Source organism: Mucilaginibacter calamicampi, assembly GCF_042676765.1.
In the GTDB taxonomy this organism is placed as follows: Bacteria; Bacteroidota; Bacteroidia; order Sphingobacteriales; family Sphingobacteriaceae; genus Mucilaginibacter; species Mucilaginibacter calamicampi.
On sequence record NZ_JBHTHU010000021.1, the window covers coordinates 346,029 to 398,985 of the forward strand.

Here is a 52,957-nt window from a genome sequence, read left to right on the forward strand (position 1 = left end):
CCTGGTTCAGACTAATTAAGACTCTCCACCGCCTTCTTCAGCGCCACATCAGTAGCGTTTAGGGCTTTATAATACCCTTCATCGCCCCATTTAAAATGCGCGGCATTGGCTTTCAGCAGGGTTTTTAGGTGTGCTTTACTGGCAGCTATTTCTTCTTTAGTAATATCCTTAACAGTTAGCGATGCATATTTAATAAAGTGGGTCATTGCAGCATCATTCACGCTGTATCCGTTTATAAAATCATCGTCTGTATTATAAGCTTTCAGAACCGGTTGCAGGTAGTCTATTACATAAGCCGTAAAAAGATCGTTTTTGTTGAGCTGACTGATTAACCAGGTGTTTCGTGTAGTGTCCTCGGGTACAAAAATATCCGGCATAATACCGCCGCCGCTAAATACTCTACGGCCTGCAGATGTACGGTACTTGCTGTTGGTATGCAGTAAACTGTCGTTAAGATTACTCTCTGCCGAAAATAGCTCACCCTTGCGCATACGCTCAGCCAACTCATTGCGATAACTGGCAACGCCGTTTTTGTAGGTTTTTTGTATAGAGCGGCCTGATGCTGTGTAATACCTGGCAACCGTTAAATTAACTGCCGAATGGTCATCAAACTGAAACTGCTCCTGCACCAATCCTTTACCAAAACTTCTACGACCCACAATAACCGCACGGTCCAGATCCTGCAATGCGCCCGCCAATATCTCGCTTGCCGATGCAGAGTATTCATCTATCAGCACGGCTAACTTACCATCCTGAAACGCGCCCGAATCTGTCGCAAAGTAATCGGTACGTGGCTCATGCATTCCTTTGGTATATACTATTAACTGCTTACTTTTTAGAAATTCATCGGCCAGGCTGGTGGCGCTGTTCAAATAGCCGCCGCCATTGCCGCGCAGGTCAAGCACCAATCGTGTAAGGCCTTCTTCTTTTAATTTTAATAAGGCTGCTTTAAAATCGGCATCTGTAGTGGTGGCAAACTTGCTTATTTTAACATATCCGGTTTGCGGATTAAACTTGTACGCCGCATCAATGCTACTCAGTGTTACCCGGTCGCGCTTAAGGTTTACCAGCTTTATATCTTTTGAATCATCTGATAATACAGAAAGCAGCAGGCCTGATCCTTTTACGCCTCTCAGTTTTTTATTAATACGCGCGTTGCTAAGCCCGGTACCCGAAAATTTTTCATGATCAGCCTCCAGTACTTTATCGCCTGCTTTAAGGCCGCGCATGGCTGCCGGCCCGTCTGGATAAACGTAGGAGATAACCAATGTATCGCGCAGCAAATTATATTCAATGCCGATACCGTTAAAGCCGCCTTCCAGCTTTTCGTTTACGCTAAGCGCCTGTTGGGCCGGCAGGTATAACGAGTGCGGATCAAGGCGTTGTAAAAGCTCGTTAACCGTTTCGCCCTCAACGCTGTCTACATTTACAGAGTCTACATATTTATTGCGCACAAGGTCTAAAACTTTTGATAATTTGCCCGGGCCCGATGATGAATAATCAGCATCGCGCCCTATAAAACTATCGCCGTTTAAGTACAGGCCAATAGTTACCCCCAGCAGGATAAGAATTGCAGAGCGAAAAATAATGGCGGCGTTTTTCTTCATACCAGTCACAAAGCTAATCATTTAGGCTGATAGCTGATATTTTGTTAAGGCAATTATCAAACCATTATCAGGAATTTTACTCAATTTTGCCAAATAAAGCAGAGCAGATGCAAAGAACAACCGAAAAGGATTCTCATTACAACGATCTGGAGAAAATGAGCGTGGCCGAAATACTGCGCCACATTAATTACGAAGATCAAACCGTAGCTATCTCGGTAAGCGAGGCATTGCCACAAATTGAGGCGCTTGCAACAGCTGTTGCTGAAAGAATGAGCAAAGGCGGCCGCTTATTTTATATAGGCGCTGGCACCAGCGGCAGACTGGGTGTTGTTGACGCGTCAGAATGTCCGCCTACATTTGGTGTGCCGTTTGATTGGGTGGTGGGTATTATTGCCGGCGGCGATGGTGCCATACGCAAAGCCGTTGAGTTTGCCGAAGACAATACCGAACAAGCCTGGCGAGATTTACAGGCTTTTGATATAACTGATAAAGACGTGGTGGTGGGCATAGCAGCATCAGGCACTACGCCCTATGTAATTGGCGGACTAACTACTGCTAATCAAAATAATGTACTTACCGGCTGCGTTGTGTGTAACAGCGGTAGCCCGGTAGCCGCGGCGGCCAAGCTACCTGTTGAGGTAGTTACAGGGCCTGAGTTTGTAACCGGCTCAACCCGCATGAAAGCCGGCACTGCGCAAAAACTGGTACTGAATATGCTGAGCACCTCGGTAATGATACAACTGGGCCGCGTTAAAGGCAATAAGATGGTGGATATGCAGCTGAGTAATAACAAACTGATAGATAGAGGAACCCGGATGATAATGGCCGAGACGGGGCTGGATGAAGCAACAGCGGCAAGACTTTTGGAGGAATATGGTAGTGTTAGAAAAGCGGTTGAATCTACTAAATAGATTAATATACGCAAATGCACAGTAGATTATTTGTAATAGCGTTATTAACTGTACTATGTATAGGTTGCAGCGCAAAAGAAGATAAGCGTAGCTTTAAACCGGTCAGCGAATTTACGAAAGCTGAGAAAATGGATGAAAAAGAATTTTGGAAGATAATAGACTATTCTTACAACGCCGCCAAAGGTAATTTGGATTTGCAGAATGAGATCATCGTAAAAAAGCTATCAGCTTATGCCCCTGAGGAAATAATAAACTTTGAAATTATTTTATGTAAAAAGCTTATTGAGGCTAACAACTATAAGATTTTAGCGGCAAATAAAATTATTGACGCTTATGTTTCAGATGATGGTTTCCTATATTTCAGACTTTGGTTAATTAGCCTCGGTAGAGAGACGTTTGAACAGACGATAAAAAATCCTGATTACTTAGCTGGAGTGGTAGACAACGGAGTTGTTCCTGATTTTGAACATTTACTATATGTATCTACGCAAGCTTACAAAAACAAGACAGGCAAACAACAGGAGGACGACAGCTTCCCAAGGGACGTGGCTTTTAATAAAGGATTGAACTATGATCTTGGTGGTCCGGCAATTACAGGCAATGATTGGAAAGAAGATGAGCTTCCAAAGCTTTACCCAAAACTTTGGGAAAAATTTAATTGAAAAGGCTAAATGCACGAAATAGAACCATATTATAAATGGCGCGATGATTACGTGGCAGCGGAGGACGACCGGTCGCCGTTTTATGCTACGCAATACAGCGAGTTTGAGTTTGATAAGCAGATCTACAACTATCTGCTGCATCCGCAGTGGGATTCATTTGGCTCAAATACGCTTTACCTTAAAGTACTTTTTGTAGACTATGAACGTTCTTATGCCATAATAGAGTTCATTGGCGAATGGAACGATGCCATTAACAATGATATAATGCTGCTTAAGCGCGAGATATTGGAGCTGATGGGCGATTATGGCATTAACAAATTTATTCTGATAGGAGAGAATGTGTTAAACTACCATTCGTCAGACGATTGTTATTATGAAGAATGGTTTCAGGATGTTGAGGATGGCTGGATAGCAGGTATCAACTTCAGAGAACATGTAATTGAAGAGTTTAAGCGTAACAACATCGACTACTACATCAATTTTGGCGGCGAACTGGACGACATGACCTGGCGCAACCTAAAACCGGTACAGTTCTTTAAAAAGGTAGAAGAGCAGTTGACGAAGCGATTGAATTAGAGTCAAGATGTAAGAAACAGGATGGACGACTTGCTTGAAGATTACAAGCTCTTGACTCTTGCATCTTGTCTCTTGCATCTAAAAAACCTATATTCGAAACAATAATTAAAAACATAAAATGGAATTTAAAGAAAAATACGTTTACGATAACGTAATACAAATTGACGAGACAGACGCGTCGCGCAAATACTTAGCTAAAGTTTTTACATGGATGTTTGTAGCATTAGGCATATCAGCTTTTGTAGCTTACTCCTTTGCAACCAACATTAATTTATTAACGCTTATAATTAATCCTGTTGAAGGGGGCTTTACCGGCTTAGGCTATGTGGCCATATTTTCTCCACTGGCGTTTTCGTTAGTTATGAATTTTGGCTTTAATAAGCTTTCTTACCCTGCGGTGTTGGGTCTGTTTATTGCTTATGCTGTTGCCATTGGTGTTAGTTTAAGCATAATAGGCCTTATTTATACCGCCAGCTCTATTTTTACAATTTTTTTAAGCGCGGCAGGTGTATTTGGTATAATGGCTGTAGCAGGTTATACCACACAAACAGACTTAACAAAATTCGGCTCTATATTGATGGTGATTTTCCTGGGCGCATTTGTGGTTAGCCTGGTTAACTTCTTTTTAGGCAGTTCGCAGTTGCAATACCTGCTAAGCTTTGTATTTATGGCTATAATGGTAGGTTTAACAGCTTACTATATCCAAATGTTAAAACGGATTGGTGCAGGCTTGGAGTACGGCAGTGCTGAGTCTAAAAAACTGGTAATTATTGGCGCTTTTGTGCTGTATACCACTTTTATTAACCTGTTTATGTCTATGTTACGCATATTTGGCGGCAGGCGATAATTTTGAATAATGAATTTGAAAGCCGCTTTAACACAGCGGCTTTTTTTGTTTACAAAAAGTAAAAGTGTGTATGCGTGTTAACAGAACTTAAGGCAAGGTTGCACTTTACAAACTTATTGCGCACCTTTGCGCTGCTTATAGAGAAAGACGGAGGGATTAGACCCTGCGATGTCTTGGCAACCTGTTACTTAACAAGGTGCTACATTCTACTTCAGCCCGGCGACTTATGGACTGAGACAGATAAGCGAAAGTCAACAGATACCCGACTTTTCGAAATAAGCTTTTTAATGTTGTAAGTTACATGTTGTAAGTTGTATGTCTTCGCATAGCTCTTACAGCTTAAGACTTTCAGCTTAGTGTTGTAAGTTATAGAATGTAAGTTGTATGTTTCAGATATCACTTACAACTCGCAACTCACAACTCACAACAGATACGCACAAATGAACATTAAAGAAGAACTAAAAAAACGCATTCTGGTAATTGACGGGGCAATGGGTACCATGATACAACGGTACCAGTTGACTGAAGAGGATTTTCGTGGGGAAAGGTTTAAGGATCATCCTTGCGATTTGCAGGGTAATAATGACCTGCTTAACCTTACGCGACCGGATGTAATAAAAGCTATACATGCCGAATATTTAGATGCGGGTGCGGATATTATTGAGACCAACACTTTCAGCACACAAATAATTTCGCTGGCTGATTATAAGATGGAAGAACTGGCTTACGAGTTAAGCTACGAAGGTGCCCGCTTGGCGCGTGAAGTTGTTGATGAATATAATCAAAAAGATCCCTCAAAACCACGCTTTGTGGCCGGTGCTGTTGGTCCAACCAATAGAACGGCTTCGCTTTCGCCGGATGTGAATGATCCCGGCTACCGTGCTGTTACTTTCGATAATCTGGCTGATGCTTATTACGACCAGATCCGCGGGTTGGTTGATGGTGGCTCAGATGTGCTATTGATAGAAACCATATTTGATACCCTTAACGCCAAAGCAGCCTTATTTGCTGCGGATAAATACGCGCAGGAAAGGGGTAAGCATTTGCCTATCATGATATCAGGTACCATAACGGATGCATCCGGCCGCACCCTTTCGGGGCAAACGGTTGAAGCTTTCTGGAACTCGGTGCGCCATGCCAATCTGTTATCTGTTGGTTTAAACTGCGCCTTGGGTGCCCGCGAAATGCGCCCGCATCTGCAAGAGCTTTCAGACAAAGCGGATGTGTTTATATCAGCTTACCCTAATGCTGGTTTACCTAATGAGTTTGGTCAGTACGATGAAACCCCGCACGAAACGGCCCACCAGGTTGATGATTTCATCAAATCAGGCATGGTAAATATAGTAGGCGGCTGCTGCGGTACCACACCAGATCATATTAAATGTATTGCTGACAAAGCCGCGCAGTATTCGCCGCGTTTAATACCTACGCTTGCGCCCAATATGCGCTTAAGCGGATTGGAAGCGGTTACCATAACCCCCGAAAGTATTTTTGTAAACGTTGGCGAGCGTACCAACATTACAGGTTCGCCTAAATTCAGTAAGCTGATACTGGCTGAAAATTATGAGGAAGCCCTATCCGTTGCCGCGCAACAGGTAGAAGGCGGTGCCCAGGTGATAGACATCAACATGGACGAGGGCATGATAGATTCGGAAGCGGTGATGGTTAAGTTTTTGAACCTGGTAGCATCTGAACCTGATATTGCCAAGCTGCCCATCATGATCGACTCATCAAAATGGACGGTGATAGAGGCTGGGTTGAAATGTATCCAGGGAAAAGGGATAGTAAACTCAATTTCGCTTAAAGAAGGCGAGGATAAGTTTAAGGAATACGCCCGCAAAATAATGAGCTACGGTGCCGCTACAGTAGTAATGGCTTTTGACGAAACCGGGCAGGCGGATTCATTGCAGCGCCGTATTGAGATCTGTAAACGGTCTTATGACATATTGGTGAACGAGGTGGGCTTCCCACCCCAGGATATCATTTTTGACCCCAACATATTAACCGTTGCAACCGGCTTAGAAGAACACAACAACTACGCGGTCGACTTTATTGAAGCCACCCGCTGGATAAAACAAAACCTGCCGTATGCTAAAGTAAGCGGCGGGGTGAGTAATATCTCATTTTCTTTTAGAGGAAACAACGTTGTGCGCGAGGCTATGCACTCAGCGTTCCTTTACCACGCTATCAGGGCCGGGATGGATATGGGTATTGTAAACGCCGGGATGCTGGAGGTTTACGAGCAAATTGATAAGCAACTGCTGGAGCTGGTGGAAGACGTACTACTTAACCGCCGCGACGATGCAACTGAGCGTTTGGTAGAGTATGCCGATACCATAAAAAGTAAGGGCAAAGAAATAGTGCGCGATGAACAGTGGCGTAACGAGCCTGTAGAGAGCCGCCTGTCGCATGCACTGGTAAAAGGTATTATTGAATACCTGGATGCCGACGTAGAAGAGGCCCGCCAAAAATACGCCAAGCCGTTAGAAGTTATTGAAGGCCCGCTGATGGATGGTATGAACATAGTAGGCGACCTGTTTGGTGCCGGTAAGATGTTCCTGCCGCAGGTAGTAAAATCTGCCCGCGTAATGAAAAAGGCGGTGGCTTATTTGCTGCCATTTATTGAACTGGAGAAACAGCGCGTTATTGATGCGGGTGAAGATGCAAGCGGAAGCCGTGCCAATGCCGGTAAAGTTTTGATGGCCACCGTAAAAGGCGATGTGCACGATATTGGTAAAAACATTGTTGGTGTAGTATTGGCCTGCAACAACTTCGAGATAATTGATCTTGGCGTAATGGTGCCCGCGCAACGCATTATTGAAGAAGCTATAAAACAAGATGTTGATATAATTGGCTTAAGCGGATTGATCACCCCATCATTAGATGAGATGGTGCATTTTGCCAAAGAGATGGAACGCCAGGGCTTTACCATCCCGCTGATTATTGGTGGTGCCACAACGTCGCGTATTCATGCGGCGGTTAAGGTAGCGCCAAATTATTCGGGTGCGGCCATACACGTTTTGGATGCTTCGCGCAGTGTTACCGTTTGCAGTAACCTGATGAATAAGGAAACCCGCGACGACTACATCCAGGGCATAAAAGACGAGTACGAGAAAGCCCGTGAGGCACATGCCAACAAAAAATCAGATAAACGATTTGTAACGCTGGAGCAGGCCCGTGCCGACAAGTTCCAGATAGATTTAAAGAAGGTTGCACCGGCACCATCATTTACCGGAACCAAGGTTTTCGAGGCTTATCCATTGACGGAACTGGTGCCTTACATAGATTGGACCCCTTTCTTCCATACCTGGGAACTGCGCGGCAGCTATCCAAAGATATTTGAAGACAAGTTTGTAGGCGATGAAGCCAAAAAACTGTTTGATGATGCACAGGTATTATTGAAAGAGATAGTTGACAACAAGCTACTCCGGGCTAATGGCGTAATAGGTTTTTGGCCTGCCAATGCAGTGGGCGATGATATTGAATTGTATACCGACGTAAGCCGGACGCAATTGCTATCGCGCATACACACCCTGCGCCAGCAATCAGAGAAAGTAAAAGGCGAACCTTATTACGCGCTGTCAGACTTTGTAGCGCCAAAAGAAAGCGGCGTTGCAGACTACTTTGGTGGCTTTGCCGTAACAACCGGTATTGGCTGCGATGAATTGGTGGCTAAATACGATGCCGACCATGATGATTACAACAGCATTATGGCGAAAGCCCTTGCTGACAGATTAGCCGAAGCCTTTGCCGAAAAAATGCATGAGTTGGTGCGTAAAGAATACTGGGGTTACGCGCAAAACGAAGAACTAAGCAAAGAAGAACTGATAAAAGAGGAGTACGCGGGAATTCGTCCGGCGCCGGGTTATCCCGCTTGTCCGGAACATACGGAGAAGATCACGCTGTTTGAATTGCTTAAAGCCGAAGACAATGCACACATGCATTTAACAGAAAGCCTGGCCATGATGCCCGCCGCATCTGTAAGCGGTTTTTATTTCGCGCACCCGCAATCGCGTTATTTTGGACTGAATAAAATAAGTAAAGATCAGATTGAAGATTACGCGCAACGTAAAACGATGAGTGTAGAAACAGTGGAGAGGTGGTTGGGTCCGAATTTGAATTATTGATTTTAGTTGCAAGTTGTAGGTTGTAAGTTGTATGCAAACGGAGTACAAGAAATATACGGAACTCAATGTATGGATTGAAGCCAGAAAACTTACTAATAGTATTTACATCATAACAAAGTCCTATCCAAAAGAAGAGCAGTTCGGATTGACTAACCAAATGCGACGCTGCTCTGTTTCAATACCTTCAAATATTGCTGAAGGATGTGGCCGAAATCACAAGAAAGATAGTTTGCAATTCTTTTACGTATCAAGAGGTTCATTATATGAGTTAGAAACTCAACTTTATTTAAGCCACGACTTAGGCTTTTTGAACATTTCACAATTAAACGATATTTTAGAGCAGTTAGAAACTGTGAGGAAATTACTTAATGGTTTTATCCGTTATTACACTGAATAACCTAAAGGCACTTAAAACTCACAACCTTCAACTTACAACTAACAAATGAAAATAACAGACCACATAGCAAACGCCAAAGGCAAAACCCTTTTCTCCTTCGAACTCCTTCCGCCTATGAAAGGTAAGGGTATTCAGGGCATATTTGATGCCATAGACCCGCTGATGGAGTTTAAACCTCCGTTTATTGATGTTACCTCATCGCGCGAGGAAAGTGTGTATAAGGAGCATGCTAATGGCTTGCTGGAGAAGGTGAGCTATCGTAAGCGCCCCGGCACCGTGGCTGTTTGCGCGGCTATTATGAATAAGTACGGCGTTGACGCCGTGCCTCACCTAATATGTGGCGGATTTACAAAAGAAGAAACCGAATACGCGCTGATAGATCTGCAGTTTTTAGGCATACAAAATGTTTTGGTGCTGCGTGGTGATGCCCGTAAGGCCGAACCATCGTTTGTGCCTACACCCGGCGGGCACTGCTATGCCAACGAGTTGCTGCAACAGGTAACGGATATGAACAATGGCAAGTACCTGCACGAGGATCATGTATCAGTTAAGTCTGATTTTTGCATTGGTGTGGCCGGTTATCCCGAAAAACATTTTGAAGCGCCTAACTTAAAAACCGATTTTAAATACCTGAAGCAAAAAATCGCGGGCGGTGCCGACTTTATAGTCACCCAAATGTTTTACGATAACAGCAAGTACATAGAATTTGTAAAACAATGCCGCGAGAATGGTATCAACGTGCCAATTATCCCCGGATTGAAGCCAATAACATCATCCAAACAGCTGATTAATCTACCCAAGATCTTCCACATAGATATGCCTGAAGATTTGAGCGATGCCGTACACGCCTGCAAAACAGAAGCGGATGTTAAGGAAGTGGGTATTGAGTGGATGATAAACCAGTGTAAAGAACTGATTGCCTTTGGTGCGCCGGTAATGCACTTTTATACCATGGGTAATCCAGGGCCTACAAAGCGTATTGCGGAGGCGATATTTTAGGGGATTGGTTGATTAGAGATTAGTTGACTAGCAGTTACCTATATTCTGTCATTCTGAGCAATAGCGAAGAATCCTGTAAAAGCGATGAGCCTGGCGCTCGGTTAGCCAAGCGTATAAGATTCTTCGCTATTGCTCAGAATGACAGTCTTTTTGAGTGCTAACCTCGTCTATCTAAATCCGATATCCGAAATCTCACACATTCTTCCCGTCAATAATCTTAAAGAAATCATCGCGGTAGGTATCGCCAACGGGGATTATCTTCTCACCTATGCGGATGCGGCTGCGTTCAATGCTGTCAATTTTGTTAAGGGCAACTATGTATGATTTATGCACCCGCACAAAATGCTTTTCGGGAAGGGTGTCTTCCATCTTCTTCATGTTTTGCAGGGTAATAATACGCTCGTTGGTGGTAAAAATAGAGATGTAATCTTTTAAGCCCTCAATAAACAATATATCGTGCAGGTATACCTTCTGTATTTTATGCTCGCTTTTAACAAAAATAAAATCGCTCATAAAATCCTGCTGTTGCTGCTGTACCTGCTGCGCCGGTTCAGCTGGTTGACCCGCCACCGGTTTTATAATGCTTTGCGCTTTTTGGGCCGCTTTGTAAAAACGATCAAATGCTATGGGCTTCAATAAATAGTCAACCACATCCAACTCATAACCCTCCAAGGCATATTGCGGATAGGCTGTGGTTAGTATAACCTTTGTTTTTCCGTTAGCTATTTTCAGAAACTGAATGCCGGTAAGCTCCGGCATCTGCACATCCAGAAAAACAAGGTCTATGCCGCCATCCTGCACCCGGGTTAGCGCTTCAATAGGGTTGGTGGTAGCCTTAACCAGTTCTAAGAAAGGGATTTTGGAAATATAATCTTCCAAAATGTTTAGCGCCAAAGGCTCGTCATCAACTACCAAACATTTTATCATGCTATAAAACTAAGGATAATTCGCAAGTGTACGTATCAATTTCGTCGCGTATTTCTAAACTATATTTCCGCGGATAAAGCAAGTCGAGCCTGCGTTTAACGTTGCTCAGCCCAATTCCGCCGGATGCATCACGGTTATCAGTATGTTTTTTATTCTGAATAAAGAAGTATAAGCTGGTAGCATCAATTTTGATGAGCAGCTTAATGGCGGTTGCGGCATCGCTGGCCACGCCGTGTTTAAAGGCGTTCTCAATAAACGCGATCAGCAACAGGGGCACAATACGCTGGTCGCCCACTTCGCCTTCAATCTTAAAATCAATAAAAGCTTTTTTGCCAAACCTTATTTTTTGCAGGTCTATGTAGTTTTGCAGGTAAAGCAGTTCTTTTTCTAAAGCCACTTTATTGTCGTTGCTTTCATAGAGCATATACCGCATTATTTCTGATAGCTTAAGTATAGCCCCAGGCGTATTTTCTGATTTTTGATAAGCCAGCGAGTAGATGCTGTTTAAGGAGTTAAACAGAAAATGAGGATTGATCTGCGATTTTAAAAAGGCGAGCTCTGCAGTAAGGCGCTGATTTTCCAGATCGCGTTGTATGCGCTCATTCAAAAACCAGTCAATACTAAACTTTAATACAATGCTTAAAAATATAAACATCAGCCCGGTAACGGTGGTGCTTACAAAGTACTGCCAAAAGCTCATAACGGCGGATATACCATTACTGCTTCGCACCAGCACATCATTAGGAAAAATAAGCGCTATGCCATACTTGGCCTGGCCGTAGGCAATTACAATTATTAATACCGTAGCGGCATAAAGTGCGTAGTTTTTACTGTTTAAAAAACGCGGTATCAATACCAGGTAATTAAGGTAAAACAGGCTGATGTTGATGGCCCCGTAAAGCGCGAATAATACCAGCACGGTGTGCACGCTCATGCCGGAGTTGCGTATGGCAAACAAAATAAACGAGATGAGGCTGAGCCAAATAAATATGTGCCAGAAGATCTGGAAGCCTTTTTTCATTATCCCAAATTATATATTTTGTGCTTTAAGGCTACATTATTTATATACAGCCTACATTTATATCGATAAACCGCCTATTATTATCGACGAACGCCTTATTAACATGCCGCAACCGTTCATCTATAAATAAAAACAGTTGGTCTAAATGATTTTAGCAGGTTGATATTTTGATATTTCTTTGTATCATAAAATCAATCGCAATGAAAAAATTAGTTAACAACACCAATCCTTTTGTAATGTTACTTGCACCGCTAGTGTTTGCCCTGGTAATGGGTATAAGCTATCAGTTTGAACAAAAAAAGCACGAGGCAGAAGTGGCAGCATCGTCTACGGTAAAAGCTACATCGCTATTTGTTAAAGGTGTTGCTTTTTTAAAAACTGTAGCTTCAGTTAAAAAAGACAACGTATGGTAATTGAAACTAAAGACCTAACCTTTAAATTCGGCAGTCAAACTGTCGTTAACTCCCTATCTCTTCAAGTTCCGCAAGGAAGTATATATGGTTTTCTTGGCCCTAATGGTGCCGGGAAAACCACTACCATTAAACTACTGCTTAACCTGTTAAAAAATGAACAGGGTGATATAAAAATATTCGGTTTGGATTTTGCTGCCAACCGCACTAAAATACTCGCACAAATAGGCTCTTTAATTGAGCAGCCAGCTATATACAGCCACCTTTCAGGCAGAGAAAACCTTAAAAACCGGGCTATACTTTTACAGGTTGATGAAAGCCGGGTTGACGAGATGCTTCAGCTGGTGCAGTTAACAGAGGCGGCCCATAAAAAGGCCGGCAAGTATTCATTGGGAATGAAGCAGCGCCTGGGCATAGCTTTGGCCCTGCTGCCTGATCCAAAATTACTGATGCTTGACGAGCCAACAAACGGCCTTGACCCCAACGGGATTATAGAGATACGCGAGTTATTAAAACGCCTCACCAAAGAACATGGCAAAACGGTTTTTATATCCAGCCATTTACTGGCCGAGATTGAGCGAATGGCTACCCATGTAGCTATTATTAATAAAGGCGAACTGCTGTTTCAGGGCGAGATAAAAGAGCTGGAAGGCCTGAGTAAACCCCAGGTACGTATAGAGACCGCTAACACAGTTGATGCCGCCAACTTGCTTACTAAAAATGGATATGTGGTGGGCGAAGTTAATGATGACCACCTTACCGTGGCTTTTAAATCAAAAGAAGATACCGGCGCCATTAACGCTATGCTTAACCAGGCGGGCATATCGGTATATAGCATACACAAAGTGCAAAAAGATCTTGAAAACCTATTCTTAAACATCACTCAAAACCAGGCTATATGAAAGGCTTTATATTATCATTACAGTCTGAGTTTTACAAAAGCCGTAAAACATTGGGCTTTTGGGCGGCCATATTATTGCCCTTATTGCTGGTGCTTTTAACCACAATAGGCTATTTTATTAAAAGCAATGAGTTAAAAGGCGTGCCCGGGATGGTATCGTGGTTGCGTTTTGTAGGCGTACCCCTTAATGTTATGGGTACACTCTTGTTACCTATGTATGTTATTTTTATTACGTATTCCGTTAATAATATTGAGCATAAAGCAGATACCTGGAAAACCTTGTTTAGTTTGCCAATACCTAAGTGGTCGGTTTACTCGGCCAAGTTTGTATACGCCTTATTCCTGGTTTTTATAACGTTGATGTTGTTCGCGCTTTTTACTATTGGTTTTGGTAATTTATTGGGTGTGCTTAAGCCCGAATTAAAATTTGCCGATTTCCATATGGAAACCATATTGCTTAACATTTATTTAAAATTGTTCCTGTCATCATTAGGTATCCTTTCGCTGCAGTTTTTATTTAGCCTGATGTGGAGCGATTTTTTGAAGCCGATGGGAATTGGCTTTATACTTTTTATTGCAGGTGTTGTTTGCGCTGGAGGCAGTTGGAAATATAGCTATACTATCCCTTACGCTCATCCATTGCTGGCTATGAAAAGTTTACCTCGCAAACCCATGAGTTCAGCCGATTTTAAAATAGAATTGTTTACACAGGAAGTTTTAATAGCTCTTGCTGTATCTGCGGTAGTGTTTGTGGCAGGCTTTTATATTGTACAAAAACGAAGCGTGAAGTAAGGATCTTTATACACATAACAAAAATAGCGATGGGTTTTAAACCCATCGCTATTTTTGTTAAAGGGAAAGTCATGCTGAACTCGTTTCAGCACCCCACATGCTAAGCAAGTGTTTGTGTTCTGTGAGTTGCCGAAATAAATTCGGAATGACTTGGCGGTGAAGTAAAACGGTCATGCTGAACTTGTTTCAGCACCCCATATGCTAAGCAAGTGTTTGTGTCCTGTGGGATGCGGGGACACCCTTGGATATATGTCTTATTCAAATTACCTTGCAACTAAGAAATAAGTTATACGTGCAAGTTAATCTAACAACTATGAAAAACATCCTCATCCTTATCATAGTACTCTCTTTTACTAGTGTATATGCCCAAAAGTTGCCTAATGTGCAGCAAATAAGCCTGCGCTCGCCCGCTAACGTAAAAATAGATGGAAAAGCAACAGAATGGGGAAATAAGTGGCAGGCTTACAATAAAGGCACGGGCTTTTTTTATAACGTGGCTAACAACGCAGGCTATTTATATATAATTATACATGCAACTGATGCACCCGTTACCCGTAAAATTATAGGCGGAGGTATTTCGCTTACCATAAGCACCGACCGTAAGACAGACAACGCAGTGCGCCTTACGTATCCCGTTTTAGCATATGAAAACAAAAAGTATATCAATTACAATAATGCAAAGGTTATTGACGGTGAGCCTTCCGGGATTTATCCCGATTCAACCATAACCGCAAACAACAAAAAACTGTTAACTATGGCAAAAATACTGTCTTTTGGTAAAGTTAATGGTAGCGATACGGTGTTGTCTGTTTATAACAACTATGGGATACAGGCAGCGATGCTTTTTAACAATAAAATGGAACTTACTGTAGAGTTAGCGCTTGATCTAAAGCTGTTAAAACCCATTATTAACGGCTTAAGTAAATTTACATATCACATTGAGTGCAACGGTATGGAAATTATGAATTTAAATGGGTTTGATATTGTGTACAATCCGGATGGAACCAGTAAAATGAAACCCAGACCAGGTGCACTGGCACCGCTAGAAATAGAACAAGCCTCCTATACCACCGATTTTTTTGGGGAATACACCTTGGCAAAATCAGATAGAGAATAGCAATTGTTCGCCGTCCTCCGCGAGAGACCCTGCGGGGACAAAAAAACTGTCATGCTGAACTTGTTTCAGCACCCCATATGCTAAGCAGGCGTTTATGTACTGTGGGATGTCGAAATAAATTCGGCATGACTTGGCGGGGGTAAAAAACTGTCATGCTGAACTTGTTTCAGCACCCCACAGCTAAGCAGGCGTTTATGTCCTGTGAGTCGCCGAAATAAATTCGGCATGACTTTAAAAATCTTGTCTCTTGATTCTTCTAAAAAAGTCATATTTTATTTATTAGCAACTTGTGTTAATGCCAATGCTGTAAATTTGGGTCGAAAGCCATGTCAGACACAGAATCCACCCCGCCGGTAAAAAAAGACACATTTGCAGCACTGCGTTATAAAGATTTCCGCTCGTACCTGGGTATGCGTTTCTTTTTTACGTTTGCTTACCAGATGCAGGCGGTTATACTGGGCTTTTACATTTATCACCTTACTAAAAGTGCCTTTGCTTTGGGCTTGATTGGCTTAAGCGAGGCTATCCCCGCCCTAGGCTTTGGTTTATTTGGTGGATACATTGCCGATAAAAGTGAGAAAAGAAAGATGCTTTTATTGGTTTTTACGTTAGTGTTCCTTTCATCAGCAGTAATATTTACCGTCACGCTTAAAAATGTAAGCGCCGCAATTCATCAGGATTGGGTGGAGCATATTATTTATGTTATGGTCTTTTGTAACGGCATTGCCAGGGCTTTTTATGGGCCGGCCGCATTTACAGTGCTGGCGCATAGCGTGCCTAAAGAGCTTTACCCTAACTCAAGCACCTGGAGCAGTTCGGGCTTTCAAATCGCGTCGATACTCGGCCCGGCCGCCGGCGGACTCATCTATGGCTTTTACGGCATAACCGCGGCGTTTACAGTTATCCTTTTGTTTTTGCTAACCGCGTTAATATGCGTTTTCTTTTTGCGGAAATATCCGCCCGTTTTTGTTCCTAAAGAGAGTATCTGGAAAAGCCTGTCGGAAGGATTGCACTTTGTTTTTCATAACAAAATGATGATCAGCGCCATGAGCCTTGATCTTTTCTCCGTGTTTTTTGGCGGGGCTGTTGCCTTGCTACCGGTTTTTGCTAACGAGATACTGAAAGTAGGAGCGGAGGGGTTGGGCATTATGCGCGCCACCTCTTCAACCGGGGCCGTTGTAGTAATGTTGGCTATGGCCCGCATCTCGCCCATGGGCAAGCCCTGGCGCAATCTGCTGATAGCGGTAGCCGGGTTTGGGCTATCTATTATAGGCTTTGCGCTCTCGCGCAATTTTTACTTATCATTATTGTTTCTTTTTGCCGAAGGCGGATTTGACAGCGTAAGTGTATTAATACGCGGCACCATTATGCAACTGCTCACGCCAGATCATATGCGCGGCAGGGTATCGTCCGTAAATCAAATGTTTATTGGCTCATCTAATGAGATAGGGGCGTTTGAATCGGGAACAGCAGCAAAACTACTGGGTACGGTACCTTCGGTAATTTTTGGTGGCAGCATGACGTTGCTTATAGTAATAGTAACGTTCTTTAAAACTAAAAAGCTGGTGCCTTTATCGCTTAACCAGATCCATACACCGAATCATACCGATCCTCCAAGGGAATAATATTTGTCCCAAAGCGAGACATTAAGACAATGAGAAAGGACATAATATAAATTTCTTATTATCAGCAACTTGTATCTTAAATGTGAAAATAGTACTATAAAAATGCGAATTTAGTATTGTCCCACTTTGTCCCACGGGAAAACATCAAACAGTTAATTGTCAATTGCTTACAAAAAAAATTGTCCCAAAGTGTCTCACTTTGTCTCACATATGCGTGGGACAAGTATGTTAACTTATTCTTCCTCTAACGACACTTTCTCTCCAATCTGCTGGCGCCACATGGCGTAATACAATCCTTTTTGCAGCAGTAACTCGGTATGCCCGCCCCATTCTATAATACGGCCTTTCTCCAGCACGTAGATCCTGTCGGCATGCATAATGGTAGATAAACGGTGAGCGATAAGGATGGTTATATGATCGTTCAATACCGATACATCTTTTATGGTTTCGGTTATCTCCTCCTCCGTAAGCGAATCGAGTGACGAGGTGGCCTCATCAAACACCAGCAGATCCGGCCTGCGCAGCAGGGCACGGGCTATAGAAAGCCGCTGTTTCTCCCCTCCGGATACTTTCACACCACCCTCGCCAATAACCGTATCCAGGCCGTTGTTTGCACGCGCAAGCAAGGTTTGGCAGGCAGCTCGTTGCAACACGGTCATACATTCCTCGTCGGTAGCATTGGGGCGCACGAATAATAAATTTTCGCGTATGGTGCCAGAGAAGAGCTGGGTATCCTGTGTTACAAAACCAACACGCTCGCGCAGCTGATCAAGGTCAATTTCTTTACTTACTATTCCGTTATATAAAATATCGCCCTCCAACGGCTGGTACAAACCCACCAGCAGCTTTACCAAAGTAGTTTTGCCGGAGCCTGATGGGCCAACAAATGCAATTGTCTCGCGGGTGTTGGTTTCAAAGTTAATGTGGTTAAGCGCGTTGCGGTTGGCGGTTAGGTGCTTAAAGCTTACGTTATCAAAAGTAAGTTTGGTTACTTTATCTAACAGAACCGGCTTCTCGGGCTTTTTGTCAATAGGGGTGGTTATTATCCGTTCAAAGTTAGCCAAAGACACCTGCGCCTCGCGCCATGATTGTATCACGTTGCCCAGCTCCTGTAGTGGATTAAACAGGAAGAACGAATAGAACAAAAACTGAAAGTAATTACCGGGCGTTAACGTGTGCTTAAATATCAGCATCAATAACACAACTATCATTACACTGCGCACCAGGTTAACCGTGGTACCTTGTATAAAGCTCATGCTACGCACAAACTTCACTTTCTTGAGTTCAAGGTCGAGTATTTTGTAGGTAGTTTTATTTAGCCGGTCTATTTCTTGTTTAGCCAGGCCAAGACTTTTAACCAGCTCAATGTTTCTTAATGATTCGGTTGTGGATCCCGCCAGCGCTGTAGTTTCAGAAACAATGCTTTTCTGGATCTTTTTTATTCGCTTACTTAATAAAGTACTTACAATCGCTATAACAGGTATGGCAGTAAAATATACCAACGTAACCTGGTAGTTTACTTTTAGCGAATAAACAATAACAAAAACCATCCCTACCAGGCTTACAAATAGTACGCTTATAAAAGAGGTGATAAACTTTTCACAATCCTGCCTTACCTTTTGTAAAATGCCCAGGGTTTCGCCGCTGCGCTGGTCCTCAAAAACCTGGTAAGGTAGTTCTAAAGAGTGTTTTAGACCATCGCTATACATTTGCGCGCCTGTTTTAAGCACCACTATATTGGTAAAATAATCCTGAAAGTTTTTTGCTATACGCGATACCATGGCAGCGCCAACCGCTAAACCAACCATCAGCAGGGCACCGTGTAAACGGTATTCGTATGTTACTGTTGCGCTATCAGCGGGCAGTATGTAATTGTCCAGTATTTTCCCGGTTATTAGGGGATCAACAAGCGAAAATCCGATGTTAATACCGGCAAGGGCAAGTGCCAGCGCAACCGTCCATTTATGTTCTTTAAGATAGGATAAGAGTATATTCATAAATTATATGTGCAAACATAAAAAAAGGGAATGGCTAAGTAGCTCATTCCCTTTTAATTTGACAATGCAGTTAAACTACACGGTCATGATATCTTTTTCTTTAGCATCAGATAGCTGATCTACTTTTATAATGAAAGCATCGGTCAGTTTTTGAATCTCGCCCTCGCCGGTTTTCATCTCATCTTCTGATACGCCTTCTGATTTTAGCTTACGTATTTTCTCGTTGGCATCTTTACGGATGTTGCGGATACCAATTTTGCCACTTTCAGCTTCGGCTTTTGCTTTTTTAACCAAATCGCGACGGCGCTCTTCAGTAAGCGGTGGTACATTAATGCGGATAATGATGCCGTCATTCTGAGGATTTACGCCCAAATTGGCTTCCATAATTGCTTTTTCAATAAGCCCCAATAATGATTTTTCCCAAGGCTGTACCACAATAGTGCGGGCATCGGGTGTGTTAACGCTACCTACCTGACTAAGAGGGGTAGGGCTACCGTAGTAATCTACCACAATATCATCAAGCATAGATGGGCTAGCCTTGCCTGCACGTATTTTATTTAGTTCATTATCAGTATGCGCTATTGCCTTATCCATAGCGGCCTTAGCGTCGTTTACCTGTTTTTTAATGAGTTCGCTCATTGCTGTATTTATTTTTTTTCAAAAATATGAATTTCTGTGAGAGTCAGGAAGCAAGAGTCAACAATCAAGGCAATTTAGTCCGGATATTCATCTTGTTTCTTGAATCTTGGCTCTTGAATCTATAGCTTACTTTACCAAAGTACCAATCTGTTCGCCGCTGGCTATCTTCATAAAGTTGCCTTCTTTGTTCATGTCAAAAACAATAATGGGTAAATTGTTTTCCTGGCAAAGCGTAATAGCCGTCATATCCATTACATTAAGGCCTTTATCATACACTTCCTGAAAAGATATTTCGTCAAAGCGGGTTGCGGTTGGGTCTTTCTCCGGATCAGCAGTATAAATACCATCAACACGGGTTCCCTTTAAAACAACGTCGGCCTTTATCTCAATAGCACGTAAAGATGCAGCTGTATCGGTAGTAAAATAAGGATTGCCGGTACCTGCGCCAAATATTACAATTTTTCCCTCCTCTAAATGGTGCATAGCTCTGCGACGAATATAGGGTTCGCATACCTGCTCCATTTTAATGGCCGATTGCAAACGAGTTTCCACACCAACGGTTTCTAAAGCATTTTGCAGCGCCATGCAATTTATTACGGTTGCCAGCATGCCCATATAATCGGCCTGAGCCCGGTCCATGCCTGATTTTTCTGCACTTAATCCCCTGAAAATATTACCTCCTCCAACAACTATTGCTATCTCTATCCCTTTTTCACGTACACTTTTAATATCCTGGGCATATTGTAAAACCTGCTTGTTATCAATGCCATATTGCTGGTCGCCCATTAACGACTCTCCACTAAGTTTTAGAAGGATTCTTTTGTATTTCATATAGATGTTGGGTTTACCAAAAATATAGAATTAATGTTACTGTTAAAATTTTATGTCGTATTTGTTAAGCAGCCCCCTCTGGATCTCCGCCTGAAAGGGGAGACTTCAAACCGCTCATTAAAAAGCCCTCCCTACCGGCAAGGGTTGGGTGGGGCTATGGCAAAAAAAAACCCCCTCGTGTAAACGAGGGGGATAAAATAATTAAGCTCCTAAAGCTACCCGCTTAAAGGCGGTTACCGTAAGGCCCTTATCAATGCTGCTTAAAAACTGTGCAACACTTTTTGATGAATCTTTAACAAACTCCTGGTTTAACAGGGTTGAGTCTTTGTAAAACTTATTCAGTTTGCCGGCAGCAATTTTTTCAACCATTTCTTCTGGTTTGCCTTCAGCACGAATTTGTTCTTTAGCTATCTCTAACTCACGCTCAATAACCGTAGCATCAACGCCGTCTTTATCAACAGCAACAGGGTTCATTGCAGCAATTTGCATAGCAACGTCTTTACCTGCTTCGTCAGCACCGGCAACATCAGTACTTAAGCCAACCAATACACCTAAACGGAAGTTACCGTGTATGTAAGCTACAACTTTTTCGCCTTCAATTACTTCAAACTTAGATACGCCTATTTTCTCGCCAATTTTACCTGTTTTTTCAATGCAGGCTTCAGCTATAGTAGGGCGTGAGTTTTCAATGTCAATAGACAATTGGTTTAACTCCTCTAATGATTTTGGATTTTGCTCCACCGCTTCGTTAGCAATGCCGTTAGCAAAAGCAACAAATTCAGCATTTTTAGCAACAAAGTCTGTTTCGCAGTTCAGCTCAATAATAACACCGCGTTTTCCATCAGCAGATGTGCGCGCAATTACCACGCCTTCGTTTGATTCGCGATCCTGACGGCTGGCAGCTACTTTAGCGCCTTTTTTTCTTAAAAAGTCAATGGCTGCTTCAAAGTCGCCGTTAGTTTCGGTCAAGGCTTTTTTGCAATCCATCATACCGGCACCGGTTTGCTGGCGTAATTTGTTTACATCAGCGGCAGATATTTGTACTGTAGACATTTTGTATTTATGTTTTAAAAGTTGAAAGTTGCAAGTTGAAAGTTATAGGTGTAAAAACTTACAACCCATAACTCACAACTTACAACTCTTTAATAATTATTCTTCAGAGCCTTCAGCAGCAGGTGCATCGTCTTCTACAGCGGCAGTAGCTTCAACAGCACCTTTACGTGCTCTTTTGCCTTCGCCTGCAGCAGCAGATCTGTCTGCAACTTCAGGAGCATCAGCTTTCGCTTTAGCCTGTGCAGCTTCTTTTTCAGCTTCGTCGTCTTTCTCGCGTTTGCGCTCGTCTAAACCTTCTTCAATAGCTTTTATTATGATACCGGTGATCAATGAAATTGATTTGGTAGCGTCATCATTCGCAGGGATAGGGAAGTCAATGTTTGAAGGATCAGAGTTAGTATCAACCATTGCAAAGGTTGGGATATTTAACTTTAATGCTTCAGAAACAGCGATGTGCTCTTTTTTAACGTCGATAAGGAAAAGCGCAGCAGGTAAGCGGTTCAGATCGGCAATACCGCCTAATAAGCTTTCCAATTTAATACGCTCACGCTGTATCATCAGTCTTTCTTTTTTAGAAAGGTTGCTGTAAGTACCGTCTTTAGTCAATTTATCGATGTTTGACATCTTTTTGATTGACTTGCGTACAGTAGCAAAGTTGGTTAACATACCACCTAACCAACGCTCGGTGATGAAAGGCATGTTTACACCTTTTGCATACTCAGCTACAATATCCTTAGCTTGTTTCTTAGTAGCTACGAATAATACTTTGCGGCCTGATTTTACAATTTGTTTTATAGCTGCAGCAGCTTCTTCAACCTTTGATAAGGTTTTATTTAAATCGATAATGTGTATACCGTTGCGCTCCATGAAAATGTATTGAGACATTTTCGGATCCCATTTGCGGGTAAGGTGCCCAAAGTGTACACCAGCATCCAGTAACTCGTCATATGTTGTTCTTGCCATTGTGTTGTTCTCCTTAAAATTTTAACGTTTACTGAATTGGAATCTCTTACGTGCTTTCTTGCGTCCTGGTTTTTTACGCTCAACCATACGCATGTCGCGTGTCATTAAGCCCTTGGCGCGTAGCGCAGGTTTCTTATCAGCATCAAGTTCAACAATAGCTTTAGCAATAGCTAAACGAACGGCTTCTGCCTGTCCTTTAACACCACCACCTGCAACGTTTACTTTAACATCATATAATCCGGCTGAGCCAGATACTTCTGTTGATTGAGTAACAATGTATTGCAATGGCAATGTTGGGAAATATTCTTTGTAATCTTTACCGTTAACGGTAATAGCACCGCTACCATCAGTAAGGTAGATACGTGCAACGGCGGTTTTTCTTCTGCCTGAAGTGTTAGTTGTTGGCATTTTTCTTTTTCCTTAGTTAATGATTAAATAGCTTTTGGGTTTTGTGCTGCATGAGGATGCTCGGCACCGGCATATACATGCAAATTGCCAAACAATGCTTTGCCCAAACGATTTTTAGGTAACATACCACGCACTGCTTTTTCAATTACGCGCGTTGGATGTTTTGCCATTAACTCCTTAGGAGAAATGAAACGCTGACCGCCCGGATAACCGGTGTAAGAAACATATTGCTTGTCGCTAAATTTGTTTCCGGTAAGCTTTACCTTGTCTGCGTTGATAACTATTACATTATCACCACAGTCTACGTTTGGGGTAAATTCAGGCTTGTTTTTTCCACGAATGATCATTGCGATCTTTGTAGACAAGCGCCCCAGGATCTCGCCTTCAGCGTCAACAACAACCCACTGTTTGTTAACGGTTTTTTTGTTGGCAGAGACAGTTTTGTAACTTAACGTATTCACTTGCTTTAAATTAATTTAATAAAATGTTTATTTAACCCCACTTTTTAGGGACTGCAAAGATACGGTTTAAACTTTTATTTGCAAGGGGGATGGAAGGATATTTTGCAGGAAAGATTTAGCTGTCCTCAACAGAAAAATTATTAAAACAAAAAAACCAATCAACTTAACCAGAATGTACCCGGTGAGGTTGATTGGCGGAATAGATTTATCAGTACTTATTAAAACAACTGTGCTACAATATCATCAGTAGAAAGGCCTTCTGCCTCGGCGTGGTAGCTACGTACTATACGATGACCTAAAATAGGTTTTGCTACGGCTTGTACATCCTCAATATCCGGCGAATACTTTCCGCTTAGCACGGCATGGCATTTTGCGCCTAATATTAAATACTGTGATGCACGCGGACCTGCACCCCAGTTAAGCAGGCGTTGAACCTGCGGAGCAGCGAACTCGCCACCGGGACGGGTTTTAGCTACCAGTTTAACGGCATACTCCAGCACGTTATCAGCAACAGGGATATTACGTACCAACTGCTGAAAATATATTATTTGTTCAGCATTAAGCTGCTTGGTAACTTCCTGCTTTAAGGTGCTGGTGGTATTGCGTACCACCTGAACTTCTTCTGCAAATGATGGATAATCAAGCGATACTTTGAACATAAACCTATCCAGTTGCGCCTCTGGTAGTGGATATGTACCTTCTTGTTCAATAGGGTTTTGCGTAGCTAACACAAAAAATGGTTGCGCCAGCTTATGGGTAACACCCGCTGCTGTAACAGATTTTTCTTGCATGGCCTCTAACAAAGCTGCCTGTGTTTTTGGCGGGGTGCGGTTTATCTCGTCGGCCAGGATGATGTTGGAAAACACCGGGCCCGGGATAAATTTAAAATTTCTGTCTTCACCCAGTATCTCGGCGCCAATAATGTCAGATGGCATTAAATCTGGAGTAAACTGAATACGGTTAAAATCAAGGTCAAGCACCTGCGATACAGTTTGCACCAGTAAGGTTTTTGCCAAACCGGGTACACCCACTAATAAGCAGTGCCCGTTACTGAAAATGGAAATGAGTATAAACTTAACAACTTCGTCCTGTCCCACTATAACTTTACCTATTTCTGTTCGTATTTGCTGGTACGCTTGTTTTAAGGCATCGGCGGCCTCTACGTCAGATCGGTGTTGCATAATGTTAAGGGTTTTTGGGTTTATTTGATTGAAGCTGTTACAGTTGACCAGCCTTGCAATTGCGGACATTGCTGGTATTGCTTATCTATTTTTATATAGTTTTCTTTTCTTTTTTTCTCAAACCACTCGCTCATCACCCGGTTCATTTTGTTAGAGTTAGCCATGGCCTTTATTTTAGGGTAGTCTTGTTCCAGGTTAGCCTTATGGGCATCAGTTACCGATTTAAGGTAATAAACACGATAACTGGCTTTACCCGTATTTGGGTCAGTATATAATTGGGCTTTTGAAATTGCCCCTACTTTCATAGTGTCAATTACCAAAGCAACCTGCGGATCAAGGCGGTTAGTAGGAATAAAAGTGGTACGCACCTCAACGTTATCCGGATTTAACAGCATACCACCACTATACTTGGTTTCCTTATCGTCAGAAAAAACATTTGCCGCACTTGCAAAGTATTCTCCCTTTCCTTTGCTATCCATTATTACTTTGTAAATAGAGTCGGCTTTGGTCTGCGCACGTTTAACGCTTGCCTCGGTTATTTTGGGCATAATCAATATATGGCGTGCATGTACGTTCTCGCCCCTGCGTTCAATAACCTGTAAAAAGTGAAATCCAAAATCGCTTTCAAACACCGGCGATGTCTCGCCTGCTTTAAGTTTAAAGGCCCAGGCTGAAAACTCTTTTACGTAACCCGTCCGGTCGCCAAAGCCCAGGTCGCCACCTTCTCTGGCAGAAGCAAGATCATGCGAGTAAAGTTTGGCAAGGGTGGCAAAATCTTCGCCGTTTTTAAATCTCTCTAACAAATCCTGTGCTTTTTTTCGCGAATCTTCTTTTTCTTCCTTTGATAGTTTCGGATCAATAACAATTTGGCCTACCTCTACTTCTTTGTTAAAAGTTGGCAAACTATCTTTTGGTATAGCATCAAAAAACTTCTTTATCTCCTGCGGAGTGATATTGATCTTTTCAGTTATTTTAGCACGCATCCTCTCGGCCAGCATACCCTCCTTAATTTCACCACGAATCTCGTCCTTATATTGTACTAATGATTTGTTAAGAAACTTTTCTAAGTTGGCTTCGCCACCGGCTTGTTGAATACTGCGGCGCATGCGGCGGTCTATCTCGTTATCAACATCATCATTTTTTACCTCAATACTATCTATTTGCGCCTGGTGGTTAAGCAGCTTTTGCGAAAGGATAGATTGCAACAGCGTGCACTTAATATCCTCATTAGGCGGGTTGCCGTTAGACAAGTAAAGCGAGTATTGAAGATCTAGATCTGATTTTAAAATAATATTGCCCCCCACGGTTGCCACAATCTTATCCAGCACTTGTTTTTGAGCGCTGGCGGCTGTGGTAAACAAAACAAAACCTATAATTACTAATGTTATCTTTCTCATGTAAAAATTAATATGTACCTACTGCAACAAATCCGTATAACAAACGCCATTTTTTGGCAAATCTTATTCCCTACAACAACGCGCAAACGGAGCGCAAAGATAGTGCAGATTTATAATTGTGCGAATATGCCGATAAAGCTTCAAACACTTTAACTATTTTTGGTTAAAATTTGTTAAAAGTGAAAGTAGAAGACCCTGCCGCGTTTCGGTTCATAATAAACGAAGATATCTATTTGCTACCCCACGATAAAGAGGTTGAAAGTAAAAAAGTTGTTAAGGAAGCTGAAAGCGTGCCTTTTAGCTTCAACTACGAGGGAAAAAACAGGAAGAAATTTTTGATTTTGACGCACTATCCCGATCACGAGGCTATATATGCTGTACATTTTACTGCTCTGGAAGCAATTCTTTCCCGAAAGGGCTATCAAACAGATGATGTGGCGATTTTGAATATGGCCAGAAACGATGCCGATATAAACACGCTAACTAACCATTTCAGTCCAGAAAAACTGCTTATCCTGGGCCATAAGGCGATCCCTGTTGGCATGGAAGAGCCACAGTTTAATCATTCGCAGGCTATAGGCGGACGCAATACCTTATTGAGCTTTTGCTTTGACGACATGATGGAGAATACTGATAACAAGCGCGCCTTTTGGGAGCAAATGAAAAATCTTTAACCCATGCAGCAATTAGTATTTGCCACCAATAATGCCCATAAACTTGCCGAGGTGCAGGCTGCTGTGGCTGGAAAGATAAAACTTTTAAGCTTAAACGACATTGGCTGCCACGGTGATATTGACGAAACAGGCTCAACATTTAAAGATAACGCATCTATTAAAAGCCATTTTATAAATAGTAAGTACCATATAAATTGTTTTGCTGATGATAGTGGCCTTGAAATTGACGCCCTGAATGGAGAGCCGGGTGTTTACTCGGCGAGGTACGCGGGGCAGCATGGAAATCACGCTGCTAACAATGGCAAAGTGCTTACGCAACTGGCAGACAATCCTAACAGGAACGCGAGGTTTATAACCGTTATTTCGCTGATATGGAATGGGGAGGAGCACTTTTTTGAGGGGACCGTTAATGGTAGCATACGCACCGAATTATCAGGTAAGGATGGTTTTGGATACGATCCTGTTTTCCAACCAGATGGATATAATATTACTTTTGCCGAAATGAGCCTCGCGCAAAAAAATGCGATAAGTCATAGAGGAAGGGCGGTTGAAAAGCTGGTGGAGTTTTTGAAGAAAAATACGTAAAATGGTGCACTTTTATTGATAAAAGGTGTAGCCGTATACAGCCACTTAACCCTTTGTAGTTTGTATACACTTTTTCGCAATATTCTGATAAATAACAGGTTAATTATTTAGTTTATTGCAAAATTGTATTGAAAAAGCCCAATACAACCAATAGTTGTATACACTTTTGCCAGCTGCCTCAATTACTTATTATCACATCATAAACTACCTGCTTAGGTGGCGCGGCGTCTTTAACCGGCGTAGTTGCCGGCTTATCCGTGCCTGGTTTTACCGGCGTTTCTTTGCCTGTGCCCTTAGTTGCCGCGGGTGGCGCGGTTGCTTTTTTGCCGCCGGATGGTTTAACTGCTACCACAGGCGCATTGGGCTTGCCGGCTATGCCTGTAATATCCTCTTTAGTTTTTGGGCGCTCCTGGGGTTTCCAGATAAATCCTTTTAAAATTTTGTCGTCATCCTTAACCTTGTTTATGGCGTTCGCCTTCATTTCGGTATTTCCGTAGGTATTTGCGCGGCCAAGTTTGCCATTTTTAAAACGGGCTTTTATAATATTGGCTATTTCATGCGCCATTTCTGTAACTACATTTTTAACAGAATCGCGGTTAAAATAAATGGTCTCCGCATTGCCGTTCACCTCCATGGTATTAAGGCGGCTGTCTTTAAAAGTGCCATGTATCTTTTTCCCGCTCACCTGGTTAAAATGCAGCGAGTCGTTTTTTTCAATATTTACAATAAAGCCGTTCGGAAACAGATCAATGTTGTCAATTTTTCTGTTCTTCATTTGCAAGGCAATGGTATCGCCCGTTAATTGCGATCCCTGCGTCCATATTATAGGGTTAACAAAAAGCCGTATGGTAGAGTCGCTGCTGCTGTAATATATTGAGTCGGCTTTAGCCTGCAGGTCAGACTTGAATATTTTGGCGGCATGGTATCCTATAATAATACGCACCTTTGCAGTATCACTTAGCATCTTAGCCTTTAACGCTACCGAATCAATTTTAACTGCCTTTGTTGCGGCAGGCTTTGTGTTAACGGGGCTTTTTGGCGCCGGGGCCTTTACTACAGGCTTAGCTGCAGGTTTAACTGGTGCCCCAAAAAAATCGGGGTGTATAAAGCTGGTGTCTGTTGGAAAAGACGGAGGCGTAATTTTTAAAACCTTTGGTAAAGTGGCTTTGGTTAACATTACGCTTTTTGGCCTTCTTGCAGCGGCTGTGTCAGGGTTGTCTAAAAGATAGCGCGCCAGTTTCATCTCCCGTTCCTGTTTTACAGTAATAACACGCGTAATAATGGTATCGGCACCCATATACATAGAGTCTACTTTGGCCGTTGGCTGTAGTGCAGCGGAGTCTTTTAAGGCAATTGCATTAGGATTTGCCTTTTGGTTAGATACAGCTTTATTTGGTGGTGCGTTGCCTTTTTGCTGCGCCGCCTTCATAACCGTATCGGTAACGGCTTTTAAGGTTAAATTGGCTGCAGCAGGTATTTTTGCTGCGCTCGCGCTTTTTATAACAGAATCGGTTACCGCTTTTAAAGTAGGCTTAGCGGCGGTAATTTGATTAGGTACCGATTTTGAATTTGCTGATGTAACAGCAAGTGCGGTTTTTTTTATAGCGACACCTTTTTTTGCCGCAGATAATGAATCTTTAGCTATGGTTTTGATTACAGAATCGGCGGGGACCTTACTTTTAGAACTATCCTGCGTTACAAAAACAACATAAGGGTTTTGCGTAATTTTAGCAGTTTCGGCGTCCTTATAATACTCGCCCAAATGGCCCTTTACAGTGGCATGCTGCTCTTTATCATCAAATACCACATTTTTAACCGCGCGGCCATAGCCTTTCAACCTATCATAAAAAAGACTGTCGCCTTTTAGTGTTTTGCTGCCTTGGGTGTACAGATTTTTTTTGCCGAAAAAAGCCTGCTCGGTTTGGGTTTCATAGCGCCCGTTTTCGGTATACAGCACATCCTTGTCTTTGGTGCCGGTAATAGTTGTGGGCCCGTAAAACCAGGAGATGCGACTGCCGGAGTTATATCGCAAGGTATCCGTCCGGATAATAGCATCGGGGGTAGTGCAAATTACGTTATACCTAAAATACGCGTCGCGGCTGCCCGCTAAATAATAGCCGTTTTTGCTGGTTAATGTATTGTCTTTATTAAAAAGCTTGCCCCCGCCGGTATAAGTGCCAAACTTGGTAGCCGTATTGTAGGTGAAAAAGTCGGTTGTTAAAGTGGCGTCTTTATCCACCATTTTAACATTACCGGTTAACGTGGCTAATTTTGTATTGCCATCATAATGCAGTTTATCCGCAAAAATGTGCAGCGTATCGCCCTGGTTTATGATAACATGGCCATAAGAGTCTACCATGTTATCATCATAATAAAACAACGAACTATCTGCTGTAAGCGTAGAATAATCCTGCCTGAAAGATCCTCTGTAGAATTTCATTGCAGGTTTGCCATTCCTTTTGGTGGCAACACTGGCAGAATCTGACCCCAAAAGCGTAACCCTTGACGTGCCCGGCCTTTGCGCCATAGCGGTGCAGGTAATAAACAATAACAGGAGACTTAAAACGTATTTACTCACTTGGCAAAATTAGTTTTTTGCGGGGGGTTATTAAATTAATAATTTTGATGAATGCTGCCACTTAAACGCTTTACAGATTTTATTAAAAAAAACCACCTCTTTACCCGCGACAGCAATTTGCTGGTAGCCGTTAGCGGTGGTATTGATTCTGTAGCCATGGTGCATCTGCTTAACGCTGCAGGATATAAATTTACTATAGCGCATTGCAATTTTCAACTCCGGCCCGAGGCTGATGCCGACCAGGAGTTTTGCCATAAATTAGCTCTCCATTATCAGACTCCCTTTTGCCCGGCATGGTTTAATACGCAACATTATGCCGCCGAGCGTAAGATCTCTATTCAAATGGCTGCCCGCGAGCTGCGTTATGAATTTTTTGAACAAGTGGCCCTTCGGGATAACTACACCTGCATTGCGCTGGCGCACCATCAGAACGATACAGTTGAAACAATATTGTTAAACCTGGTTCGCGGTACAGGCATTGCGGGCATGCATGGTATTTTACCTAAAAACGGAAACCTGGTTAGGCCCATGCTTTGTTTTACACGAAGTGAAATAGAGCAGATAGTTACCGAAAATAACCTGGACTACGTTGAAGATAGCTCCAACGCGTCAGTAAAATACGCGCGTAATAAAATACGCCACGTGGTTATAGCTCCTTTAAAAGAACTCAACCCATCGCTTGAGCAAACGTTTGAGAATAATATAAGGCATTTTAAAGAGCTTGAACAATTGCTTGAACTAAAAGTAGAAGAGGTAAGGCAAAAGCTGTTTTCTCATCGCGGTACAGAGATACATATAGCTGTTGATGAGGTAAAGCAACTGGTGCCGCAGCGGCTATTGCTTTTTAAATTACTACAGGCGTACGGTTTTAGCGAACATCAGGTTGATGATGTAATTGCCAGCCTTAACAAACATGCAGGCAGAAAATTTGAAACGCCCTTTGGTTACCTGCTGGTGCTTGATAGAGGAGTTTTGGTGCTCACCCGGAAAATTCAGGAAGTTCCTTCGGTTTTTATAGCGGATACCGATAGCGGTTTGATACATGGCACATTTAAACTGACTATTAGTAAGGCTGATGAGGCGGTTATAATAAAAAACAACCCTTTGGCCGTATCTGTTGATACCGAAAAATTGGAGTTTCCGTTATTATTGCGGTATTGGCGCCAGAGCGATCATTTTTACCCGTTGGGAATGAAGGGGAAGAAAAAGGTAAGCGATTTTTTTGTAGACCAGAAAATACCGCTGCATCTAAAAAAAACTATCCCGCTGCTAATAAATGCGAATGGCGATATTATATGGATTGCCGGCTACCGGCCCGATGAGCGCTATAAAGTAACAGATAACACCAAAAAAGTAACTATATTCGAACTGTTGCCGATTGACCCGCTGGCGAAACTATGAGCGGGTAAGACACACTAAAAAATATGAGCGAGAAAACAGTATTTACAGAAAAGCAATATTTGGGACGCGAATTTATCCCGATAACCATACGTTTGGTGCTGGCCATGTTTTGCTTTGCCGCCTATGTTTTTACGGATGAGCGCGAGGATACAGGGAATTTACTTGCGGTAGTGGGTTTCGCTATTATAATAATATCCATCATTATGGGCTTCCTGCTTCATTTCAGAACAAGGGTTCAGAATAAAAGTGTGCTGCTTAACGGCTTATGGACAACACGCCTTGTTAAGGTAGATCTTAATGGTATTATAAAAGTTGAAAAGGCCCCTTACAGCAGATACCTTTTTAACAATCCGGTTTATAACCTTCACTCTAAAGGTTTTATCAGATTTTACGCTGCCGGCAGGGATGCTATTTATTTGACAGACAGAGACGGCCTTGTTTATATCATCGGCTCGCAACACCCCAATGAGCTTTTAAGAGCCATTCAAGAGGAGATGAAGTAAAAACCTGCTTTCATCATGCTGCATAAAACCAGGGGCATTGTTTTAAAAACTACTGACTACGGCGAGAGCAGCGTTATTGTGCAGGTGTTTACCGAAAAATTCGGATTGCAATCCTATATTATCAACGGTGTAAAAAAAGCGAAGGCCAAAATAAGCCGTAATATGCTGCAGCCATTGCACTTGCTGGATATGGTGGTATATCATAAAAATGCCGGGGGCATACAGCGCGTGGCAGAACTAAAAAGCTCGCCCCTGTTGCAAACCATACCTTATGATATTGTTAAAAGCAGCATTGCCATGTTTTTAAACGAGGTGCTATATAAAACCGTAAAACAGCAAACTGCCGACGAAAACCTGTTTGATTTTTTATTTAGCGCGGTTGAGTGGCTGGATAATCAAACCGATGGGCTGGCGAATTTTCACCTGGTATTTTTGGTGAATTTAACCCGCTACCTTGGTTTTTATCCTGACAGATACATGGCCGGTGAAGCTGATTATTTTGATCTGAAGAACGGAACATTTAACAAATACAAACCGGATGGATTACAGTTCATTTCGCAGCCGTATACGCAAATATTCAGCAGTTTACTAAATGTGGGGTTTAGCAGCGCGGCGGGCCTTAAAATTAATAATGAAGACCGCCGCCACCTGATTACAAAACTACTTGATTATTACGCCTTGCATACCGAAAATTTCGGTAGCATCCGTTCGCACGAAGTATTGGAAGAGGTATTATCCTGATTAATTATGGCCTAAAACCTGCTTCTTGATATAGTCAATGCTTGAGTCTGGTATTGATGAGCCTTCAACTTGGGTAACTGTGCCGTCACTATTTATCCTCAGTTCGGCGCTTAGGTTATCGTCAATAATAACGTGCAGCATTTGTTGTTCTTTTTCTACCTGGCAGGAAACTTCGCGTCCTGAATAATTGAGTGTAAACTTGTATTTACCATCTTTTTCGGCAGGTGTGGTATCTTGAGCTATTGTCATAACGTGTTTGTTGTTTTCTAATAGATAAACACCGCAACGGCAAGTATGTTTAGTATTCAGCACTTTTTTAAAAGCAAAAGAGAAAGCGTGGGGCTTTCTCTTTTGTATTAACTAACTCATTAACTTATCATAAAGAACAATTGGTTTAGTTCGATAACTATATAAATATAAGCATAAGATTAAACAGGGTGTTTTTTTTAACGTATTTTAACAAATACCTATCCGCTTAGATTTACAGGGCCTTAAGCGTAGTTTTTTTTCGCGCGGCAGCTTCTACGGCTTCAGAGTAACGCAGTTCAGGCTTCACTATCAGGGGCTTGCTGTTGTTAAGCGCAAGCAGGCGTCTGTCAATTTCAATAACATCGGCTTTTAAACCATTGGCACTGGCCAGCATACGCGCTTCCTGAAGATCGGTTTTTGCAAGTGCAGCCTCGCCCAGATCGGTTTTTATGCCTGCAAGCGTTAACAGGTTGGCTATTTTAAGATTAGCGTTGTTAGAAAGCGAGATGCTTTGCAGCAGGTACCATTTAGCCTCAGAAAACCTGTTGTGGAGTAAATATAAACCTGCCAGATCTGTAAAACTATGGCTGGCCTGTTGATACTCGCGGTAGCGCATATTGTGTTTTGCTTCCTTAAGCACGGCCTGTTCCATCAGGTCAAAATCAAACACAGGTTGTATATAATAATTAATATAGACAACGTTACTTTTAAGATTTAAAGCGGGGGTAGCAAATTGAGGGGCAGGCGCAGATTTGGCAGACTCAATTGCAGCATATCTTACCTTTTTTTTCCAAAACTGAGCTGATGTGTTAAGGCTTATCGCGCAGCACGCAAGTAGTAAAAAAAATCTCATTTAAATATACTGCCGTTTAAATTAAAATTGGTTTTAACGCAAATATACTACATAATAGTATACAAACGCTATTGTACCACAAGGGCTTATATTTATAACGCAGGTTATATATTACGTCGCTATAGGGAAATTAAGGTAAAATGTGGTTCCCTGGCCGGTTTTTGTCTCAAACCACACCTTTCCGCCGGCGTTTTCAATCGAATTTTTTACAAAGGCCAGACCCAAGCCGGTACCGGAACTTTTTGTAGTAAAGTTGGGCTCGAATATTTTTTCGCGCATATTCTCCGGTATACCGTTACCATTATCCTTTATCATAAAAAGGATGTTTTTATCGCTGGTTTCGTAATTTATCTCAACAAAGCCGGGTCTGTCTGGCGGGGTGGCTTCAATTGAGTTTTTTAGCAGGTTATTAAAGCAACGTAATAACTGGTCGCGATCTGCAAAAACAATAAATGGCTCTTCGGGCACGCTATATCCTATGGTAAAATTATCCATCTGTTTAAAGATGACGACTGCCTGGCTCAAAACATCAAAAATATTGAACTTTGACATGCGCGTATCCGGCATTTTGGCAAATGCCGAAAACTCTGATGCTATGGATGCTAAACTTTCTATCTGCTCTACAAAAGATTTACTAAAGCGTTCAAACTTTTGATCAAACCGCGCGTCTTTTTCCCGCCATGATTTCTCCAGAAGCTGAAGCCCGAGTTTAAGCGGTGTTAATGGATTTTTAATTTCGTGGGCAACCTGTTTAGCCATTTCGCGCCAGGCGCTTTCTCTTTCAGACTGCGCCAGTTTTTGCGCGCTTTGCTCAAGCGCCGCTATCATTTTGTTGTATTCGCTTATCAGCGTTCCTATTTCGTCATCGCGTTTCCATATAATGGGTTCAGTTTTCTGGCCATAAATGGTTTTACTTAAACTTTGCTGTATAAAGTTTAGCGGATACGTTATCTGCCTGGCAATAATTACCGCGAAGAAACCAATGGCTATAAAAATGAACGCGTAAATATTGATCATTACATTGAGCAAAGCGCCAATACGTTCCCTATAATCCAGTTCGTTGGCAAAGTAGGGCAGTTGCAGGTAAGCTGCTGTTTCGTTTTTTACATTATCCCTTATTGGCGCGTATACGGCCTTATATTTAAGCTGGCCAATAGTTTCTTCGTTAATATATTCAGAGCGCTGTAATTTATTTAGGTGTATAAAAGCACGTGGGTCCATTCTGTCGGCTACCAGGCCGGCCTCGTAAATGCGTGGGCGTGTAGTTACCTCAACATGGCCATTTTGCTTAAATATGGTCAGGTCGGTAGCGTATGATTCTGCAAGGCCATCTAAGGCTATTTGTTTTTCTTCGTTGGTGTTGTATACAAAATCATTAAGCGCATTCTCAATAGTACTTGTTATTCGCACTATTTTATCCCGTATCATTTTGTCTTGCTGACTTTGATATTGTGTGCTTATTGACGCGTAAGTTACCGCGCCCACCAGTAGAAGCGTTATTACAACAGCTGACACCATAGAAAGCTGAATGCGTGTTTTATAAAGCACCTTATCAAAATTGAGCCGTAGGCCCCATTTTATTTTATCATTGGTTATAGTTAAAAATTTAACACGTGTCCACGCCCATACTGATAACATCACTACCAGGCTAAATACCAGCAGTATTATAAAGAAGAAGGTTAGCGATGTAATAATGTTAAATAGCGGCCGCTCTTCTTTACTTACAACTATCAGATCCCGTGCTTTAGGTTTGTAAACAAAATGACTGTAACTATCAATTGGGTTATACCAGGTGTTGTTTATGCTGGTAGTAGTTTGTTCGTTCTCGTTTGAAGACCCGGTGTTAAAACCAGATAGGGTGTCATTTTTAAGGTTATAAACGTAAGGCCCGCTTTGCGATGACAGTTTGTTGTCTGAATACAGGGCGTATGAGTAATTTTTAAAATCATTGTCGCCCGTAAACGTACCGGCGGCCAATAAAGCAGGAAAATAATCGCCGCTGTAAAATGTGTTTGCTCCCAGCCTTGCAACTATTACCCCAATAGACTCGCCATTTTTAGCTATCGGAAGAATAGCGAAATAGTCTAAAACACCGATACCTTGTTGCCGGTAAAAAAAGTTGGATACCTTAAATGAACTGTACTGTACCAGGTCGGTAAAGGTTTCAAACGGATAGCTCTTATCACCATCTATAGGCTGCCCGGCGGTATCATACGCGTGTATGGTGAGGTCGTATTTTGAAAGGTAATCATCAAAGTAACGCTTTTGAAAATAGTTTTTTATATGATCATTATCCGGGTGGCTGGCAGAGAAAAAATCTATTACAATCGGGTCTGCAACTATTTTATTTTCAATTTTTCTAAATAGCGTATCAGCTGTAGCGTCGTCGGGCGTTTCCAGTTTTTTTATCAGCATGCGCCGGGTAATGCCCTCTTTTTCTTTTTCAAATTTGGTAAGAGAGAGCGCTGATATGAACGAACATATAAATATGATAACCGCTAACGATCTATAATTCAGCTTACCCTGATGATAGAAATGGGCATATCCCCTTGCTATGGCAATGCCGGCCCACAAAAAGTAAAATAGGGTAAATTGATGATATTGCAGTGCCCATGCTATAGTACAAACACACGCGCCACTAATTAAAAATATCAATTGATGCTTACGCGGTATGGGCAATTGCACACATATACTTATAGCAATCTCTATTAATAATGAAAATATTAAGAAGCTGAAACAAAGCATAAGCAGCCCATAAACGCTGAATATGGAAAGATTAAGTACGTTGCTAACATCAAAGCTTATGGCAGACCTGATAACCAGATCATAAAACAGATGATAAAGCGCCGTTGATGTAATTATTAGCAGGGTAAAACAACCTGTTAACAGAGCATAGCTTGAAAAATTATCGGGAATAAATTTGAGTAATTTATGACGCAGCTGATATAGGAATACAACATACCAGTTAAGGCAAAGTATGTTGATGCAAAGGTCGCCGATGGATGGAAAGACCGGCCCCGCCGAAAAAAGTTTAGGATTAAAAAGGCCTATATTAAAAGTGCAATTGGGCCAGTTATAGTAAAGATTTACGCCACGTATACCAATAATAAATACGGCAAGAAGTATTAAAGCTATAACCGGAAAGCCTGTTCGGGCCAAATAATTACAGGTGTTTTGCATAAATATGCTCATCACGATAAATGTTAACAGCCAAAGCACAACCTCTCCGTAATATAACCTGGAGTTTACCTCGCCGGGCTTTGCTTTAACAGAAAACAGGTAGACCTTATTGACATTCCTAACGGGATAAACATTTTTATCGGTAAAGTCGGCTATCTCTATATTTTTCTCATCAACAAGGCCAGGCGCGAAAGTATTTTGCAGGTACCGGTTCTGAAACTCGTAAGTTGTTTTTATAGGGATAAAAAACAGGACAGAAAAATTGCCCTCGGTTTTTTTTATGGCTTCGTAATAACCGTTTGATTCCTTAATAAACGATACACCTTCTTTAATACGCGAAGGTTTTTGCGGAATAACCTCAACTCCGCTCCAAAACTCCACGGTGCCATTCTTAACGGTTACAAACCTTATATCTTTTTCGGTGGTGAATTGATTGATCAACTTTAGGCCGCCTTTCTCGTTTTGACCAAGGTTTTTCAGGCTATTAAAATCGGGCTTATTACCAATAAAAGCGTAAATGTATGCTTCCTTTTTATGCAGATTACTCTCTAGCTCTTTTGCGCTTTCGCGCATGCTTGCATCCGGCGTATAAGTGCGGTGTACAATTAGTGCCGTAAGCAGCAAGCTGCCCGCCAGCAATAATAGCATTAACCGTATTTTTGCCGAATAGCTCAAAACGTAGAAATTGATTGATGTAAACTTACACACTTAAATAAAAAAAAGCCGCTTTAGTTTGCGGCTTCTTTATTTATTGTGCTATTTCTGCGCTTTCCGTTGGTATCTGCCGGTTAACTTTTTTAACCAGTCCCTGCAAAACAGTACCCGGTCCAACTTCTGTAAATGATGTAGCGCCATCTTCCAGCATATGCATTACCGTTTGCGTCCAGCGCACCGCGCCGGTAAGTTGCGCGTTCAGGTTATGTTTAATTTGCTCCGGGTCTGTATAGGGTTTGGCATCTATATTTTGATACACAGGGCAAATTGGCTTATTGATGGTAGTATGTACAATGGCATGTTCTAACTCAACACGCGCGGCTTCCATTAGCGGCGAATGGAAAGCGCCACCTACATTTAATTTAATAGCCCTTTTTGCTCCTGCTTCGGTCATTAGTTCGCAAGCTTTGTCAACACCGGCAATTGAGCCAGATATTACCAGCTGGCCCGGGCAGTTATAGTTGGCGGGTACTACTACATCGCTTATGCGCTGGCAAATATCTTCAACCGTAAAATCATCCAACCCCAAAATAGCCGCCATGGTTGATGGTTGTATCTCGCAGGCTTTTTGCATGGCGTTGGCGCGGGCCGCAACAAGGCGTAAGCCGTCTTCAAATGATAAAGCGTTTGCCGAAACCAGGGCCGAAAATTCGCCAAGTGAGTGACCGGCTACCATATCCGGTTTAAAATCATCACCCAATACTTTAGCCAGGATAACAGAGTGCAGAAATATAGCAGGTTGTGTTACCTTGGTTTGTTTCAGGTCCTCATCAGTACCGTTAAACATTACATCGGTAATGCGGAAGCCCAATATGGTATTAGCCTGCTCAAATAATTCACGTGCTTTTTCTGATCGTTCGTACAGGTCCTTGCCCATACCTACAAACTGGGCGCCCTGCCCCGGGAAGATGTATGCTTTCATTTGCCCTCTAACCCCCTAAAGGGGGAATTAATTTAAAGGTTATTAGTTTAGTTAATTATATATCAGCCATTCCACCCCCTTTAGGGGGCCGGGGGGCTCAACTTAGTTTAGACGATATCAAATGCAAAAACTCTGCCCTTGTTTTTTCCTGCAAAAAGCCGCCGGTAAAGGCAGACGTTGTTGTTACAGAGTTTTGCTTTTGCACGCCGCGCATGCACATGCACAGGTGGCGACACTCAATAACTACGCCTACGCCAATGGGTTGCAGTGTTTCCTGTATACAATCGCGAATTTCGTTAGTTAAACGTTCTTGTACTTGTAAGCGGCGGGCATAGGCATCAACCACGCGGGGTATTTTGCTTAAGCCAACAACATAGCCATTAGGGATATAAGCAATATGCGCTTTGCCGAAAAACGGCAGCATATGGTGCTCGCACATGGAGTAAACTTCAATGTCCTTTACCACCACCATCTGGCTGTATTCTTCCTTAAATAAGGCTGAGCTTAAAATTTCTTTCGCATCCAGATCATACCCATGGGTAAGGTAAAGCATTGCTTTGGCAACACGCTCAGGGGTTTTTAATAAGCCTTCGCGTTCGGGGTTTTCGCCTATTTGTTTTAAAACCTCTTTGTAATGGGCAGACAAGCTGGTTATTAACTCGGGGTTATAGCGGTCAATCTTTTCGTAACCGTTTATATCATCACCCCTGTCGGGGATATCGTTTTTGTCGATCATTTTTCAGAATTAATCACCAAAATATTCAGCCGAGTTATTCTCGGTTTCAAACAGCCTTACCGAATGTAAAAATACACCTTCATGGGCTTCAATAGGTGCTTTTAATTGATTAAAGATCTCTATACAAACCAACTCTGTTGATGCCATTTTGCCCTTCATAAAATCAACATCTAAATTAAGATTCTTATGGTCAAGCTTATCAATAACGTACTCGTGTATTATTTCTTTCAGTTCTTTAAGGTCAATTAAATAACCCGTAGCGTGGGTTATCTGGCCTTTAACGGTTACAAAAAGATTATAGTTATGCCCGTGCCAGTTAGGGTTAGCGCACTTGCCAAAAACCTCGGCATTTTTCTCGGCGCTCCATTCCTCACGGTACATTCTGTGTGCGGCATTAAAATGTTCCTTGCGCGTTATGTGTATCATCATAATTTTAATGGGTGCAAATATAAGCATTGAGTTTACAGTTTGCAGTGTGCAGTTTGCAGATATTAATTTGCTGTGGCAGTTTGTAGTAAGCAGAGAGCAGTTCATAGTTAGTACTTCATAACTTTTGAAAAAAAGAAAACAACTTTTGTTAAAGCGTATTTGCCCACTGCCCACTGCCCACTGCAACTTACTACTGCCGCTAAATATGTATCTTAGCATAAAAACAAGCCTATGCGCATACTAATAGTAGCTGCAACTCAACCCGAAGTTGACCCATTGATACAAGCCCTGGGTTTGCAGATAAAGGACGAACCCGATCTGTTTTTGCCGCGGCACGCGTCGGTAGCTAATTGTTCTGTGCTGATAACCGGCGCGGGTATGGTGGCCACGGCTTTTGCTTTAGGCAAACACCTGCCGCATAACGTGTATAACCTGGTAATTAACCTGGGCATTGCGGGCAGTTTTGATCGTAATATCCCTTTAGGCAGTGTAGCAGAGATAACTAAAGACACCTTTGCCGAGTTAGGCGCGGAGGATGATACCCGGTTCATCAGCATTGAGCAGCTGGGTTTAGGCGCTGGCATTTTTAACCCTACAAGCTCCATTAATTATTTTACCAACAAAATAAGCATCATTAAAGCAACGGCTATAACCGTAAATAAGGTGCATGGCAACGAGGCATCTATAGCGGCCATTACAGATAGACTGAGGCCCCAATTGGAAAGCATGGAAGGCGCGGCTTTTTTTTATGTATGCCATCAGCTAAAGGTGCCATGTGTGCAGATCAGGGCAGTGTCAAATTATGTTGAAAAACGCAACCGCGATAATTGGGAGATAGGCCTTGCTGTTAAAAATCTGAATACATTTGCGCTGGAATTGATAAGAGAGTTGTAAGTTGTGTGTTGTAAGTTGTATGACATATTTCGCCTTACAACTTAAAACTTTCAACATACAACTACAATGAAACTAACTCTCGGCTTTTCGCCTTGCCCTAATGATACTTTTATATTCGACGCGCTGATCCATCATAAAATAGATACCGAAGGCCTGGAGTTTGAGGTTTTTTATGATGATGTGGAAACGCTTAACCAAAAAGCCTTTCGCGGCGAGTTGGATATTACCAAATTAAGCTACCATGCTTTTGCGTATGTAGCCAACCAATATGTTTTGCTGGATGCCGGCAGCGCGCTGGGTTTTGGGGTAGGACCCCTTTTGATTTCGGATATCGAAATTTCGATTTCGGATTTACAAAATAATCAAATCCGAAATCGAACATCCGAAATTCGAAATCTTTTAATCGGGATTCCCGGCAAATACACTACCGCTAATTTTTTATTGGGATTGGCTTTCCCCCAAGCAACTAATAAAGTAGAACTGGTTTTCTCAGATATTGAGAACGCGGTTTTAGAGGGCAGGGTAGATGTTGGCTTGATCATTCACGAAAACCGCTTTACCTATCAGGATAGAGGACTGAAAAAAATAATGGACCTTGGCGATTTCTGGGAAAAGAAAACCGGCTGTGCTATTCCATTAGGTGGCATTGTAGCTAACCGCAATTTGCCTGTTGATATTCAACATAAAATTAACAGGGTGCTGCGTAAGTCGGTTGAGTTTGCTTTTGCCAATCCAAAATCGGGACTGGAGTTTATCCGCCAGCACGCGCAGGAAATGAGCGAGGAAGTAATGTATAAACACATTGAACTTTATGTAAATAAATACTCTGTTGATTTGGGCGGGGAGGGACGGAAAGCTATTAATCTATTGTTTGATACGGCGCTGGAGAAGGGCATTATTCCGGAAATAAAGGAAAATATTTTCCTGTCATAAAATAAAAAGGTGTCACTGCGAGGTACGAAGCAATCGCGAACTTTGCATGCGGCTTTTCTCCGTGCGATTGCTTCGTGCCTCGCAATGACAAAAATCTATGCGGTTGATAAATGCCCGGTCATTATAATCTTAGAGCCCCGAGATTTTATAACTCAGAATGATAGCTTCTGTTAAATAAAGTTAAATACCTGTTTGGTAATTAATTACAGCTAAAAACTTTATTAATTTTCAGCTTTATTTGAAGTTATGAGATCGGTATTCCAAATTTTCACCCTGCTGCTATTATCCGGGTTTGTACTTTCATCATGTAATGAGCCCGAAAACAAACAAGGAGCCACCCAGGCCGCTACACCTATTGTCGTTAATAACAGTGGTATAAATATAGCTTATACCGATACAGGCAGAAGTGATACCACTCTACTTTTTATACATGGCTGGGCCATTAATAAAAGCTATTGGAACAACCAGGTGGCTTATTTTAGTAAACCATACCGTGTAGTTACCATGGATCTGCCGGGGTTTGGTCAATCCGGCAAGAACCGCGATAAATGGGATACAAAAACTTACGCCGGCGATGTTAACAAGCTTATAGGCGATTTAGGGCTTAAAAAGGTAATATTAGTTGGGCATTCCATGTCGGGTGATATTGCTTTAGAAGCGGCTGCTGAAAATCCGGGACCGATAATAGCACTAGTGGGTGTAGACAATTTTAAAAATGTGGGCCAACCCCAGAACCCGAATGCGGCAAAAGAATACGCGGCAGCTGTAGCCGAAATGAAACGCAATTTTAAAAAGGTAGCATTTCAATATATGAATCAATCACTGTTTTCTAAAACCACCACACCCGATATTAAAAATCGGATACTGAATGATGTTGCGAAAACGGATAGCGTGATAGCCATTGCCAGTATGGAGCAGCAAGACCCGGGTTTTGATGAAATAACAGCGTTAAAAAAGGCAGGTAAAAAATTGTATTTAATTAACAGCGATGTAACGCCAACTATAACCAAATACATAGCTGCAAGAAATATTCCTTTTCAGGTTTATTATACTAAAGGAACAGGGCATTATGCTATGATAGAAAATCCTGATGAATTTAATAAGCTGTTGGATGAAGTGATAGAGGATATGAAGAAGTATAAATAATAGAGCGACAGGATTACCCATCGCTCTCTTGCATCTTGCTTCTTAACTCTTGATTCTCCTTAAAAGGCTAATACAGCAAATTATCATACGGATACCTTTTAGTATGGATATCCTTTACCAACTCGTATATCAAGCTTCTAAACTCATCAATGTTCTCTCTTTCGGTAGCAGAAATAAATATAGCGGGATTGTTATTCTTGGCCATCCAGCTGTGTTTAAAGTCCTCCAGCGTCATGGTATGCGCTTCGTCTTCAAGATGAGTTTGAACCGGCTTATAGGCATCAATTTTATTGAACACCATAATGGTTTGCTTATCTAAAGCGCCTAATTCTCTCAGCGTATCGTTCACCGCGCGTATATGGTCCTCAAAACTTGGGTGCGATACATCAACCACATGTATCAATATATCCGCTTCGCGTACCTCATCAAGGGTGGATTTAAAGCACTCCACCAGATCATGCGGTAACTTGCGGATGAAACCAACTGTGTCTGACAGTAAAAACGGTACATTTTCAATCACCACCTTGCGCACGGTAGTATCAAGCGTGGCAAACAGCTTATTCTCTGCAAACACATCCGATTTTGAGAGCATGTTCATGATGGTTGATTTACCTACATTGGTGTAACCCACCAGAGCCACACGTATCATCTGTTGCCGGTTTTTGCGCTGCGTTTCGTTCTGTTTATCAATTGCCTTCAACTTGTCCTTTAACAGGTCAATTTTATTCAAAATTAAACGTCTGTCTGTCTCAATTTGCGATTCACCCGGTCCGCGCATACCAATACCACCTTTTTGCCGCTCTAAGTGCGTCCATAAACGTGTTAAGCGCGGCAGTAGGTATTGTAACTGAGCCAATTCTACTTGTGTTTTTGCCTGCGCGGTTTTAGCGCGATTAGCAAAAATGTCTAATATGAGGTTGTTTCTATCCAGTATTTTAACCTGTAGCTCATTCTCAATATTACGCAGTTGCGATGGGGTAAGCTCATCGTCAAACACCACCATGTCTATTTCTTCTGCTTTAACATAAGCCTGGATGTCCTCCAACCTTCCCGAGCCAACAAACGTAGCGCGGTCTGGCTTAGATAGCTTTTGGGTAAATACCTTCTCGGTTTTTGCCCCTGCTGTTTCAACTAAAAACTCCAGTTCTTCTAAATATTCTTTGGCGCGCTCATCGCTTTCGTTGGCGGTAATAACGCCAACAAGCACAGCGCGCTCCTGCTTCACAGCAGTATCATAAAATTTCTTTCTCATTCAGTAATCATCATATCAATGGGAATGCCAGTTTAACAAAGCCGGGTCCCGCCACAAAAATACGTAAGTGCGCAGCCAAGCTAACAAAACATTCAATAAATTTAATTAATAAAACAGGATACTCCGGTCCGGCTATCGGGAAATAGCTTGCCTTGGGGCCAAAGTATTATTGTGCAGTAGTAATATTCATGATGGGACAAAGATAGGGTTTGATTTCGAATTTCGGATGTTCAATTTCGGATTTACTGCACTAGCCCAAATTTAGTTAGTTTGTCATTCTGAACGTAGTGAAGAATCCTGTAAACCATGCATTCTAAGCGCCCGGCTCCCAAAGCGTATAAGATATTTCGCTGCCGCTCAATATGACAATTTTTTTTCAGTAAGACCTAAAGAATCCGAAACCGAAAATCCGACATCAAATACATCCGAAATCGCACATCCGAAATCCGATATTATTTCTTCCCTTTCTCCATCTGCTGCATCACATTCAGGCTCATCAGCTGTTTCATGGTTTGCTGCATGGCATCGGTTGAGCCATCCAGGAAGATAACGTTACCCTCAGAGTTTTCAGAGAAATGCTTGATAGATTCCGTCCACATGGTAAACAGTATCACCGATGTATCCATGTGCGCCTGCTCCATTTCTTTGGCGGCGGCACTCATACCCTTGGCAACTTCCTGACGGAAAAGCGCCACACCCTGCCCGCGCAGCTGCGATGCCTGGCGCTCGGCCTCGGCAGATATTTTAATGGCGTTACCCTCGGCCTCGGCGGCTTTGGTTTTGGTGATCAATAAAGCCTGACCTTCGTTTTCGGCCGCTGCTTTCAGGTTGTTTGATGCCACTACCTGGCTCATTGATTTCATAATCACTTCGTCAAAAGTAATATCGTTCAATTGCAGATCCTGTAAATGATAACCCCAGCCTTCCAGTATCAGATCCAGCTGTTCTTTAACGTGTTCCACAATATCACGGCGGAGTATCAGTACTTCAGATTGGCGCTTAGTGGCCACAAAAGCACGGATAGAACCTTCAACAGTACGTATCAGTGCCTGCATCAGGTTACGTTCATCAACAAACTTAAAGGCAACATTTTTTATGGTCTCTTCCTGCTGATCCAGCACAGAAAACAATATCATCGCCTTAAAATAAACGTTGGCCTGGTCAAAGGTAACCGCCTGGAACTCCAGCTCAACAGAGCGGTTCTGTATGGATATTTTAGAATAGATGGCCTCTATAAGGGGGATCTTAAAATTAAGGCCCGGCGTTAGTATTCTGCGGTATTTGCCAAATACGGTAATTACTGCAATAGTGCCCTGTTTTACAGTCACAAACGAAGAGAAAATTATTATTAGTACGATAAAAACTAACAGCAGGGATATTACTTGGCTTTGCATTTTAATATAATTTAAGCGTAACAAGGTTTATTGGACTTAATTGGAGTGCAATTTGTTTCTAAAAGTACAGATTAATTTTTAGAAGTAAACCTATGAACGTAAAACGAACCTTTGGAACAATCCTGACCATATTGGGTATTATTGGCCTGATATATACAGGTGTAGAAATTATACAGCGCGCAGGCAACGCTGTTAACCTAACTGTGATAGGTGTAATTAGCCTTATCTTTTTCTTAACAGGAATTGGGCTGGTACGCAACACCAAAGACGAAGCTTAAATTTATTTAGTAACGCTAAGCACTCCGGTTGCTGAAATTGCCAGCTGCTTATTATCAGGAAAGTCTGCAGTGCTTAGCCATTTTACACGTTTGGCAGCCCGATGCAAGGTATCGGGCTCTACGTGCCTGTCTCTGCTTTGTTTAACAGAAATTATATTTCCACTTAAAAATTCTCCGTTGCGGTTTACATTCACTTTTAAAAGTGGTGCTATGCCTGCAATACCGTCAATACTTACACCCCTATAAGTACAAAAATTACCCAGACTGTAAGCTATAAGCCGGTCTTTATAAATTTCCATTGCACGGCTTACATGCGGACCGTGGCCCAGTATCAGATCCGCTCCGTTATCTATTGCATTGTGCGCAAAGGCACGCAGATCGCCACGTCGCTCACTGAAATAAGATTCGCCTGCCGGCATTACATGCTCAAACTCCGGCCCTTCGGCACCACCGTGAAACGATACGATCACTATATCACAACGTTGTTTAAGTCCGCTAATCAGTTGGGCCGCGCCTTTCATATCAAAAATTGACAGGGTGTGGCTGTTGGGTGCAAAGGCACAAAAACCATACTTTATGCCATTTCGCTCAAACTCAACCGAAGGATATTCTAATAAACCAGCATAATGTATTCCGCAGCTATCCAAAGCTTTAATAGTGCTGTTCCGCCCGGTCTCACCAAAATCACCGCTATGATTGTTAGCCATGCTCAATACATCAAAGCCGGCATTCTTTAGTATTCCGCAATATTTAGCCGGCATTCTGAACAAATACCCCTTGCTGCGCAAATGCAGTTTATAATGGGCGGGTTCGCCGCCATCAAGCAATGTTCCTTCCAGGTTGCCAAAAGTCACATCAGCATTTTGCAAATGCTGCTCTACATATTTAAAGCTGTTTAAAGCACTGTCTTGTGGTAGGGTAGAATTGTTAGGATAGGAAGTTCCCAGCATTATATCGCCTACAGCAGCAATGCATACAGAGTCGGGTAATTTTGCGGGCGAGGGTATTTCTATGGGGGCACTGATTGCAGGAGCAGTTTCTTTTACTACTGGTTGCGGCATTTCGCACCCGGTAACCACACATAAGAAAGCAATAACGGCTATAAAAAGATTCAGGCGACCCATATCATAATGGCAAAAAAAAACCTTCCACTTTATGGTAGAAGGTTTTTTTAATTTTTTATTGAAATATTATTGAGGTTGATCCTCGGTGATCTCTAATTCTTTTTTGAAGGATGCTAATAACCTGCCGCCTTTGTAAAAATAACGGCTGTAATAATTATCATCAAGGCTGCTTATGGCAACACCGCGAGAAGACGCGTGTGCAAAACGGTTATCGCCTAAATAAATACCTACATGTGATATGCTGCGGCTGCGTATTTTAAAGAAAACAAGATCGCCTTCTTTCAGGTCAGTTTTTTTAACCGGGCTAACCATGCTAAAAATATCACGCGAGTTGCGTTTTATATCCAGGTTAAAAACCTGCTCATATAATTGTTTGGTAAAACCAGAGCAATCAATTCCTTTTTTTGAGCCGCCGCCAAAACGGTAAGGAGTGCCTATCCAATCATAAACAAAGCTAAAAAGCTTCATGTTTGATGTTGTGTTAAGGGCAACACCCATTATTTGCGATAAATAATCTTTTGCTAAACTTTCTTGTTCTTCGGGGGCTTTATCCGCTTCCTTGTTTGGAGCGGTTTTTGTCTGTGCCTGAACGGCTAAAACGCTGAAAAATAGGGCAATCGCCAATACTGTTTTCTTCATTTAGTCCTTGTTTCGTTTTGTTTTTTAATGAGTTTTGTTCATTAAAGCGTACACTCCGGATCAGGTTGCCCACAAAACTATTCATATTTTTCAGAAAACCAAACACTTTGGCACTTATTTAACAAAAAGATAATTTTCAACATTTGTTAAATGCAAAAGTGTTAACACCGTAAATAGTCGGGGATAATCACCTGTTTGTAACGCATGTGTAAATAATTTAACAGCTTATAATATTGTTACTCACACTATAACGTTTAAGCTATATAAAAGCTAATCTTTTTGCCTGCCGTTTTCGGTTTTTTGGGATATATAATTAGATTTGCGCATTAATCTGCAAACTGAGGATTTTAATTAATGAGTTCAATCGAAATAACTAAAGACACCTATCTGATGTGGTACGAAGCTATGCTGTTGATGCGTAGGTTCGAAGAAAAAGCAGGACAACTTTACGGTCAGCAAAAAATCAGAGGCTTTTGCCATTTATACATAGGCCAGGAAGCTGTTTTAGCCGGGGCAATGTCTGTGCTGAAAAAGGGCGATAGTATGATCACCGCATACCGTGATCACGCTCATGCAATTGCTCAGGGTATAAGCTCTAACGCTATAATGGCCGAACTTTACGGCAAAGCAACCGGATGCTCAAAAGGCAAAGGAGGCTCTATGCACATGTTTAGTAAAGAGCATCACTTTTACGGTGGCCATGGCATTGTTGGTGGTCAGATACCTTTGGGTGCAGGTGTTGCCTTTGCAGAGAAGTTTAAAGGTACCGATTTTGTTAACGTGGCCTACATGGGCGACGGCGCAGTACGTCAGGGTGCTTTGAACGAAACTTTTAACATGGCTGCCCTTTGGAAACTGCCTGTTATATTTATTTGCGAAAACAACGGTTACGCTATGGGTACATCAGTACAGCGTACTACTATACAAACAGATATATACAAATTGGGCTTACCTTATGGTATCCCGTCATCAGCTGTTGATGGTATGGACCCGGTTGCGGTACATAACGCTATGGACGAAGCCGTATCGCGTGCCCGTGCCGGCGAAGGGCCAACATTCCTTGAGATGCGTACCTATCGTTATAAAGGCCACTCCATGTCAGATCCGCAGAAATACCGTACTAAGGAAGAGCTGGAAAGCTACAAGGCAAAAGATCCTTTGGAAGCAGTGAGGTTAGCTATTGAGAAAAATGGCTACGCTGATGAAAAATGGTTTGAAGATATGGACGCGCAAATAAAAGCAGAAGTAGAGGAGTCTGTTAAATTTGCAGAAGAGTCGCCATGGCCTGAGGCTTCGGAATTATATACCGATGTTTACGTTCAGAAAGACTACCCATACATAAAAGACTAAGGTTGGTAATTATTGAATTAATGAATTATTGATTTATTGAATTTTAAATCACGTAAAAACATTTATTCAATACATTTTTGCTAATCACTAATTCAATAAATCACTAATTCAATAATTATACAATGGCCGAAGTAGTTAAAATGCCAAAAATGAGCGACACCATGACTGAGGGTGTTTTAGCAAAATGGCATAAAAAAGTTGGCGACAAGGTAAAATCAGGCGATGTATTGGCCGAGATTGAAACCGACAAAGCCACAATGGATTTTGAATCATACCAGGACGGTGTTTTATTACATATTGGTATTGAAGAGGGCCAGGCTGCACCCGTTGATACCGTAATTGCTGTGATAGGTAAAGAGGGCGAAGATTATAAAGCTTTGCTGTCAGAAAGTAGCGGTAGCACCGAAGATAAGAAAGAAGAGAAAGCTCCTGCTGCTACTGAAGATAAAAAACCTGCTGCTGCAACTGCTGCCCCTGAAACTAAACCTGCTGCTAAAGTTAACCTTGCAAGCATCCCCGCTACTGTTATACGTATGCCTGCTTTGAGCGATACGATGACGGAGGGTGTTATTAATAAATGGAATTTTAAGGTTGGCGATAAGGTAAAGTCTGACGATTCATTAGCTGATGTAGAAACCGACAAGGCTACTATGGAAGTTGTTGGTTACGAAAGCGGCACCTTATTATACATTGGCCCTAAAGAGGGCGAAGCTGCACCTGTTAATGGTATTATTGCTATTGTAGGTAAAGAAGGTACGGATATTACACCGTTATTACAAGATGCCCCCCAGGCCCCTAAAGGGGGAGCTGAAGAACCTGCTGCCGCAACTACTACTACCGCCACTGCAGAAGAGGATGATGATGCATCGGTTACTACTGATGATAGCCGTGTAAAAGCATCGCCTTTAGCGCGTAAAATGGCTAAGGATAAAGGTATTGACCTTAATTTGGTTAAAGGCAGCGCCGAAGGTGGACGCATTGTTAAAAAGGATATAGAAGATTACAAACCGGGCGAAAATAAAGTAGCAGCGGAAAGCAGCAGCACTCCTGCCGCTAAAGACGCACCTGCTGCTAAACCTGCCGCTGCGCCAATTACTTTACCAACGTTTACAGGCGAAGAGAAATTTACCGAAAGGCCGGTTACACAAATGCGTAAAGCCATTAGCCGTCGCTTAAGCGAAAGCTTGTTTACAGCACCGCATTTTTATGTAACCATGGCAATTGATATGGATCAGGCTATAGAGGCCCGTGCCAAAATTAACGCCGTTGCTCCGGTTAAAATATCATTTAATGATTTTGTGGTAAAAGCCTGCGCTGTTGCATTAAAGCAACACCCCGCAATAAATTCATCTTTCCAGGGCGATAAGATCCGTACTAATGAGCACGTAAACATTGGTGTGGCCGTTGCGGTTGATGAAGGCTTGCTGGTACCGGTTATTAAATTTGCTGATGGCAAATCATTAACCCATATCTCTTTAGAGGTTAAGGATCTGGCGGGTAAATCAAAAAATAAAAAGCTGCAGCCTGCCGAAATGGAAGGTTCAACTTTTACCATATCAAACTTGGGTATGTTTGGTGTTGACGAGTTTACTGCCATAATCAACACACCTAACGCGTGTATCCTTGCTGTAAGCGGCATACAGGCTGTGCCTGTAGTTAAAAACGGTGCGGTTGTGCCGGGTAATGTAATGAAGGTTACGCTAAGCAGCGATCACCGTGTGGTTGATGGCGCTTTGGCAGCAGCATTCCTGCAAACACTGAAATCGTTGCTTGAAGAACCTGTGAGATTGTTGATATAAGTTTTTAGAATTAAGATACAAGAATCAAGATATTATAGCGATGGGCTTTAAACCCATCGCTATTTTAGTTTAGCACTAAATTGCAATGAATATCTACGACGATAAAACCTTTACAGGCCAAAGCTTTGCCGGGCAAACCACCCGGGGCGGCGAATACAACAATTGCACCTTTAAAAAATGCGATCTGAAAGAAAGCGAATTTGCACAGGCCAAGTTTATTGATTGTGTTTTTGAAGATTGCGACCTCTCTATGATGAAGTGGGACCGCTCTGCATTAAATAACGTGGTTTTTAAACACTGCAAAATATTAGGAGTCAACTTTAGCCATTGTGCTGATTTTTTGTTCTCGGTCGAGTTTGAAGCATGCATTTTAGATTACTCCTCGTTTATGGGTAAGAAAATGTTAAAGACAAAATTCCTGCGTACCTCATTAAAGGAAACCACTTTTACCCAGGCCGACCTAAGCGGTTCGGTATTTGATGAATGCAACCTGCTGGATACCGTTTTCAGGCAAACCAACCTTACTTCGGTAAACTTCAGCACCGCCTATAACTTTATTATAGAGCCCGAACTTAATACTATTAACAAAGCCATTTTTGCTACCCATAGCCTGCCGGGTTTGCTGCATAAGTATAACTTGAAGATTGTCTGAATCAGGATTTTTAGGATTAAGGATTATCTTGATCTACTGATCAAGATAATCCTACAGATTTCTAATTCAGCCAAAAAAAATCCTATAATCTTTTAATCCTACAAATCTTAGTCTTAGTTTTGCCCATCCGTGAAGTTTTTTACCAAACCAGTTAGGCCCGACGATGCAGATGATGATGAGCTGCTAAACCAATACCGCGAAAGCGGCGATCTGGCTGTTTTGGGTAAGCTGTACCAAAAGTATATGCAGCTTATTTATGGTGTTTGCTTAAAATATCTGCATGACGAGGAACCTGCTAAAGATGCGGTAATGGCCATTTTTGAAGAGCTGGTAACCAAGGTAAAGCAGCACGATATAAAACAGTTTAGAAGCTGGCTGTATGTGCTGGCGCGTAACCACTGTTTAATGCAGTTGCGATCGGGTAAAAAAATGGAAACAGTTGGTTTGGATGACTTTATGGAATTTAACCCTGTTTTGCATCCTGAAGATAATAACAGAGAGGAAGCGCTTACGGCTTTGGAGCAGTGCATGGATAAATTGATACCGGCACAAAAACAAAGTGTTGATCTGTTTTATTTAAAAGAGAAGTGCTATAAAGAAGTTGCTGATATAACCGGCTTTACGCTTAACGAGGTAAAAAGTTATATACAGAACGGCAAGCGCAACCTTAAAATTTGTTTAGAAAAAAGCAGTGGATAGCAGGAACGCCGACATATTGCAAATTAAGAAGTACCTGGAAGGAAAGCTGGATACCCGTGCCATGTACGAGTTGGAGCGGCGTGCCTTAGACGATCCTTTTTTGATGGATGCAATGGAGGGTTATGAAGCCGCCGGGAAACAAAATAAAGCCGCTGCCGAGCTCACCGCTAATTTGCAGCGTCGTTTACAGAAGCCGCATGCACGTATTATTTCCTTCAGCACCTTAGCTATGGCAGCATCGGTTCTTGTAGTGTTATCTGTCGGCGGCTGGTGGATTTTGTCGGGGCCGGCTGCAAAAAAGGCGGATGTTGTTGCGAACGTAGTAGCTGATAAAACATCGGTTAGCCCATCACCGATGGTTGATCAGCCGCAGATCAGCATTAAAAAAGACTCGCTGCTGGCTTTAAATACTCCTAAAACGGTAATAAGATCATCGCGACGCACGGCTCCATATTACAACGGAACACCTATGCCCGGTAATGATGTTAGTGCAAGTTCTGACGAAACTGCTGAAATCGCTTCTTCTGCGGCGGGCAATAACGGTTTTTTAGCCGAGTCGCCTGTGGCAATGCGGTCTCGCGCTAAAACAGATTCTGTGCCTTTGAATGAAATGCTGGTAATGGGTTATGAGGCTCAGCGCAAAAAGGATGCTGCACAAGGCGCTGATAAAGCTTTAGCGGGCAAAGTTGCCGGCTTAAGTGTAGCGAATGCTCCGGCAGCACAAGGTGTAATAAAAGGTAAAGTGGTTAGCGCCCAGGATGGCCAGCCCCTGCCCGGCGTTGCTGTAAGGGTAGGTAACAGCAGCAATGCAGCAGTTACAGATCAAAACGGTTTATACAATTTAAAAATAGATAGTATCAACAGCAATATATCTTTTAATTATCCGGGTTTTCAGAAACAGACATTTGATGCCGGAAATAGTGGGATAAATAATGTGCGACTTGAACCGGAAACAACATCATTAAGTGAAGTTGTTGTGGTTGGTTACGGAAGGGCTAAACCGGTTACCACCGCGCAACCCAGATACGGTTGGGATAATTACCAAAAATACTTAAACGCCAATTCCGTATCGCCAAACGGTAAAAACAAAAATTACCGGGTTAGTTTTACGGTTGATAAGGATGGATCGCTAAGCAATTTTAAAGTTAATAGCGCAGATAATGATGCCGCCGGCCAAAAAGCTATTCAGCTAATAAAAAACGGACCGGAGTGGGTGGGAAGCCCAAAGGGCGAAGCTAAAAAGATCACTGTAACCGTAAAGTTTCGCAAAGCCGAGAAACAATAGAATTTCTGTAGCAGTTTTTGTCATTGCTGTAAAGGTCAGATAATTCGGTAACAGATTAGCTTTACAAACCAAAGCTAAGAGTTATGCGCATTAACACG

Annotated in this window: 49 protein-coding genes and 1 riboswitch; of the genes, 26 read left to right on the forward strand and 23 right to left on the reverse strand. The window is 42.2% G+C overall.

Annotation, left to right across the window (positions count from 1 at the left end; all coding sequences use genetic code 11):
- Positions 1-11: 11 nt before the first annotated feature.
- Positions 12-1,607 carry a S41 family peptidase gene (locus tag ACFQZS_RS17245; RefSeq protein WP_377102206.1) on the reverse strand — a complete coding sequence of 532 codons (1,596 nt, stop codon included), beginning with the start codon at positions 1,605-1,607 and terminating at the stop codon, positions 12-14.
- 107 nt (positions 1,608-1,714) lie between these two features.
- Here ACFQZS_RS17245 and murQ point away from each other — a divergent pair, with 107 nt between their 5' ends.
- The 7 genes from murQ to metF all read left to right on the forward strand — a co-directional run bounded on the left by murQ (position 1,715) and on the right by metF (position 10,126).
- The gene (murQ, locus tag ACFQZS_RS17250) at positions 1,715-2,518 is read left to right on the forward strand and encodes an N-acetylmuramic acid 6-phosphate etherase (RefSeq protein WP_377102207.1); all 804 of its coding nucleotides are present in this window, start codon (positions 1,715-1,717) and stop codon (positions 2,516-2,518) included.
- Between the two features lie 14 nt (positions 2,519-2,532).
- Complete coding sequence (locus tag ACFQZS_RS17255) at positions 2,533-3,180, forward strand: DUF4240 domain-containing protein (RefSeq protein ID WP_377102208.1); 648 nt, start codon at positions 2,533-2,535, stop codon at positions 3,178-3,180.
- Positions 3,181-3,189: 9 nt separating this feature from the next.
- A complete protein-coding gene (locus tag ACFQZS_RS17260; RefSeq protein WP_377102209.1) occupies positions 3,190-3,756 on the forward strand; it encodes a hypothetical protein in 567 nt (188 codons plus the stop codon).
- A gap of 118 nt (positions 3,757-3,874) precedes the next feature.
- A complete protein-coding gene (locus tag ACFQZS_RS17265) occupies positions 3,875-4,603 on the forward strand; it encodes a Bax inhibitor-1/YccA family protein (protein ID WP_377102210.1) in 729 nt (242 codons plus the stop codon).
- A 132-nt stretch (positions 4,604-4,735) separates the two neighbouring features.
- Positions 4,736-4,850, forward strand: a riboswitch (SAM riboswitch).
- A gap of 193 nt (positions 4,851-5,043) precedes the next feature.
- Positions 5,044-8,730: a methionine synthase gene (gene metH, locus ACFQZS_RS17270; RefSeq protein ID WP_377102211.1), complete on the forward strand. Its 3,687-nt coding sequence runs from the start codon at positions 5,044-5,046 to the stop codon at positions 8,728-8,730.
- Between the two features lie 31 nt (positions 8,731-8,761).
- A complete protein-coding gene (locus tag ACFQZS_RS17275; protein WP_377102212.1) occupies positions 8,762-9,127 on the forward strand; it encodes a four helix bundle protein in 366 nt (121 codons plus the stop codon).
- A 45-nt stretch (positions 9,128-9,172) separates the two neighbouring features.
- The gene (metF, locus tag ACFQZS_RS17280; RefSeq protein WP_377102213.1) at positions 9,173-10,126 is read left to right on the forward strand and encodes a methylenetetrahydrofolate reductase [NAD(P)H]; all 954 of its coding nucleotides are present in this window, start codon (positions 9,173-9,175) and stop codon (positions 10,124-10,126) included.
- A 192-nt stretch (positions 10,127-10,318) separates the two neighbouring features.
- Here the strand turns inward: metF and ACFQZS_RS17285 are convergent, their stop codons facing one another.
- Positions 10,319-11,053: a LytR/AlgR family response regulator transcription factor gene (locus ACFQZS_RS17285; protein WP_377102214.1), complete on the reverse strand. Its 735-nt coding sequence runs from the start codon at positions 11,051-11,053 to the stop codon at positions 10,319-10,321.
- 1 nt (position 11,054) lies between these two features.
- Entirely contained in the window at positions 11,055-12,074 is a 1,020-nt protein-coding gene (locus ACFQZS_RS17290; protein ID WP_377102215.1) for a sensor histidine kinase, read from the reverse strand.
- Between the two features lie 200 nt (positions 12,075-12,274).
- Here ACFQZS_RS17290 and ACFQZS_RS17295 point away from each other — a divergent pair, with 200 nt between their 5' ends.
- The 5 genes from ACFQZS_RS17295 (at position 12,275) to ACFQZS_RS17315 (ending at position 16,919) form a co-directional block, all read left to right on the forward strand.
- Positions 12,275-12,487 (forward strand): hypothetical protein, encoded by a 213-nt coding sequence (locus ACFQZS_RS17295; protein WP_377102217.1) that lies wholly within the window; start codon positions 12,275-12,277, stop codon positions 12,485-12,487.
- Complete coding sequence (locus ACFQZS_RS17300; protein WP_377102218.1) at positions 12,481-13,386, forward strand: ABC transporter ATP-binding protein; 906 nt, start codon at positions 12,481-12,483, stop codon at positions 13,384-13,386. The genes ACFQZS_RS17295 and ACFQZS_RS17300 overlap by 7 nt, the downstream gene beginning before the upstream one ends.
- Complete coding sequence (locus ACFQZS_RS17305) at positions 13,383-14,177, forward strand: ABC transporter permease (protein ID WP_377102220.1); 795 nt, start codon at positions 13,383-13,385, stop codon at positions 14,175-14,177. The genes ACFQZS_RS17300 and ACFQZS_RS17305 overlap by 4 nt, the downstream gene beginning before the upstream one ends.
- 313 nt (positions 14,178-14,490) lie before the next feature.
- Positions 14,491-15,294: a hypothetical protein gene (locus tag ACFQZS_RS17310; RefSeq protein ID WP_377102222.1), complete on the forward strand. Its 804-nt coding sequence runs from the start codon at positions 14,491-14,493 to the stop codon at positions 15,292-15,294.
- A 326-nt stretch (positions 15,295-15,620) separates the two neighbouring features.
- On the forward strand, positions 15,621-16,919 hold the full coding sequence (locus tag ACFQZS_RS17315; protein ID WP_377102223.1) for an MFS transporter: 1,299 nt from the start codon (positions 15,621-15,623) through the stop codon (positions 16,917-16,919).
- 233 nt (positions 16,920-17,152) lie between these two features.
- Here ACFQZS_RS17315 and ACFQZS_RS17320 read toward each other — a convergent pair whose 3' ends face one another.
- From ACFQZS_RS17320 to ACFQZS_RS17360, 9 genes are all read right to left on the reverse strand, one after another.
- Positions 17,153-18,916 (reverse strand): ABC transporter ATP-binding protein, encoded by a 1,764-nt coding sequence (locus ACFQZS_RS17320; RefSeq protein WP_377102224.1) that lies wholly within the window; start codon positions 18,914-18,916, stop codon positions 17,153-17,155.
- Positions 18,917-18,991: 75 nt separating this feature from the next.
- On the reverse strand, positions 18,992-19,555 hold the full coding sequence (frr, locus tag ACFQZS_RS17325; protein WP_377102225.1) for a ribosome recycling factor: 564 nt from the start codon (positions 19,553-19,555) through the stop codon (positions 18,992-18,994).
- A gap of 126 nt (positions 19,556-19,681) precedes the next feature.
- On the reverse strand, positions 19,682-20,386 hold the full coding sequence (pyrH, locus tag ACFQZS_RS17330; RefSeq protein WP_377102226.1) for a UMP kinase: 705 nt from the start codon (positions 20,384-20,386) through the stop codon (positions 19,682-19,684).
- A gap of 201 nt (positions 20,387-20,587) precedes the next feature.
- Entirely contained in the window at positions 20,588-21,439 is an 852-nt protein-coding gene (tsf, locus tag ACFQZS_RS17335) for a translation elongation factor Ts (protein WP_377102227.1), read from the reverse strand.
- 96 nt (positions 21,440-21,535) lie between these two features.
- Complete coding sequence (rpsB, locus tag ACFQZS_RS17340; protein WP_377102228.1) at positions 21,536-22,402, reverse strand: 30S ribosomal protein S2; 867 nt, start codon at positions 22,400-22,402, stop codon at positions 21,536-21,538.
- 21 nt (positions 22,403-22,423) lie between these two features.
- The gene (gene rpsI / locus ACFQZS_RS17345; RefSeq protein WP_377102230.1) at positions 22,424-22,810 is read right to left on the reverse strand and encodes a 30S ribosomal protein S9; all 387 of its coding nucleotides are present in this window, start codon (positions 22,808-22,810) and stop codon (positions 22,424-22,426) included.
- Between the two features lie 23 nt (positions 22,811-22,833).
- Complete coding sequence (gene rplM, locus ACFQZS_RS17350; RefSeq protein ID WP_294792728.1) at positions 22,834-23,271, reverse strand: 50S ribosomal protein L13; 438 nt, start codon at positions 23,269-23,271, stop codon at positions 22,834-22,836.
- Positions 23,272-23,489: 218 nt separating this feature from the next.
- The gene (locus tag ACFQZS_RS17355) at positions 23,490-24,452 is read right to left on the reverse strand and encodes an AAA family ATPase (RefSeq protein ID WP_377102232.1); all 963 of its coding nucleotides are present in this window, start codon (positions 24,450-24,452) and stop codon (positions 23,490-23,492) included.
- 20 nt (positions 24,453-24,472) lie between these two features.
- Entirely contained in the window at positions 24,473-25,849 is a 1,377-nt protein-coding gene (locus tag ACFQZS_RS17360; protein ID WP_377102234.1) for a peptidylprolyl isomerase, read from the reverse strand.
- 179 nt (positions 25,850-26,028) lie between these two features.
- Between ACFQZS_RS17360 and ACFQZS_RS17365 the strand changes: the two genes are divergently transcribed.
- On the forward strand, positions 26,029-26,523 hold the full coding sequence (locus ACFQZS_RS17365) for a hypothetical protein (RefSeq protein WP_377102235.1): 495 nt from the start codon (positions 26,029-26,031) through the stop codon (positions 26,521-26,523).
- 3 nt (positions 26,524-26,526) lie between these two features.
- Positions 26,527-27,108 carry a non-canonical purine NTP diphosphatase gene (locus tag ACFQZS_RS17370; protein ID WP_377102236.1) on the forward strand — a complete coding sequence of 194 codons (582 nt, stop codon included), beginning with the start codon at positions 26,527-26,529 and terminating at the stop codon, positions 27,106-27,108.
- A gap of 178 nt (positions 27,109-27,286) precedes the next feature.
- Here the strand turns inward: ACFQZS_RS17370 and ACFQZS_RS17375 are convergent, their stop codons facing one another.
- Positions 27,287-29,686 (reverse strand): OstA-like protein, encoded by a 2,400-nt coding sequence (locus ACFQZS_RS17375; protein ID WP_377102237.1) that lies wholly within the window; start codon positions 29,684-29,686, stop codon positions 27,287-27,289.
- Between the two features lie 51 nt (positions 29,687-29,737).
- Between ACFQZS_RS17375 and tilS the strand changes: the two genes are divergently transcribed.
- The 3 genes from tilS to recO are packed head-to-tail and all read left to right on the forward strand — an operon-like array spanning position 29,738 to position 32,331.
- Complete coding sequence (gene tilS / locus ACFQZS_RS17380) at positions 29,738-31,087, forward strand: tRNA lysidine(34) synthetase TilS (protein ID WP_377102238.1); 1,350 nt, start codon at positions 29,738-29,740, stop codon at positions 31,085-31,087.
- Between the two features lie 23 nt (positions 31,088-31,110).
- Positions 31,111-31,590 carry a hypothetical protein gene (locus tag ACFQZS_RS17385; RefSeq protein WP_377102239.1) on the forward strand — a complete coding sequence of 160 codons (480 nt, stop codon included), beginning with the start codon at positions 31,111-31,113 and terminating at the stop codon, positions 31,588-31,590.
- Positions 31,591-31,605: 15 nt separating this feature from the next.
- Entirely contained in the window at positions 31,606-32,331 is a 726-nt protein-coding gene (gene recO, locus ACFQZS_RS17390; protein ID WP_377102240.1) for a DNA repair protein RecO, read from the forward strand.
- Here recO and ACFQZS_RS17395 read toward each other — a convergent pair whose 3' ends face one another.
- From ACFQZS_RS17395 to ACFQZS_RS17420, 6 genes are all read right to left on the reverse strand, one after another.
- Positions 32,332-32,580 carry a hypothetical protein gene (locus tag ACFQZS_RS17395; protein ID WP_377102241.1) on the reverse strand — a complete coding sequence of 83 codons (249 nt, stop codon included), beginning with the start codon at positions 32,578-32,580 and terminating at the stop codon, positions 32,332-32,334.
- A gap of 232 nt (positions 32,581-32,812) precedes the next feature.
- Complete coding sequence (locus ACFQZS_RS17400) at positions 32,813-33,433, reverse strand: hypothetical protein (RefSeq protein ID WP_377102242.1); 621 nt, start codon at positions 33,431-33,433, stop codon at positions 32,813-32,815.
- A 111-nt stretch (positions 33,434-33,544) separates the two neighbouring features.
- Positions 33,545-37,261 (reverse strand): ATP-binding protein, encoded by a 3,717-nt coding sequence (locus ACFQZS_RS17405; protein WP_377102243.1) that lies wholly within the window; start codon positions 37,259-37,261, stop codon positions 33,545-33,547.
- 100 nt (positions 37,262-37,361) lie between these two features.
- Positions 37,362-38,249 carry an ACP S-malonyltransferase gene (fabD, locus tag ACFQZS_RS17410; RefSeq protein ID WP_377102245.1) on the reverse strand — a complete coding sequence of 296 codons (888 nt, stop codon included), beginning with the start codon at positions 38,247-38,249 and terminating at the stop codon, positions 37,362-37,364.
- 97 nt (positions 38,250-38,346) lie between these two features.
- Positions 38,347-38,985 (reverse strand): GTP cyclohydrolase I FolE, encoded by a 639-nt coding sequence (gene folE, locus ACFQZS_RS17415; RefSeq protein ID WP_377102246.1) that lies wholly within the window; start codon positions 38,983-38,985, stop codon positions 38,347-38,349.
- Between the two features lie 9 nt (positions 38,986-38,994).
- A complete protein-coding gene (locus ACFQZS_RS17420) occupies positions 38,995-39,411 on the reverse strand; it encodes a 6-pyruvoyl trahydropterin synthase family protein (protein WP_377102264.1) in 417 nt (138 codons plus the stop codon).
- 234 nt (positions 39,412-39,645) lie between these two features.
- Here ACFQZS_RS17420 and mqnB point away from each other — a divergent pair, with 234 nt between their 5' ends.
- From mqnB to ACFQZS_RS17435, 3 genes are all read left to right on the forward strand, one after another.
- On the forward strand, positions 39,646-40,308 hold the full coding sequence (gene mqnB, locus ACFQZS_RS17425; RefSeq protein ID WP_377102247.1) for a futalosine hydrolase: 663 nt from the start codon (positions 39,646-39,648) through the stop codon (positions 40,306-40,308).
- A 66-nt stretch (positions 40,309-40,374) separates the two neighbouring features.
- A complete protein-coding gene (locus ACFQZS_RS17430) occupies positions 40,375-41,241 on the forward strand; it encodes a menaquinone biosynthesis family protein (protein WP_377102249.1) in 867 nt (288 codons plus the stop codon).
- A gap of 246 nt (positions 41,242-41,487) precedes the next feature.
- The gene (locus ACFQZS_RS17435; protein WP_377102250.1) at positions 41,488-42,387 is read left to right on the forward strand and encodes an alpha/beta fold hydrolase; all 900 of its coding nucleotides are present in this window, start codon (positions 41,488-41,490) and stop codon (positions 42,385-42,387) included.
- 67 nt (positions 42,388-42,454) lie between these two features.
- Here the strand turns inward: ACFQZS_RS17435 and hflX are convergent, their stop codons facing one another.
- Together hflX and ACFQZS_RS17445 are read right to left on the reverse strand one after the other, a co-directional pair.
- Positions 42,455-43,639 (reverse strand): GTPase HflX, encoded by a 1,185-nt coding sequence (hflX, locus tag ACFQZS_RS17440; protein WP_377102251.1) that lies wholly within the window; start codon positions 43,637-43,639, stop codon positions 42,455-42,457.
- A 452-nt stretch (positions 43,640-44,091) separates the two neighbouring features.
- On the reverse strand, positions 44,092-45,033 hold the full coding sequence (locus ACFQZS_RS17445; RefSeq protein ID WP_377102252.1) for an SPFH domain-containing protein: 942 nt from the start codon (positions 45,031-45,033) through the stop codon (positions 44,092-44,094).
- 92 nt (positions 45,034-45,125) lie between these two features.
- Between ACFQZS_RS17445 and ACFQZS_RS17450 the strand changes: the two genes are divergently transcribed.
- On the forward strand, positions 45,126-45,311 hold the full coding sequence (locus ACFQZS_RS17450; RefSeq protein ID WP_377102253.1) for a hypothetical protein: 186 nt from the start codon (positions 45,126-45,128) through the stop codon (positions 45,309-45,311).
- Positions 45,312-45,313: 2 nt separating this feature from the next.
- On the opposite strand, the gene ACFQZS_RS17455 is transcribed toward ACFQZS_RS17450, so the two are convergent.
- Both ACFQZS_RS17455 and ACFQZS_RS17460 read right to left on the reverse strand, forming a co-directional pair.
- Complete coding sequence (locus ACFQZS_RS17455) at positions 45,314-46,435, reverse strand: CapA family protein (RefSeq protein WP_377102254.1); 1,122 nt, start codon at positions 46,433-46,435, stop codon at positions 45,314-45,316.
- A 66-nt stretch (positions 46,436-46,501) separates the two neighbouring features.
- Positions 46,502-47,074, reverse strand: a complete 573-nt coding sequence (locus ACFQZS_RS17460) for a C40 family peptidase (RefSeq protein WP_377102255.1) — start codon at positions 47,072-47,074, stop codon at positions 46,502-46,504.
- Positions 47,075-47,428: 354 nt separating this feature from the next.
- On the opposite strand from ACFQZS_RS17460, the gene pdhA reads away from it, so the two are divergent.
- The 5 genes from pdhA (at position 47,429) to ACFQZS_RS17485 (ending at position 52,859) form a co-directional block, all read left to right on the forward strand.
- Positions 47,429-48,424, forward strand: a complete 996-nt coding sequence (gene pdhA, locus ACFQZS_RS17465; protein ID WP_377102256.1) for a pyruvate dehydrogenase (acetyl-transferring) E1 component subunit alpha — start codon at positions 47,429-47,431, stop codon at positions 48,422-48,424.
- Positions 48,425-48,546: 122 nt separating this feature from the next.
- A complete protein-coding gene (locus ACFQZS_RS17470; protein ID WP_377102257.1) occupies positions 48,547-50,223 on the forward strand; it encodes a pyruvate dehydrogenase complex dihydrolipoamide acetyltransferase in 1,677 nt (558 codons plus the stop codon).
- An 85-nt stretch (positions 50,224-50,308) separates the two neighbouring features.
- Positions 50,309-50,875 carry a pentapeptide repeat-containing protein gene (locus ACFQZS_RS17475; protein WP_377102258.1) on the forward strand — a complete coding sequence of 189 codons (567 nt, stop codon included), beginning with the start codon at positions 50,309-50,311 and terminating at the stop codon, positions 50,873-50,875.
- 129 nt (positions 50,876-51,004) lie between these two features.
- Positions 51,005-51,574: an RNA polymerase sigma factor gene (locus ACFQZS_RS17480; RefSeq protein WP_377102259.1), complete on the forward strand. Its 570-nt coding sequence runs from the start codon at positions 51,005-51,007 to the stop codon at positions 51,572-51,574.
- Positions 51,567-52,859 carry a carboxypeptidase-like regulatory domain-containing protein gene (locus ACFQZS_RS17485; RefSeq protein ID WP_377102260.1) on the forward strand — a complete coding sequence of 431 codons (1,293 nt, stop codon included), beginning with the start codon at positions 51,567-51,569 and terminating at the stop codon, positions 52,857-52,859. The genes ACFQZS_RS17480 and ACFQZS_RS17485 overlap by 8 nt, the downstream gene beginning before the upstream one ends.
- The last annotated feature ends 98 nt before the right edge of the window (positions 52,860-52,957 follow it).

Coding starts and splice junctions, on each gene's coding strand:
- ACFQZS_RS17245 (WP_377102206.1), bottom strand. CDS start 1,607: ATGAAGAAAAACGCCGCCATTATTTTTCGCTCTGCAATTCTTATCCTG.
- murQ (WP_377102207.1), top strand. CDS start 1,715: ATGCAAAGAACAACCGAAAAGGATTCTCATTACAACGATCTGGAGAAA.
- ACFQZS_RS17255 (WP_377102208.1), top strand. CDS start 2,533: ATGCACAGTAGATTATTTGTAATAGCGTTATTAACTGTACTATGTATA.
- ACFQZS_RS17260 (WP_377102209.1), top strand. CDS start 3,190: ATGCACGAAATAGAACCATATTATAAATGGCGCGATGATTACGTGGCA.
- ACFQZS_RS17265 (WP_377102210.1), top strand. CDS start 3,875: ATGGAATTTAAAGAAAAATACGTTTACGATAACGTAATACAAATTGAC.
- metH (WP_377102211.1), top strand. CDS start 5,044: ATGAACATTAAAGAAGAACTAAAAAAACGCATTCTGGTAATTGACGGG.
- ACFQZS_RS17275 (WP_377102212.1), top strand. CDS start 8,762: ATGCAAACGGAGTACAAGAAATATACGGAACTCAATGTATGGATTGAA.
- metF (WP_377102213.1), top strand. CDS start 9,173: ATGAAAATAACAGACCACATAGCAAACGCCAAAGGCAAAACCCTTTTC.
- ACFQZS_RS17285 (WP_377102214.1), bottom strand. CDS start 11,053: ATGATAAAATGTTTGGTAGTTGATGACGAGCCTTTGGCGCTAAACATT.
- ACFQZS_RS17290 (WP_377102215.1), bottom strand. CDS start 12,074: ATGAAAAAAGGCTTCCAGATCTTCTGGCACATATTTATTTGGCTCAGC.
- ACFQZS_RS17295 (WP_377102217.1), top strand. CDS start 12,275: ATGAAAAAATTAGTTAACAACACCAATCCTTTTGTAATGTTACTTGCA.
- ACFQZS_RS17300 (WP_377102218.1), top strand. CDS start 12,481: ATGGTAATTGAAACTAAAGACCTAACCTTTAAATTCGGCAGTCAAACT.
- ACFQZS_RS17305 (WP_377102220.1), top strand. CDS start 13,383: ATGAAAGGCTTTATATTATCATTACAGTCTGAGTTTTACAAAAGCCGT.
- ACFQZS_RS17310 (WP_377102222.1), top strand. CDS start 14,491: ATGAAAAACATCCTCATCCTTATCATAGTACTCTCTTTTACTAGTGTA.
- ACFQZS_RS17315 (WP_377102223.1), top strand. CDS start 15,621: ATGTCAGACACAGAATCCACCCCGCCGGTAAAAAAAGACACATTTGCA.
- ACFQZS_RS17320 (WP_377102224.1), bottom strand. CDS start 18,916: ATGAATATACTCTTATCCTATCTTAAAGAACATAAATGGACGGTTGCG.
- frr (WP_377102225.1), bottom strand. CDS start 19,555: ATGAGCGAACTCATTAAAAAACAGGTAAACGACGCTAAGGCCGCTATG.
- pyrH (WP_377102226.1), bottom strand. CDS start 20,386: ATGAAATACAAAAGAATCCTTCTAAAACTTAGTGGAGAGTCGTTAATG.
- tsf (WP_377102227.1), bottom strand. CDS start 21,439: ATGTCTACAGTACAAATATCTGCCGCTGATGTAAACAAATTACGCCAG.
- rpsB (WP_377102228.1), bottom strand. CDS start 22,402: ATGGCAAGAACAACATATGACGAGTTACTGGATGCTGGTGTACACTTT.
- rpsI (WP_377102230.1), bottom strand. CDS start 22,810: ATGCCAACAACTAACACTTCAGGCAGAAGAAAAACCGCCGTTGCACGT.
- ACFQZS_RS17355 (WP_377102232.1), bottom strand. CDS start 24,452: ATGCAACACCGATCTGACGTAGAGGCCGCCGATGCCTTAAAACAAGCG.
- ACFQZS_RS17360 (WP_377102234.1), bottom strand. CDS start 25,849: ATGAGAAAGATAACATTAGTAATTATAGGTTTTGTTTTGTTTACCACA.
- ACFQZS_RS17370 (WP_377102236.1), top strand. CDS start 26,527: ATGCAGCAATTAGTATTTGCCACCAATAATGCCCATAAACTTGCCGAG.
- tilS (WP_377102238.1), top strand. CDS start 29,738: ATGCTGCCACTTAAACGCTTTACAGATTTTATTAAAAAAAACCACCTC.
- ACFQZS_RS17385 (WP_377102239.1), top strand. CDS start 31,111: ATGAGCGAGAAAACAGTATTTACAGAAAAGCAATATTTGGGACGCGAA.
- recO (WP_377102240.1), top strand. CDS start 31,606: ATGCTGCATAAAACCAGGGGCATTGTTTTAAAAACTACTGACTACGGC.
- ACFQZS_RS17395 (WP_377102241.1), bottom strand. CDS start 32,580: ATGACAATAGCTCAAGATACCACACCTGCCGAAAAAGATGGTAAATAC.
- ACFQZS_RS17400 (WP_377102242.1), bottom strand. CDS start 33,433: ATGAGATTTTTTTTACTACTTGCGTGCTGCGCGATAAGCCTTAACACA.
- ACFQZS_RS17405 (WP_377102243.1), bottom strand. CDS start 37,261: ATGCTATTATTGCTGGCGGGCAGCTTGCTGCTTACGGCACTAATTGTA.
- fabD (WP_377102245.1), bottom strand. CDS start 38,249: ATGAAAGCATACATCTTCCCGGGGCAGGGCGCCCAGTTTGTAGGTATG.
- folE (WP_377102246.1), bottom strand. CDS start 38,985: ATGATCGACAAAAACGATATCCCCGACAGGGGTGATGATATAAACGGT.
- ACFQZS_RS17420 (WP_377102264.1), bottom strand. CDS start 39,411: ATGATACACATAACGCGCAAGGAACATTTTAATGCCGCACACAGAATG.
- mqnB (WP_377102247.1), top strand. CDS start 39,646: ATGCGCATACTAATAGTAGCTGCAACTCAACCCGAAGTTGACCCATTG.
- ACFQZS_RS17430 (WP_377102249.1), top strand. CDS start 40,375: ATGAAACTAACTCTCGGCTTTTCGCCTTGCCCTAATGATACTTTTATA.
- ACFQZS_RS17435 (WP_377102250.1), top strand. CDS start 41,488: ATGAGATCGGTATTCCAAATTTTCACCCTGCTGCTATTATCCGGGTTT.
- hflX (WP_377102251.1), bottom strand. CDS start 43,639: ATGAGAAAGAAATTTTATGATACTGCTGTGAAGCAGGAGCGCGCTGTG.
- ACFQZS_RS17445 (WP_377102252.1), bottom strand. CDS start 45,033: ATGCAAAGCCAAGTAATATCCCTGCTGTTAGTTTTTATCGTACTAATA.
- ACFQZS_RS17450 (WP_377102253.1), top strand. CDS start 45,126: ATGAACGTAAAACGAACCTTTGGAACAATCCTGACCATATTGGGTATT.
- ACFQZS_RS17455 (WP_377102254.1), bottom strand. CDS start 46,435: ATGGGTCGCCTGAATCTTTTTATAGCCGTTATTGCTTTCTTATGTGTG.
- ACFQZS_RS17460 (WP_377102255.1), bottom strand. CDS start 47,074: ATGAAGAAAACAGTATTGGCGATTGCCCTATTTTTCAGCGTTTTAGCC.
- pdhA (WP_377102256.1), top strand. CDS start 47,429: ATGAGTTCAATCGAAATAACTAAAGACACCTATCTGATGTGGTACGAA.
- ACFQZS_RS17470 (WP_377102257.1), top strand. CDS start 48,547: ATGGCCGAAGTAGTTAAAATGCCAAAAATGAGCGACACCATGACTGAG.
- ACFQZS_RS17475 (WP_377102258.1), top strand. CDS start 50,309: ATGAATATCTACGACGATAAAACCTTTACAGGCCAAAGCTTTGCCGGG.